Raw genomic sequence first — 57,671 nt, 5'->3', positions numbered from 1 at the left:
GACGACCTGGTCCGACGACTCGGACGAGGTCGTCGTCACCGAACTCGCCGCCCGCATCGAATGGTGCTTCGACGCCGCCCCCGGCGCGGGCGGCACCCGCACGCCGGCGGCCCAGGTGCGCGCCGGTCGTGCGCCATCGGTCCTGCCGCTCGTCGATCCCGACGAGCTCGAATCCCGCGCCGCCGCGCTGCCTGTCGCCACGGTTCCCATGGCCACGCTGGACGTGGCGCTGGCGGCGGGACGTTCGCAGTCTTTTTCGCTTCCCCTCGCACTGCCATGAAGGACTTCCTGAAGGCCCCGCGAGTTGTTCGTCACGGCGATTCCCACCGCGGCCCGGCCCGCGGATGCGCCTTCAGGCAAAGGAGATAGGCCATGCCCGAATACCTGGCACCCGGCGTCTACGTCGAAGAGACCAGCTTCCGCGCCAAGTCCATCGAGGGCGTGGGCACCAGCACCACCGCCTTCGTCGGCCCGACGCGACGCGGCCCCGTCGACGGCGTGCCGGAGATGGTGACCAGCCTCACCGACTTCGAGCACGTCTACGGCAGCCTCGAGAACCTCGGGCTGAGCGACGTCACCGACGCGCGGCGGCGCCTGAACTTCGTGGCGCATGCGGTGCGGGCGTATTTCGACAACGGCGGCTCGCGGCTCTACGTCGTGCGCACCGCCAACACCGCCGGCACGGCCGCGGGGCGGCTGCGCGACCCCGGCGGCACGCCGGCCGAGGGCGCCTTCATCCGCGCGCGTTTCCCCGGCGCGGCTTACAACGGCCGGGTGCTGTTCCGCGAGTCGCGGCGTCCCGCGACGCTGCGCACGGTGGGCACGGCGCCGGCGGGCAGCGTGCTGGCCGTCACCGTCGGCGGCACCGAGACGCTCTACACCGGCAGCGGCGCGACCTGGGCGGATGCCGCGGCCGCCGCGCTGTCGCTGACAGGCCTCGGCCCGGACGACGTGCCCGGCGGCGCGGGCGCCACGGCCAACCTGGTGACGCTGGCGCTGGACGTGATCGACGCCGACGGCGGCGCGCAGACCTGGGAAGACATCGGCGTGGCGCGCACGCATCCGCGCTGGCTAGGCGCGGTGCTGGCGCGGACGCCGGCCAGCCGCGCGGATGCGCTCGTCAACACGGTCTGGGCCGACATCGGCGACGCGGTCGACGGCTTCGAGCTGATGGCCGCGATCCGCGCCTTGCCGCTGGTGCCGGGCGATGCCGATGGTCGTCGCGTGCTTGCCCTGGGCAGCGGCGTCGGCAGCGAGGCGGGCAGCGACGGCGTCGCGCCGGTCCTCGGCGCGGAGACCACGTCCGGCAGCTATGCCGCGGCGCTCGCGATCCTGTCCGGCATCGAGGACGTCTCCATCGTCGCCGCGCCCGGCAGCAGCGCCTACGCCGAGGCGCAGGCCGTGCAGAACGCGCTGATCGCGCATGCCGAGCGCCGGCGCGCCTACCGCATCGCCGTGCTCGACAGCGCGCCCGCGCAGACGCCCGGCGACATGCGCGTCGCGCGCGGCCGCGTCGACTCGAAGTACGCGGCGCTCTACTACCCCTGGGTGGTCGTCGCCAATCCGCTCTCGCGGCCCGGACGCGACGACATCCCCAAGGAGATCGCGCTGCCGCCGTCGGGTTTCGTCACCGGCATCTACGCGCGCAACGACATCCAGCGCGGCGTGTACAAGGCGCCGGCCAACGAGGTCGTCACCGGCGCGCTGCGTTTCGAGTCGGACGTCAACTTCGCGCAGCAGGAACTGCTCAACCCGCTGGGCGTGAACTGCCTGCGCTACCTCAGCGGACGCGGCTACCGCGTCTGGGGCGCGCGGCTGGTCTCCAGCGATCCGGAGTGGAAGTACGTCTCCGACCGGCGCTACTTCAACTACGTCGAGGCCAGCATCGACCGCGGCACGCAGTGGGCCGTCTTCGAGCCCAACGGCGAGCGGCTCTGGGCCAACGTGCGCCAGACCATTTCCGACTTCCTCTACAACGAATGGCGCAACGGCGCGCTGCTGGGCAGCACGGTGGAGCAGGCCTACTTTGTGCGCTGCGACCGCAGCACGATGACCCAGAACGACCTCGACAACGGCCGTCTGGTCTGCCTGATCGGCGTGGCGCTCATCAAGCCGGCCGAGTTCGTCATCTTCCGCATCGGCCAGAAGACGGCCGACGCGGCGTGACGCGTACGCCGCGCTGGAACCGCACGACCCGCACGACCCGCACGCATTGCATCAACGGCCCTGTCGCTTAGGAGCACCCCACCATGGCCAACCGCACCACGCCCTACGGCGCCTTCAACTTCCTCGTCAACTTCGACGGCGGCGAGGTCTTCGGCGGCTTCTCGGACGTCTCCGGGCTGGGCACCGAGCTCACCGTGGCCGAGTACCGCTTCGGCAACGACAAGGAGAACCACGTCCGCAAGGTCGCCGGCGTGCACAAGGTCTCGGACGTCACGCTCAAGCGCGGCATCCTGAACTCCAAGGCCTTGTTCGACTGGATCGGCGAGGCGCGCGTCAAGGGCCCCGCCGCGCAGAAGAGCGTCACCGTCACGCTGCTCGACGAGGCGCAGAAGCCCGTGCAGTCCTGGGTGCTGCGCGGCGTGATCCCGATGAAGTACACGGGACCGACGCTGGCGGGCAAGGGCGGCGGGGACGTGGCGATCGAGGAGGTCGTCCTCTCGGCCGAGGCGCTGGAGCTGACGGTGTGATCCGCCGTACTGCCACCGCCACTGGCCCTCACCCCAGCCCTCTCCCGCAAGCGGGAGAGGGGGCCACCCCAGTGCTCCTGCTCCGACTGGCTCGGTGCATTCTCACTCCCTCTCCCGCAAGCGGGAGAGGGGGCCACCCCAGTGCTCCTGCTCCGACTGGCTCAGTGCATTCTCACTCCCTCTCCCGCTTGCGGGTGAGGGGGCCACCCCAGTGCTTCTGCTCCGACTGGCTCGGTGCATTCTCACTCCCTCTCCCGCTTGCGGGAGAGGGCGGGGGTGAGGGCCAGCGGCCTCTGCAGGACTCCAGCGCCAACCGCTTGATCGAACATCGTCCATGAGCCTCGTCTTCGAACCTGCCGCCCCGGCTGCGCCGCCTGATGCGCAGCGCGCCGACGTCGCCTGCTTCGTGGGCTTTGTCGGCCGCCGCGCGGGACGGCCGCTGCCCGACGCGCTGCGCATGCAGCTGGATGCGGGCGGCTGGGTGACAGGGCCGTGGGCACGACCGGCCACGCAGGTCGAAGCCCTGCTCAATCTGCCGCTCGTGATCGACAGCTGGCACTTGTTCGACCGCTTCTACGCCTGGGACGAGCGGCCGGTCGACGTCCCCGCAACGCCTGACCCTCTCGACCCCATCACCCTGGCCGAAGCGACGCCGCGCCGCTGCGCCACCTACCTCGGCGCCGCGGTGCGCAGCTTCTTCGCACGCGGCGGCAAGCGCGCGATCGTGATCCGCGTCGGCGATCCCTGGCCCTACCTCGAGGACGCCGCACGACGCACCGCGCAGCGGGCCGCACGCCTGGCGCTGCTGTTGCCGGCGATGGCGCCGTCGGCCGACCCCTTCGCCCCTCACGACCCCGCCACCTGGCAAGGCGTGCAGCACCTCTACGGCCTGCAGGACGACAGCCTCCTGCTGCTGCCCGACCTGCCCGACGCCTTCGCCACGGTGCCGCCGCCGCCCGATCCGGAGCGCCCCGCGGCGCCACAGCCGGAAGGCTTCGCGCCCTGCGACGTGGAAGCACCGGAACCACGCGACGCGTCGCTGCTGCGCATCCCGGCGCCACGGCTCGACGACGCCGGGTATGCGCGCTGGCGCCAGGCCCTGCGCGACGCGCGCGACTTCCTCGACCGCCGCCAACGCGCTGCGATGCTGCTGGTCGCGCTGCCGCTGCCGCTCGCAGGCAGCCTCGCCGCCAAGGGCCTGCACGCGCAGGCGGATCCGCGCACGTGGCTGGAACAGACGCAGATCCTGCGCAGCGCCATCGACGAGGACACGCCGCAAGGCCGCCCCGCCGAGGCGCTGTCGCAGCTCGCCTGGCCGTGGCTGCGCACGCGCGCCGCGGGCGCCGACCTGCCGCAAGGCCTGGAACCGGCGGACGGCGTGCTCGCGGGCCTCATCGCGCAGGGCGCGATCGCACAAGGCACCTTCCGCTCCGTGGCCGGCGAGCTGTCGCTGCCGCTGCTGCGCGACCTCGGCGGCGCGGAACCGATGCCCGCCTGGGGCCTGGGCGACGACAGCCCGGCCGGCCGGCTCGCGCAGCGCGTGTGCGTCTTCGCGCCGGGCGCCGACGGTTGGGCCTTGCAGTCCGACGTCACGACCTCGGCGATGGACCCCTGGCGCTTCGGCGGCGCGAGCCGGCTGATCGGCACGATCCTGCGCGCCGCCCGCCGCGCCGGCGACGGCGCCGTGTTCGAGCCCAACGGCCCCAAGCTCTGGGCGCACCTGCGCGGCACGCTGGAAGACCTGCTCGCCGGCTTCTGGCGCGAGGGCGCCTTCAGCGGCGCCGCCATGTCCGAGGCCTTCGAGGTCCTCTGCGACCGCTCCACGATGACGCAGAACGACCTCGACGCCGGCCGGCTCGTCGCCTACGTGCGCGTGCGCCCGGCGATGTCGATCGAACGCATCACCGTCGTGCTCCAGCTCGGCCAGGCGGCCGGATCGGTCAATGCCGTCGTCACCAGCAACGTTTCCCAACGGGAGGCCGCATGAGCGCCGACAAGCTCTTCATCGGCCTGCACGTCTTTCGCTTCGAGGTCACCTTCAAGCGGGTCGGCACCGGCAGCGGTCCCGTCGAGGTCTGCGGCGGCGCGTTCTCCGACTGCACCGGCCTGGAAGCCACGATGGAGCCCAAGCTGATCAAGGCCGGCGGCGCCAACTACGGCGCCACGCAGCGCGCCGGCACGGTGAGCTTCGCCACGGTCGTGCTCAAGCGCGGCTTCACGCGCAGCCGCGACCTGTTCCGCTGGTTCCAGACCGTGGGCGGTGGCGGCTACGCCTACCGCCTGGCCGCCGAGATCGCCGTCCAGGACACGCAGGGCCAGACCGTGCTGACCTGGGGACTGGACCGCTGCCTGCCGGTGAAGTTCAAGGCCGCCGACCTCAACGCCAAGGGCACCGACATCGGCATCGAGGAACTGCACCTGGCGCACGAAGGCCTGCGCCTGCTCGACGCGGGAGGCGCGTGATGCCCTGGCTGCCCGACGCTCCGACGGTGGCCGCGGCCACGTTCAAGGTGCTGGAAGGGAACGGCGCCGGCGGGCCCGCGTTCGACGTGCAGTTCAACCCGGCGTCGCTCGACTACACGATCAGCAACGAGTTCGACGACCGCAACGGCAACAACGGCGCGCGCCAGTTCGTCAAGAAGAGCACCGCCAAGCTGACGATGACGCTGATCTTCGACACGACCGAGACCGGTGCCTCGGTGCGCGACGTCACCGCCAACATCGCCGGGCTGCTGGAGCCGGCCAAGGACGGCTCGAAGAAGTTCGCGCCCAAGGTCGAATTCGGCTGGGGCACCTACGCCTTCAAGGGCGTGGTCGAGCAGTTCAAGGAGACGCTGGACTTCTTCTCGCCCGAGGGCGTGCCGCTGCGATCCAGCATCAACCTGACCCTGGGGAGCCAGGAGGTCGAGTTCCAGAGCAGCAAGAGCCCCGCGCCGGCGGTCGATCGCAACGCGCAGCCCGAGCCCGTCAGCGCGGCGCCCGGCGCCGGTGCGGCCGATGTCGCCAATGCGCTCGGCGATCCGCGCGCGGCCCGCGCCATCGCCGGCGCCAACGGCGCGGCCAGCCTGCGCTTCGGCGCTGCCGCCGGGCTGTCGGTGGGCGGCAGCATTTCGCTGTCGGCGGCGGCGGACTTCTCGGTCGGCGCAAGCGCCGGGGCGGGCATCGGCATCAGCGGCGGCATCGGCGCTGGAGTCTCTGCGGGCGCCGGCGTCTCCCTCGGAGGCGGCGTGTCCGCGAGCACCGGCTTCAACGTCGACGCCGCACTCACGGCGACGGCAGGTCCGGCCTTCGCCGACCTGCGTCTCTCGCCCCCCAGCCTCCCTGTCGACGTCCTCGACGCTCGCGCCGCCCTGCTGCCCGCGCCGCGGATGGCCGGCTCCGCGAGCTTCAGTCCCGGCGGTCGCGCCGTGGCGCAGGCCGGCGGCAGCCTCAGCGCCAACGTCGGCGCCAACGCGGACCTGCACGGCCGCATCCGTTTCGGGAGTTGATCCCTCATGCCCATCACCTTCGAGGAAGTCACCGCCGACATCCAGCGCGAGCCGCAGGAACGCGGCACCGGCGCGCCTGCGCCCGCCGCCGATGCGGCGCCCGACGTCGGCGAGCAGATCGAACAGGCGCTGCGGCTGCGGGCCGAGCGCGCCGCACGTCTCTGCGATCTCTGACCACCCCCATCGCCATGACCGAAACCAGCGTCAGCCGTTCCGCCATCTTCAGCGCGCGCCCCACCTTGCGCATCGCCGGGCAGGCGGACGAGCGCCTGTCGACGCTGATGACGTCGATGAAGATGGAGGAGCGCGAAGGCGGCATGAGCGCGCTGGAGCTGCACCTCACCAACTGGGTGGCGACCGACGACGGCCGCGCCGAACTCGCGTTCAACGGCGGTTCCTCGCTGAAGCTCGGCGCCGAGCTCGGCGTCTATGCCGGCGACGAAGCGACGCCGCGCGAGATCTTCAAGGGCCAGGTCAGCGCGCTGGAGATGGTCTGCCACTACGGCGCGCCACCGGAGCTGGTCGTGCTCGCCGAGGACGGCCTGAGCGCCGCGCGCCGCGCGCGTCGCAGCAAGGTCTACACCGACATGACGCCGGCGGACGTGGTGAACGCCGTCGCGGCCGCACTCGCCCTGACGCCGTCCGTCGCCGGCCTCACCGCGCCGCAAGGCACCTGGGCGCAGCTCGACGAGACGGACCTGGGCTTCCTGCGCCGGCTGCTCGCGCGCTTCGACGCCGACCTGCAGGTCGTCGGCACGGCGCTGCAGGTTTCGCCGCGCAAGGACGTGCAGCGCGGCACGATCGATCTGACGCTCTACGGCCAGCTCGCCCGCGTGCGCATCACCGCCGACCTCGCCGACCAGCCGACCGCCGTGAGCGTGGCGGGCTGGAACGCGAAGGACGGCTCCGCGGTCAAGGGCGAGGCGAGCGCCGTCGCCAACGCCGGTCCCGGCCAGGGCCGCACCGGCGTCGCCTGGGCGGGCGAAGTCTTCGGCGATCGCCATGAGCACCTCGCCGCGCCGGCGGTCTACAGCACCGACGAGGCACGCGCCGTCGCCGAAGCGGCGCTCGACCAGCGTGCCCGCCGCTTCGTCCGCGCCGAGGGCGTGGCCGAGGGCAACGCGCAACTGCGCGTCGGGTCCTGCGTGACGCTGGCCGGCGTCTCGCCGCAGTTCGACAACACCTACTACGTGGTCCGCGCCTGCCACCTCTTCGACATGAAGCAGGGCTACCGCACCGAGTTCAGCGCGGAATGCGCCTACCTCGGCACCTGAGGCCGAACGAGGCTCACACGAGACGATCTCATGCAACGCGACCTGCCCTCCCCCCTGCCCTTCGGCGTCCCGCTGCCCTGGGCCGCGGGCGCCCAACTGGCCAAGGTCTGCTCGATCGACGATCCCGAGCGGCTCAACCGCGTGCAGGTGCGGCTGCTCGCCTTCGACGACACGCCCGGCCAGGACGCCGCGATGTGGGCGCGCGTGGTCGCGCCCTTCGCCGGCGACGACCGCGGCACCTTCTTCATGCCCGACGTGGACGACGAGGTGTTGGTGGTCTTCGCGCAGGGCGACCCGCGCCACCCGCTGGTGCTGGGCGGCCTGTGGAACGGCAGTGCCGCGGCGCCCGCGGACATCCAGGGCGGCGGCCTCAACCGCTACAAGCGCATCAAGTCGAAGAACGGCATCGTCGTCACGCTGGACGACCAGAGCGGCCAGGAGACCCTGACGCTGGAGACGCCCGGCGGCTGCAGCCTCACGCTCAAGGACGGCCCCGGCACGGTGACCCTGGAGGACAGCAACGGCAACAGCATCAAGCTCGAGACCTCCGGCATCACGGTGCAGGCCGCCGCCAAGGTGACGGTGCAGGCCAGCCAGGTCAACGTCACCGCCGGCATGGTGAAGGTGGACGCGGCGATGTCGGACTTCTCCGGCATCGTGAAGTGCGCGGTGCTGCAGACCAACGCCGTCATCAGCAGCAGCTACACGCCGGGCGCCGGCAACGTCTGGTGAGGGAGCGGACACCATGACCCATCCCCACCATCCCCACCATCCCGTCATCGTCGGCGCGCCGCGCGGTCTCGCCCGCAGCGCGCAGCCCTGGCTGATCCAGCGCAGCGACGACGACTTCATCCCCGCCACGCTGGACGATCTGCGCGGCGCGAGCGGCGCAGGCGGCATGAACGGCGCGAGCGGCACGAACAGCACGAACAGCACGAACGGAGCGGACGGACTCACGCGGCTGCGCGACCTGCGCGCGCGGGCCACCGACAAGAACGGCACGCTCAAGCTCTTCCAGCCGATCCAGCGCCAGTTCCACCTCGCGCTGGTCGAGGCCTGGTGCGACATGCCCGGCGAACCGCGCGTCGATCCGGCGAGGATCGACGCCGCGGGCCTGGTCCTGCGGCGCCTCGGCGCCGGCGGACAGCCGGAAGGCTGGATGAAGTCCAACGGCCGCCTCCGCGGCTGGGTGCCGATGTCGCGCGTCGGCGGCCCGGACGCCGACCCCGTGCCCGCGCAACGCGCGCAGCGTGATCTCACCGGCGTGGCTGACATCGATCGCCAGCTCGTCGCCTTCTCGCGCGAGCGGCCCGACACGGCGCTGGAGGAGCAGGCCATCCCCTTGTACCTCGCCCCACCCGACGTCTGCGCCGATGCCGGCCAGACGCTGTACTACGGCCTCGTGCCGACCGTCAGCGGCGAGATCAGCGAGACGGACGCGAGCCTGGTCGCGGCGGAGGGATTCGACTTCGGCCCGTCGTCATCGGCCTTCCGGCAGCATCTGGTGCAGGCGCTGCGCGGCGAGGAGATGCCGCTGCCCAAGGCCGGCGAGTCGGTGAACCGCAGCTGGCTCGAAGAGAGCGAACAACCCGGCGCCAGCACCGCCCTCGTCCGTTTCGTGCTGATGCTGCGCCAGTTGGCGGGCGAGTTCGACGCGTTCGGTCCGAGCGGCGGTCCCATCCTGCAGGCGCTGCATCCGCTGGAACTCACGCTCGTGCGCCGCAACGGCGAATGGCCGCGTCGCACCGTGCGCGCCGACGATTTTCTGACGAAGGCGCACACGCTGATCCTGGCGCAGGGCAGCGTGCCCGGCACGGTGGAGATGCCCGAGGTCTGGCCCGCGATGAGCGCCGGCCAGACGCAGCAGCTGCTGGGCGCGCTGCACGCCGCGATGCGCGCGCGCTTCGCCGCGATGAAGGCCAAGACCGGCCGCTTCGACGAGCCCGACGCGCGCTACCAGCTGCGCGCCTTCGTGCGCCTGAAGGCGGATGGCCCCTGTCCGGCGCGCGTCGTCTGGAGCGCGCCCAGCGAGTCCTTCGTGATCGCCGCCTGGTACGAGGGCGCCGGCGCGCCGCCGGTGCAGATCGCCCTGCCCGACCCCGCCGACAAGCAGCTGCTCGCCGCGCTCAAGCCCAACGTGGCCTTCGTCGTGCCGCCGTCGCTGCAGAGCCTGCTGATGGGCTCCGCCAAGGACCTCCTCGACGGCAAGAAGCCGCCGCCCGCGAGCCCCGCGCTGACGTGGATCTGCGGCTTCAACATCCCGATCATCACGATCTGCGCCTTCCTGGTGTTGAACATCTTCCTCTCGCTGTTCAACCTGTTCTTCGGCTGGCTCTTCGCGATGAAGATCTGCCTGCCCTTCCCCAAGATCCCGCCGCAGGAGTGACGCGATGACCTCCGCACTCATCGGCTGGCCGCTGCTGCCGCTCCCGGGCGACGACGGCGGCCTCGCCTGGCCCGACCTGGCGCGCAGCGTGCGCGACGGGCTGCGCCTGATCCTGAGCACCGGCCCCGGCGAACAGCTGATGCGGCCCGAGTTCGGCGGCGGCCTGGACCGCCTGCTGCACCAGCCCAACACGATCGCGACACGGCGCGAGATGCGCGACCTGGTGCGGGACTCGCTCGCGCGCTGGGAGCGCCGCATCCTGCTCGATGCGGTCGAGGTCTGGGAGGTGCCGGGCGCGCCCGGGCAGGTGCGCGTCGAGATCGCCTACCGCCTGGCACGCACCGGCGAGCCCGGCGCGATGAACGTCACCGTGGACCTGGAGGGCTGACGCCATGGCCATCCTGCCCCCCTCGCTCGACGACCGCCGCTTCGACGACCTGGTGGAGGAACTGCTCGCGCGCATTCCGGCGCACACGCCGGAGTGGACGAATCCGCGCCTGGGCGATCCCGGCCGCACGCTGATCGAGCTGTTCGCCTGGCTGGGCGACGCGCTGCTGTACCGCGCCAACCTGATCCCGGAGCGCCAGCGCCTGGTCTTCCTCAAGCTGCTGGGCCTGGGCCTGCGGCCCGCATCGCCGGCGCGCGGCCTCGTGAGCCTGTCCTTCGCGAAGGACACCGAACGTGGCGCCCACACGCTGGCGCCGGGCGGCACGCTGAAGGCGCCGATGCCGTTCGAGACGCTGTCGGAAACGACCGTGCTGCCCATCACCGGCGAGGCCTACATCAAGCGCCGCCTGAGCAGCACCGAGACCGCGCGCCGCAGCGACGTGCTGCAGGGCTTGGCCCGCATCCATCGGCTCAGCGGCGCGCTGAAGGCCTACGAGACGACACCGGTGTTCGCGCAGGGCCGCGCGGTGCCCGACGGCATCGACGTCTTCGCGCAGAGCGCCGATCGCGCGCTGTGGATCGCGCTGCTCGCGCCCAAGGCGCCGCAGGCCGACCAGCAGGAGGCCGTCAACGAGGCGGTGAAGTCCGCGCTCGGCGGCGGTGACGCGGCGCTGCCGCCGCTGCTGTCCATGGGCGTGGTGCCGGCGCTGAAGGCCCCGGCGCTGTTCGAGGACGTCACCGCGCCGACGCCGGTCCCGGTGCTGTGGGAGATCACCACCCGCGGCCGCACCGACTTCGACACCGACTACCTGACGCTCCCGGTGCAGCCCGGCACCGACACCAGCAACGGCCTGTCGCGCGCCGGCACGCTGCGCCTGCAGATGCCCGACGAGCGCCAGATCTGGGCGCCGAAGAACGACGTCGGCCTGAATCCGCAGGCCGGCGTCGGCGACGCGCCGCCGCGGCTGGACGATCCGGAGCGTGCCGACCGGCTCGTGGCCTGGCTGCGCCTCCGGCCCCAGCCGGGTCTCGCCGGCGCGACCTCCGCGACGTCGTCGGCGTTGTCGGCTTCATCGGGCGGCTCATCGTCCGCTGCGTCCGCCGTGTCTTCGGCGGCCACGGGCGCGTCCGCCCAGGCGGCCTCGGTCCAGCATCTGCCGCTCACGTGGATCGGCGTGAACGCGATCGAGATCGACCAGCGCGCCACGGTGACCGGCCGCGTGCTGGGCGTGTCGAACGGCGCGGCCGATCAGCAGTTCCCGTTGCCGATGGGGTCCGTCGATGCCAGCACCCTGCAGATCGAGGTCGAGGCGCCCGGCCGTGGCTACCAGCCGTGGACGCGCGTGGACGACCTGGGCGCGCTCAGCGCCGACCCCGACGTCGCGCGCGACGCGACGGCCTACGAGCTCGACGCCGAGGCCGGCACGCTGCGCCTGGGCGACGGGATGCGCGGCAAGGTGCCGGAGTCCGGCATGCGGGTGCGGCTCGCGCTGGGCCGCTTCGGCGGCGGCCGCGCGGGCAACCTGCCGCCGGAATCGCTGGCCGAGCTGAACGCGCGCCGCATCGACGGCCAGCCCGCGCCGCCGATCAAGGTGCTGCAGCCGCTCGCGCTGAGCGGCGGCGAGGACGCGGAGACGCTGGCCGTCGCCGAACGTCGCATCCCCGCGCGCCTGCGGCACCGCGACCGCGCCGTGACCGAAGAGGACTACCGCCGCCTCGCGCTGGAGGCGCCCGCGATCGACGTCGGCCGCGTCGAGGTGCTGCCGCGCTTCAAGCCGCGCGACCGGCGCTTCCATGTGCCCGGCGTCGTCAGCGTGCTCGCGCTGCCCGCCGCGCCGCTGGCGCCCGCGCCCAACCCGCGGCCCGATCGGCCCTTCATCGAGCGCCTGCATGCCCACCTCTCGGTGCGCACGCCGCTGGCCACGGAGCTCTACGTGATCGGCTGCGACTACGTGGCGATCGGCGTGTCCGTCGCCGTCGCGATCCGCGACGGCTTCGCGCGCGACCAGGTGCTGCTCGACGTGCGCGAGGCGCTGCGCCGCCTGCTGTGGCCGCTGGCGCCGGGCGGACTGAACGGCCAGGGCTGGCCGCTCGGCCGCGCGGTGCGCAGCCGCGAGCTGGAGGTCGAGGTCTCCCGCGTGCCGGGCGTCGACGAGCTGCGCGGCCTGCGCGTGTTCCGCCAGGCTGGCATGGACTGGCAGCCGCTGCCCGCCATCGCCGCGGACGGCGCGCAGATCCTCGCGCTGCAGCCGTGGCAGTTGCCCGAGCTGCTGTCGGTGGTCGCCATCGACGGCGACGCCGCGCCGACCGACCTGCGCGCCCTGCCCAACCCCTTCGCCGATGCCGACGCCGTCGCGGTGCCGGTCGTGCCGGAGCTGTGCTGATGGACGCGAACGGCCTGCGCTTCTGGTTGCTCGGCGACGCCGCGCACTTCCCCGCCGTCGCGCATGCGGTGTGGGACGGCGGCTGCCGCCGTCTGCAACTGGCGTCCGAACGCACGCTGGTGCCGGTCCTGTCGCCCGCCGACGCCTTCGCCGCGGCGCAGTCGGCGCTCGAGCGCGTGCCGCGCGCGATCGATTCGCTCGAATGCGTCGCCCGCTGGGACGCGGCGACCACCCGCGTGCTCGTGAAGAGCGTGCTGCCCGACGAGGCCACGCTGCTCGTGCTGGATGAAACGCCCACCGACCTCTGCGCCGCGCCGGACGGCGTGCTCTATCTCGCCTTGCCGAACGCCGCCACGCCGGCGGTGCGCCTGCACGACCTGCGCGGTCGATGGAACGACGTGGACGTGTCGCTCGCCGGCTTCGTGCCCTGGCGACTGGCGCCCGCGGCCGACGGCGGCGTGTGGGCGCTGGAGCGCGCGACGGGTCGCATCGCGCGGCTCACCGGCCGGCCGAGGCGCACGGAGACGCCCCAGCCCGACGACTACGACCCGCGGGTGTTCCGCCCCGATCCTGAGAACGGCTGCGCGCCGCGGCTCGCGCTGATCGGACAGACACCGCTCGATCCCGCCGAGACACCGGTCGCCATCGCCGGCGGGCCGGACGGCGCGTTCGCACTGCTGAGCTGGACCGGCGGCGTCGGCACCGCGCGCGTGCGCCGTTGGCGGGCCGAGGAGCGCCGCTTCGCGCCGCCGCAGACGCTGCTCGGCGCGACCTATGCCTATGCAGTGGCGTGGCTCGCGCCGGACCGCGTCGCCGTGCGCGTGCCGGGCCGTCGCGATGCGCCAGCCTTCGACCTGGGTGCATCCGGCGCGGGCGGCACCGGTGGATCGAGTGGATCAGGCGGCTCGGGTGGATCGGGTGGTTCTGGCGGCGGAGCGGGCGGTGGAGCGTCCACGCCCCTGCGCGAGCTCATGCCGCTCGGCGACGTGTATCCGCTGGCCGCCGACGCGATCGAGGGCCCGTTCGCCAACGGCGCGGCGCAGCCGCCGCACTACCCGGCCGGCGTCGCGAGCGCGGAGCCGCTGCATGCGCTGTCGCTGCGGCAGCTCGCGCGGCGCGGCGAGGCGCGCCATTACGCCGACAGCCCCTCCGGCCTCGTGGCCCGGATGATCGACAGCGGCGACGGGGGCACCGTCTGGCACCGACTCTTCGCCGAGGCCGCCCTGCCCGCCCACACCGGCTTCGTCGCCTGGCTGGCCGCCACCGACGACCCCGTCCCGCCGGCCGACGACGACCGGCTCGCCTGGCATCCGCACGGCTTCGGCGAGGACATCGCCGAGCTCGACGACGCGATGCGCGAGCCGCAGCTGCCGCTCGCGGTCTGGGAACCCACCGCCAGCGAGCTGCCGCATCACCCCGGCCTGCTCGGTGGATCGCGCGAAGCCGGCGTGCGTGGCCTGTTCTCGGCGCTGGTCCAGAACGCACGGCAACGCGTGCGCACGCTGTCCGGCCGCTACCTCTGGCTGCGGCTGGTGCTGCACGGCGACACCCGCGCCACGCCGGAGATCGCCGCGCTGCGCGTGTGGGGCAGCCGCTTCTCCTATGCCGACCGCTACCTGCCGCGGCTGTACCGCGAGTCGCTGTTCGGCGCGGCCGCGCAGGCGCCGGGCGAGCGCGTCGGCCAGATCGACCTGAGCTTCACCGCGGCCCTCGACGCCGGCGGCGCGCCCGACGACGCGCTGCGCGCGCGGCTGCGGCTGGAGCAGGTGGCGCTCGGCGATCGCGCGGCGGTCGAGGTCGAGCACGCCGGCGACGCCTGGCTGCTGAGCGACGCCCAGCGCGCCTGGCGGCTCCGGCGGGAGCCCGACGCCATCGCCGTCTACCGCCCGCGGGCCACGCCGGCCGACTTCAACGCGCGCCTGCTGGCCAACTTCGAAGGGGTGCTCACGCGCCTTGAGGACCAGGTCGCCGCGGCGCACCTGCTGACCGATCCGAACGTCGTCGCCGATGCGCAGCTCGACTGGCTGGGCAGCTGGATCGGCATCGCCTTCGATCCCGTGCTGCCAGCCGCGCGCCGGCGCGACTGGCTGCGCGCGGCGCCCGACCTCGCGCGCTGGCATGGCACGCGCATGGGCCTGCGGCTGGCGCTGGACATCGCCACCGACGGCGCGGTGCGCGGCGGCGAGGTGCTCGTCATCGAGAACTTCCGGCTGCGGCGCATCCTGGCCACGCTGCTCGGCGTGGACCTGAGCGATGAGCACGATCCGTTGCTGCCCGGGCTGCAGGTCAGCGGCAACTCGGTCGTCGGCGACACGCTGGTCATCGGCGATCGCGAGCGGGTGGAGTTGAGGGCGCTATTCAATGCGGACGCGGACTTTGATTCGGTTCCGTTCACTGCCACCGCCGCTGGCCCTCACCCCCACCCTCTCCCGCAAGCGGGAGAGGGAGCAACACGCGCGCAGCGTGCCGATTCGGCGATCGACGTCGATGCGGCGGGCGGCTTCCATGCAGTGGGCCGCTTCGATGCAGCAGGCGATTTCGATGTGATGGGCGACGTCGATGCGGCGATCGATTTCGATGCACGCCTCGCTTTCCGCGCAACCGTGCTGGTGCACCAGGCGGTGGACCCGCAAGACCTGGCCCTGATCCGGCGCATCGTGCAACTGGAAGCGCCAGCGCATGTGGCGATGCGCGTCGTGTCCGCGACGTGGCCGCTGATGGTGGGCATCGCCGCGCTGGTCGGCGTGGACACCTACCTCGGTCCGCCGCGCCTGCCGCGGCCGGTGCAGGTCGAACGCAGCGGACTGGGCCTGGGCGACTACCTGATCGGCGCCGCCGTGCTCGACCCGCGCCTGTCCGGTGCGCCGCCGATGGATCCACCCATGAGCGCGCCGCCGCCGGAGGCCGACGCCGGCCTCGACGCCGTGGCCGCGCCCGGCGCCAGCTTCATCCTCGACGGCCGCGGTTCGCGCGCGGCCTCGGGCCGAGCAATCACCGAGTACCGCTGGCGTCTGTTGCCGCCGACGGATGTTTGACCTTGCAGGAGAGTGGCCATGGCCGAATTCGTTCCCGGCACCGACATCAGCAGCGACGTACCGACCATCGAGGTCACCGTCACCCCCGACAAGCCGCTGCCGATGGGCCGGCAGACCTTCCGGCTCGTCGTCATCGACGACGCCGGCAACGCGTCCAAGCCCGACGAGGTGACCATCATCGTCGCCGACCAGGACGCGCCGACCGCGGTGATCCGCGGGCCGCGCATCGCGGCCTTCGGCAAGAGCTTCGAGCTGGACGGCTCGGCGTCCTTCGACGTCGGCGGCGGCAAGGTCGTCAAGTACGTCTGGACCTACCTGGGTCCGGTGACCTGACCGGAGCGGCGCGATGGCGAAGTTGGCGATCGGCAAGCCCGTGACGACGGAGACCGCGACGGTCGAGGTCGACGCGGGCCTGGCCGTCGGCGCGCACCGCTTCCGCCTGAGCGTCGTCAACGCGGCGGGTTTGCCCAGCCGCACGGCCGACGAGGTCGTCGTGCAGGTGACGCTCACGCGGGTGGTGCTGCCACCGATCGCGCCGGCACCGCCGGTGCGGCCTTCGGATCCGCGACGGCCGCTGACGCCGCCGTCCCCGCTGCCGCCGATGGAACCGATGCAGCCAGTTGAACCGATGCGGCCCTCGCTGCCCGCACAGCCCTCGCAACCGGTGAGGCTCCGGCCGCCGAAACCGGCTGAACAGGCTGAGCCGGCGGAAAAGGCTGAACCGGCTGAACCGGCTGAACCCGCGAAGCCGAAACGTCCCCCGTCCCCACGCATGTCGAGGAGACCCTCATGAGCATCCAGGCGACCAACGCCGATCCGCTGGTGGCGCAGCCGCGCGCGGACCGCCTCGCCTACGCCACCGGCATGCTGCTGGACGCGCAGGACTTCAGCGACGAGCAGACCTACCACCGCGGCCGCCTGGCGCGCGCGCTGGCCTTCGTGGCCGGGCCGGGCACGATGGCCGGGCTGGAAGTGCGGCACGTGCCGGGCTCGGCGACGCAGGTCGAGGAGATCAGCGTGCAGCCGGGCGTGGCCGTGGACCGGCTCGGCCGCCTGGTGGAGCTGCCGCGCGACGCCTGCCTGCGCCTGCCGCGCTGGTACGACGCGCTGCGTCTGGCCATCACCGGCGACGGCAGCCCCACCGGCAACATCCCCGGCAGCGCGCTGACCCAGGCGGCCTACACGGATCTGGCGCGTTTCGCCTCCCCGCGCATGATCGCGTCCGGCGTCGCGCTGCCGGCGCTGGCGGTCGTGGCCGACGTGTACCTGCGCTTCGCGGCCTGCGCGCGCGGGCTGACGCCGAGCTTCGCCCAGGGGCCGTTCGATGCACTCAACGCGGTGTCGATCTCGCGGCTGCGCGACGCCTACGAACTGCTGCTGCTCCCGCGCGCGGGACTCGACGACGCCTACAGCGGCCTGCCGCTGCCGCCGGCCGATCCGATCGCCGGCGATCCGGACGCGACACCGCAGGCGCGCCGCGATGCCCTGCAGGACGCCGTGCTGCAGGGCTGGGCCGGCAGCGGCCACGCGGGCGGCGACGGCGGCCTGGAACCTTCGCCCGAACAACCGCGGGACCTGGACCCGAGCGCGGTCTTCCTCGCCCGCGTCTTCATCCCGGTCGACACCGCGGCGCCGCCCGCGCGCATCGCGGAGCTGCCGCTGGTGGACAACTGGGGGCGGCGCTTCCTGCCGCCGTCGGCGCTCTTCGCGCAATGGGCAGGGCTGTAAGTCAGCCGCACCGAGTCTTCAAGGAGTCCGACATGGCGATCACCCTCACCCTCGGCGCCGCCCGCGAGCGCATCGATCCCGTCGAGGCGCCCTCGCTGCGCAACCGCGGCGTGCTGGTCGAGGACCCGCGGCGCCAGCGCCCGCGCTACTTCGACGGCCGCTTCCTGGCGGCGCGCGACCTGATCCGCGATCAGCAGTATTTCCTGACGCGCGAGGCCGACCTCGGCCGCGCCGCCGGCAGCGGCGTGGCGCATGGCCTGTCCGTGTCCGAGGGCGCGACACGGCAGACGGTGGCGATCGCCGCCGGGGAAGGCCTGACGGGCGCGGGCGAGCTGGTGCTGCTGCCGCGCCCGCTGACCATCGACCTGGCCGACATCCCGCAGACCGAGCAGCTGTCGGCGCGTTTCGGCCTGTCGCGCCTGCCGGTGGCGCCGCCGCGCAGCCGCACCGGGCTGTTCGTGCTGGGCCTGCGGCCGGTGGAGTTCACCGCCAATCCGATCGGCGCCTACCCGACCACGCTGACCGGCGCGCGCACCGTCGAGGACGGCGACGTCATCGAGGCCACCGCGGTCGTGCTGATCCCGTGGCAGGACGACGGCGCGGCCGATGCGCTCGATGCGCGCCGCGGCACGGCCGCGCGGACGATCTTCACGCAATCGGCCGCGCCGGGCTGGTCGGCCAACGTGCTGCCGGTCGCGATGCTCGCGCTGCAGTCCAACACGCTGGTCTGGATCGACGAAGCGATGGTGCGGCGCGAGCTCGGCGCCGACCGCGGCGACCTGCCCGGCCTGGGCTTCGCGCCGCGCGGGCTGCGGCTCGCCCACCTGATGCAGCATCAGAACCATCTGGCCGACGTGGTCGCACAGTTCCACGGCCGCAGCTTCCCGGCGGCCACGCAATTCCCCGCGCTGCCGCCCGCCGGCCCGCTGCCGGCGGGCATCATCGACACGGTCGACTTCACGCAGCGCTACTTCCCGTCCGAGGTCGACGTCGACTTCTCGATCATTCCCGAGGACGAGCTGCCCGCGCTGGTGGAGGAGGCGCTCGCGCTGCCGCCGATCGACTTCCTCGCGCCGCAGGCGGCCCTGGACCTGACAGCGGTGCTGGTACTCGCGCCGGTGCCGCGGGCGGACTTCGCCGCCGTGCGCGCGAAGCTCACGACCGTGTCGCGGCCACTCAAGGCGGCCGCGCCCAACCTCGTCGCGCAACGCAAGCCGCTGGAGATCCTGACCCGCCTGCGCATTCCGCTGCCGCTGCGGCCGGTCGATGTCTCCAACCCGTCGGACGCCGAATGGGCGCGGCTTGCGAAGCTCGACACGCTGTGGTTCGTGCGGCGGCGCAACCTCGCCTACCGCGACGACCTGGTCGGCAAGCCCATCGCCGTCGCGGGCGGCTCGGACGTGATCGTCGAGCGCGCCATCACCGCGCGGGTCGAGGCCCTCGGCCTGAAGCCCGCGCTCGACAAGGTGCTGGCCGCGTCCAGCGCGCGGGCGGCCTCGAGCGTGATGTCGCTGCTGGCCTCGCCACGCCTGGCCGCCTCGCCCGCGCTGACGGCGGCGGCGCTCGGCGCGCTCAACGCGAAGCCCGCGGGTGATCGCATCGGCGAGCGCGTCGGAGAGCGCGTCGGAGAGCGCGACTCGGGACTCGACCATGCGCGCGTGCTGCAGGTCGGCGCGGAGCTCGCGGACGGTGCCGTCGGCAACGGGCTCGAGAAGCTCGAACGCCATGTCGGCGATGCCGTCACGCGCACCGCGCTGGTCAGCCTGGCGAGCAACGACCACTGGCGCAAGCTCGACACCGCCGCCCGCAGCGCCGAGGGGACGAAGCTCGATCAGTTGAGCGCGCGCCTCACGCGCATCCCTGGCGCGCCGGCCACGCCGGTCGCGCCGGCATCAACACCCGCGCCTGAGCCCGCCGTGTCTGATCCCGCCTCGAAGGTCGGCGTTGCAGGGAAGGCCTCCTCCTCGCCCGCCACCACGGATCCGACGGCGTCGACGGCGTCGACGGCATTGGCGGCGTCGGCGTCCACGAAGCCGCCGCCAGCGAGGACAAGCGCCGCAAGGACAAGCGCAGCGAAGACCACCGCTGCGAAAACGGTCGCGGTGAAGACGGCGGCGGTGAAAACGACTGGGGTGAAGCAGACATCGGCAAAGAAGGTCGCGACGAAGAAGAGCGCCGCGACCAAGCGTCCGTCGCAAACCTGATCCCCGGCGGCGAGGAGACCCATCGTGAGCACCACTCCCATCCGCGATCCGCTGGCCGGCGAGCGCGTCGTCGGGCTCTCGCCCGGCAGTGCGATCGAGGCCGCCGGCGACTGGCGCCGACGTCCCCACGTCTTCCCCGGTCGCGCCCTTACCGCAGGTGCGCTCACGCAATGGCAGGCCTGGCAGGCCGGCCATCTGGCCATGCGCGGCCAGGACTGGACCGCGGGCATCGTCAGCGGACTGGAGGTCCAGGCGGCACCGGTGATTCCGCCGCCGCCGCCCCCGGCCCCCGCGCCGGTGCCGCCCGCGCCGACCGGCTTCAACGCGGTGGAGCTGACCATCACCCGCGGTCTCGGCCTGGCCTGCAGCGGCGAGGACCTGGTGCTGAACCAGCCGCTGCGCTGCGTGCTGGCCGATGTGCCGGTGGTCGCGCCGCCGGGCTTCTTCGTCGATGGCAGCGGCGTCGAGCCGGGCACCGAAGGGGCGCCCCCGACGCTGCGCGCGCGCAAGATCGGCGCCGCGCTGGGGGCGTTGGAAGCCGCCTCGCTCGCCACGCTGCCAGCGATCGGCGTGCTGGTGTTGCAACCGGTGACGGCGGACCGCTCCAGCGCCGACCCGATGGATCCCTGCGAGCGCAGCGCCTGCGACGAAGGCACCTACGGCGATGCCGCCGCCTTCGAGGACTGGCGGCTGGGCGACGGCGCGCGACTGCTCTGGTACGTGTGGCCCGGCGAATGGCGCGGCCTGCCCGCCGTGCCCGCCGTGCAGCTGCGCAATGCGCTCGCGTGGACCGTGTTCCAGGCGGAGGACGCCCTGCCCGAGGGCCAGGTCTTGCCTTGGGAGGAATTCGGTCTCCCGATCGCGCTCGTCGCGCTCGACGGCGTGACGCGCGAACCGCTGTGGCTGGATCGGGCGAGCGTCGTGCGGCGCGGGGGGAACGGCCGCGATTCGCGCCTCGCCTACACGGACGGCGCGCTGATCGCGGGCGCCCGCAAGCCGGCGCTCTGGCAGGCGCGCATCGAGCAGCTGGCCGAGCAGGTCGCCGCCGCCGGCGAACCCGCGCCGCTGCCCGAGACCCTCAACGACGCCTTCGGCCGCTACCTGCCGCCGGTGGGCCTGCTGCCGCGCAACGCCTTCGATCCGGCGACGCTCAAGAGCGGCTTCTTCCCGGTCGGTTTCGACCTCGATGCCGTGCCGGTGCCGGTGGAGCAGCTCGACCTGGCCGTGCGCGCGAGCGCCTCGCTGGCGCCGCTGTCGATCGCTGCGCCCGAAGCGGTGCGGCTGCTCGTGCCGGTGCCGCTGGGGTCGTGGGAGCCGCGCCTGCTGCACAAGGAGATCGTCGATCCGCTGTTCCAGCAGACCCTCGACGAGAACCTGCTGCGCCGCGCCCGCACGCTGGGCCTGCGCCAGGGCTTGCGCAACCAGGCGGCGATGCTGTCGCACGCGCTTGACGGCACCTCGCCGGTGGTGCCGCCGTTCAAGAGCGATCCCGACGCGGTCGAGACCGAATCGCTCAGCCCCTGGGGCGAGCCCCCGCCCGGCGGCGGCCATCGCAGCGACCTGCGCGCCGGCCTGCATCAGCACTTCTTCGACGGCGCCACGCCCCCCTTCGCCGTGCAGACCGGCGAGTCGCTGTTCTGCTGGGTCTGCCTGGACCCCGACCATCCGCCGCGCACGCTGATGCTGCAATGGCACACCGAGGGCAACTGGGAACACCGCGCCTACTGGGGCGAGGACCTGATCGGCTGGGGCACGCCGGCAGGATCCGCCGCGCACTACCGCGTCGGCGACCTGCCGACGCCGGGCCAGTGGGTGATGCTGACCGTGCCGGCGTCCGCCGTGGGCCTGGCGGCGAAGAACCTCGACGGCATGGCCTTCGCGCTCTTCGACGGCCGCGCGGCCTACGGCCTGACCGGCGCGCGCACGCCGCAGGTGTGGCGCAAATGGTTCTGCAACTTCCTGCCGCCGGGCGCCCGTGTCCAGGGCGAGGAGCCCTGGGACCTGCTCACCGCCAACGACCTGTGGATGCCGTTCGAGCCGCACGACGGCGTCGTGCCCAGCCTGCCGCAGCTGCAGTCCCAGGACGGCGGCGACATCCTCAATCCCGGCGCCGGATCGGCGTCCGCGCTGGCGGTGCCGACCAGCGGCTTCAACCTCGCCTATCCACCGAGCTCGGGCTGGCGCGGTCACACGCTGATGAACAAGGACGGTTCGCCGATCACGGTCATCGAAAAAGGCGCCGCCGACACGGTCACGACCTGGCTCTACCTCGACGAGCTGAACCCGCCGCGCTCGCTGTGGATCGGCGTCTACGGCCGCGGCCTGCGGGCGGACAACACGCCGACGTCCAGCATCCAGATCAAGTTCGCCTACTGGGGCGAGAACCGCTTCGCGGAACTGCGCAAGGCGATCCCCGGCCTCGAGACGCTGCAGGCGATGACGGTGCGGGGCGGCGCGCTGCCGCGCTCCGGCAGCTGGGTGGAGCTGCCGCTGGCACTGCCCGACAGCAACGTCGTCGGCGAAGGCGGCGCGCGGATGTCGGTGTTCGGCATCGTCGTCATGGCCTTCGACGGCACGCTGGCCTTCAGCGACCTGCGCCGCAAGCCGGCCGCGGCCGGCGCGACGCCGGAGCTGATGTGGCCCAAGCAGGTCAGCGACGATCCGCGGCCGACGACCATTCCGGTCTACAACGCCCTGCTCAACGCACCGCTGCAGCCGCAGCACAACCTCGGCGTGCTGACGCCGACGCCGTCGTCGCGCATCGGCACCGTGCGCATCTACACCGAGCTGGTCGCCGATCCGCTGATCCAGCGCCTGTCCGGCCACGAGCAGTCGCAACTGCTGCTGCGCGGGCTGGAAGGCTTCGCCGACTACCTGCGCATGCGCATCGACCGCGCGGACGACATCACCGACTTCGGCTTCGCGCACATGCAGGTCGACATGCACCGCATCCGCCAGCTGACGATGAGCGCCAGCGACGCGGGCCGGCTCGCCGTCTCGCCGACGCTCGCCGCGCTCGCGACGAGCGAGAGCGCCCTGGTCGTGCAGGAGCAGATCCAGGCGTACATCGGCAAGGTCAAGGCGACAGCCTCGGCGCCGACGCCAGCGGGCGTTCCGAAAGGGACGGCGGGCATCGCGGCGGCGGCGGGCTTCGGCGCCACCTCGGCGGCGACCGCGGCCGCGATCAACGCGGCGGCCAACGAGCGGGTGGCAACGATCGCGCAGTCGAACGCCGGCCTCAACGCCAACTTCAACGCCCAGGTCAACGCTCAAGTCAACGCGCAGGTGAATGCGCAGTCGAACGCCCAGCTCAACGCCCGCATCGACACCCGCGCGCTGGCCGCCGACGCCGTGCTGATCCGACCGCCGAAGGCGCCGCCGCCCATCATCTATGCCAATCCGGTGGTGGGGCTGTCGGAGATCCGCACCACGGCGATCGCCGAGCGGCTGAAGAATCCGCCCTCGCCCGAGGCGCGCAACTACGCGCTGGCGAACCGGCAGCGCACGGTGATGTCGCTGCTCGGCCTGCTGGAGGCCTTCGCCGCCGAGGACAGCGGCGAGCTGCCCGCGCTGTTCCAGGACTTCCAGATCCCGGGGCTGGCGAACGACCCCTTCCTCGTCAATGCGACCGGCCAGCAGCGGCCGTTGACGGACTTCCGCAACAACGCCGCGCTGCAGGCCGCGCTCGCCAAGCCGCCGACGGGATCGGACGCCGCGCTCGACGAGGCCACGCTGTTCACGCAGGCGGTGAGCCTGTCCGACATCACGATCGCGATCCTGCGCCAGCTGGAGGCGCGGCTGACGGTCTACCGCGACGCGCTCAGCCGCTGCGACAGCGCGCTGACGTCGCTGCGCGGCGAGATCGACACGATGACGGCGCGGCTTGCTCAAGTCGGCGACGCGCTGGCGGAGGCGCGTCATGACGTCAGCGTCGCGCGCGCGCTGCTGGCCGAGGAGTCGGAACGCGTCGACGGCATCAACACGCGCCGCGCCAAGGTGCTGGCGGAAGAAGTGACGTTCATCGCCTTCATCCGCCCGCGCGAGGCCGACAACCTGCTGCCCGCGCCGACGCGCGCGGTCGATCCGGGACTGGTCGATCCGGCCGTTCCGTCCTGCCTGCGCGAGCACCCCGACGCGCCGGATGAACTGCTCGACATGCTGCGCGTGGTGCGCGAGGCCCCGGCCAGCTGGTTCGTGCGCGCGCCGCCGCTGCTGCATCGGCTGGACAAGGTCGATCACCTGGTGCGGCTGGTCGGCAGCGCGCGGGCGCGGGCCGTGGCGGGCCTCGCGGTGCCGATGCTGGCGGTGCAGACGATCGCGGCCAGCACCAAGGTCGCGACCGGCATCGTGCAGGTCGCCACGCGCCAGGCCGAGGCGCTCGCGCCGCGCATCTCAACGCTGCGCACGCTCGACCTCAATGTGCTGAAGGCCGCCACCTGGCAAGGCGTGCGGCAGCAGGCCGAGCAGGTGGTGAGCTTCGGCGACCTGGCCGAGGGCGGCCACGGCCGCGCCGACGTGGCGCGCGAGGCCGCGGCGGAGCTGGACCGCCTCCGCGCCGTCACCGCGTGTCTGCACGCGGAGTTCAGCGGCGTGCTGCCGGTGATCCGGCTGCAATGGGCGGAGATGCTGTCGGAGTTCGACGCCGCGCCCAACCTGCGCAACCTGGCCAGCCTGCCGCGCTGGGGCGAGATCGCCTACCTTGACCGGCGGCGGATGCAGTCTTATGTGGACTGGCTGTTCGCGCAGATCGAGCCCGGGCAACCACAGGCGGTGGCGCTGGTCAACGACGTGGTGCGCATGGCGCTGCTGCTGGCCAGCCACGCGCCGGTGGACCGCATCGTGCAAGGGCGCATGGCGAGGCCCACGCCGGGCGTGATCCCGGGCACGCGCATCCCGCTGACGGTGCTGGACACCACGAAGCTGCGCGTCGGCATGCAGGCGCTGATGTACCGCGGGGACATGCTGGTGGCGCGCGCGACCGTCGAGGACCTCGGCCAGCAGGAAGTCGCCGCCCGCGTGATCCACACGGCGCTGGCCAAGGTCGATCTGGGCGACGACGTGCGGGTGCACTTCGACACGACGGCGATGCTCAGCCTGTCGGCGGGCGCGGCGACACGCACGCTGTTCAAGGCGAGGTGATCGCATGGCCGCGCCTGAACGCATCGTCCGTCACCTGCGGCTGCGTGCGCCCGGCGAGGCGGCGGTGCGCCGGATGATGCCGACGCTGGAGGATGCCTTGCGCTGCGCCAGCCTGGGCGACGACGGCGGGCGTCTGATCGTCGTGAGGTCGCTGGCGCTCGGGGCCGTCTCGGCGGGACTGTCGTCGCCGGCCTTGTCGCGCCTCATCGAGACCCGCGCCGCCGCGGCGATGCGGCAGGCGGTCTCACCCGACGACCGCGAGGCGGAGCACGCCGCCTGCGTCGTGTTTGCCGGCGTGCACGACGCCCGCGTGCGGCTGTCCTTGCGACTGCTGCGCGGTCAGACCTGCGGGACGTGGTACTGGACGCTGGCGGTGCCGGAGTTCGACCCGGGGGACGGGGCCTCGGGCAACGTGGTCCGGATCGGCGTGGCGATCGCGCGGTCCGCGGAGGCACGCGCGGCGTTGCCGCATTGGATGGCGACGCTCGTGCAGACGGCAGGCGTGGCGCGGATCGTCGCCTGCGTCGACGAGGATCATGGCAACGCGCTGCTCCGGATCGCCGGTTTCGCGTCGACATCCGGCGGCGACACGGGTCGCATGACGAGCACCTCGCGTACGGCCCAGCCGGCGCAAGCGACATCGTCATCGGCACAGCCTGCCGCGTCGAGGGCGACCGCCCTGGACGTCGACGCATCCTCGACGACACCGGCGCCGGTGGCCGCAGGGACCGGGTCCGGATTGCGGCGACCGGAGCCGGCGGCACCCGCGTGGATGCAGCGCCTGCTCGATGTCGCCGGACGTCCGCAGCGCCTCTCGCGCGGCGATGCCGCCGATGCCCCGTCGCCCTCCGACGTCCACCGCGAGTCCGCGGCATCGGCGAGGGCCAGGCCGCTCGCGGGCTCGACAGCGAATCGAGCCGGCCCGTCTCCCAGCGTCGAGACAGCGGCCGTCCCGATCGACGACAGGACCGGCGCAGCGCGGTCCGCGCCGAGACCCGATGACGCGCGGCGCGACTCGTTCATCGGCGCCCCCTCCGAGGCCGACGCACCGCGGAGAACCGTCACCGCATGGCGATCGACGGACGACATGGCCTGTCCTTCCAACGCGCCGACCGGATGCGGTGGCCTGCTCTTCCTGCTGCCGGTGTTTGCGCACATCGGCATTGGCCTCGGCATTGGCATTGGCATCGGCATTGGCGATCAGCACGTCGACCGGACCCGACGCCTGGTCGAAGCCGCGTTGCACCTCGCGCTGCTGCGCGTGCGGGCCCCGGCGGACGATCCGATGTGGCGGCTCGCGCCAGCGCTCGACCCGCTCCTGGCGCGCGACGCCGCCGACCTGCTCATCGACGCCCGTCGCTGGCTGCAGCGCGCCGGACGGATCGGCCTGGTGCGCCTGGTCCGACGCCCGGCCCGCGTGAGCCTGACGGCCACGCACGTCGACGTCCGTTTTCCGCTGAGCGCCTGCGAGTTGCGCGTGCGCCGGCTCGGCCTCGATCTCGACCCGGGATGGCTGCCCGGGTTCGGCCGCGTGGTCGGCTTCCATTACGGCGAGGGTCCGCCATGAACGCACCGCTGCACCTGTCCGCCGCGCCGCCGCTGCATCGCGTCGCGCTGGCCGCCCTGGCCGACCGTCTGGCGACGGCGCCGGCTTCCGCCGAACGCGACTGGATCGCCGCCGAATCCGCCGACGTGACCGGCGAGGCGCTCCAGCAGTGGATCGGCTGTCCCGCCGAGGGCGACGAACTGCTGCATGCGCTGTGCAACGAGCTGGGCTGCGGCCTGGCGGAGTCCATCGCCATCGCGCTCGCGGTGGCGGTGGAGTTCGATCCAATGCTCAGCCGCGTGGTCGCCTGGCTGCAGGCGCCCGCCGGCGGCGCGCGTCCGACGCTGGGCCTGCTGCACTCGATCACCGAGATGCTGGGCCTGCCCCGGGCACTGGCCGATCTGCTGGACGGCCCCGCCCGCGCGGCCGGGGTGCTGCAGATCGAAGCCGCATCGCGACCGTTGCCCGAGCTCGCGTTCCAGGTCCCGGTGCCGCTGGCGCTGGTGCTGCGCGACGCGGGGGGCGGGGACACGGCGGCAACGGGGGCAAAGACGGCCAAGGCAGAAAAGGCGGTGACGGCCGGTACGGCAGGCACAACGGACACCGCCGCAACGGTCGGCACGATGGGGACGGCGGAGGCCTCCCGCGGCCGGCTCCACCATTGGCCCGGCCTGCCGACGCTGCGACCGGCCGACGCCGTGCCGCCCTCGCTGGCCGCGGCGGCGGAGCGCGAGGCGCAGGCGCTGCTCCACGGCGGCGGCCGAGGCGGTGGCGGCGTGCTCGCCGTGCGCAGCGGCCATCCGCGCGAGGCGCGTCAGGCCGCCGCGCTGGTGGCCCGCGCCATGGGCGCGCGGGCCGTCGCCGTGGAGCACGATCCGCCGGCCGGATTCGGCGCCTGGTTGTGGCTGTGTCACGCGGTGCCCGTGCTGTGCGCGGAACTCGCGCCGGGCGAGACCCGCCGCCTGCCTGAGCTGCCGGGCTATCGCGGTCCCCTGCTCGCGGCCTGCGGCATGGAAGGCAGCTTCGAACGCGAGGGCGATCCCGTCGCCAGCTGGCAGGTCCCGCTGCCGACGCCGGCCGAGCGCACCGCGCTCTGGGGCGCGCATGTCGCGCCGGACACCGCCGAGCGCCTGGGCCGCCAGCACCGGCACAGCGCCGCCCACATCGCGCATCTGGCGCGGGCCGCGCGCCGTCAGGCGCAGCTGTCGGACGCCGCCGCCGCCGATCAGTCGCACGTGCACGCGGCGTCGCGGGCGGGCGCCGCGGGCGAACTCGGCACGCTGGCCCAGCTGGTGCGGGACGAGGTGACGGACGACGCCATGGTCGCCCCGCCCGGGCTGCGCGCGGCGCTGGCCGCGCTGCGCCAGCGCTGCGAGTCGCGCGAACGTCTGGCCGAGGGACTCGGGCCGGCCGCGCGCACGCGCTACCGGCCGGGCGTGCGGGCCCTGCTGGTCGGGCCCTCGGGCACCGGCAAGACGCTGGCGGCCGGCTGGCTGGCCACCGTGCTGGGCATGCCGCTGTACCGCGTCGACCTGGCGTCCGTTTCCAGCAAGTACATCGGCGAGACCGAGAAGAACCTCGCCCAGCTGTTCGCCCGCGCCGAACATGCCGAGGTGGTGCTGCTCTTCGACGAGGCCGACGCCCTCTTCGGCAAGCGCACCGAGCTGAAGGATTCCAACGACCGCTTCGCCAATCAGCAGACCAACTACCTGCTGCAGCGCATCGAATCCTTCGAAGGCATCGCGGTGCTGACCAGCAACAGCCGCTCGCGCTTCGACAGCGCCTTCACGCGGCGGCTCGACACGATCATCGATTTCCCCGCGCCGGGACCCGACGAGCGACGCGCGCTGTGGATGGCGCATCTCGGCGACCGGCACGGCCTGGACATCGGGGAACTGAACCGGCTGGCCGCGTGCTGCGATCTGGCGGGCGGCCACATCCGCAACGTCACGCTGGCCGCCTCCGCCCGCACCGGCGAGGGACCGGTGACCCTGGACACGCTGCGATGCGCGGTCGAGGCCGAGTACCGCAAGCTCGGCCGGCAGATGCCGGCGGGGCTGTAGCGGCGACGACCGGCCACGGCGACCACGACCGTCCAGGATCGACCAGGACCGACCATGACCGCCCGCGCGCTCGCCCGACGCCCCGAGGCCGATCGCCCGCGCGCCGCCGCGGCCACGTCCGCCCCGGACCAGGACGACGCGGACATCGCCACGTCGCCCGGCGTTCCGCCTCATCTCGGCCTGCAGCGCGAGTGCACGCAATGCGAGGAGCAGAAGCGCCTCGAAGACGAACCCGTGCAGCAGGACAGCGGTGGCGGTGGCGGTGGCGGTGGCGACGCAGGTCGGAGCGCAGGTAGTGCTGCCACGGCCGGCGGTGCCGCTGCGATGCATCGCAGCGCCGCAGTCGGTGTCGCGCAGGCCGACCGTCCGCTGCCGGGCGCGGCGCGGATCCAGGCTGCGTTCGGGCGGCATGACATCTCGGACGTCCGCAGCGAAGTCGGCGGTCCCGCGGCCGCGGCGGCGCGGCAGATGGGCGCGCGCGCCTACACGCTGGGGCGCCGGGTCGCTTTCCGCGATGAGCCCGACCTGCACCTGGCCGCGCACGAGGCCGCGCACACGGTGCAGCAGCGGCGCGGCGTGCGACTCAAGGACGGCGTCGGCCGCCCGGGCGATCGATACGAGCGTCAGGCGGACGCGGTGGCCGATCGCGTGGTGGGGGGCGCCTCCGCCGAAGACCTGCTGGACGACTCGCCCGAGGCCGACGCGGGGCCCGCGCTGCAGCACAAGTGCGCTTGCGGCGGCACCTGCCCCAAGTGCGCGGGCAAGTCGGGCGTTGACACCGGCCATCAGGAACCGGGTGAGCACGAGGAAGACGACGACGCGGTCCAGATGGACCTCGAAGTGAACGCGACGCGTCTCTTCGAGTCGCCGCCGTCGAGCGACGAGGCCGCGAGCGGTGGTGGTGGAAGTGGTGATGGTGGCGGTGGCGGTGACCAGGCCGACGCGCCCGAGGCCGCGCCTGATGCGGAAGGCGGCGCGTCCGATGCCGAAGCTGACGGCGGCGGGGACGGCGGCGATGGCGGCGGGGCCGGCGCAGAGACAGCCCCGGATGGGGGCGCTGGCGGCGGCGGCGGTGGTGGATCGGCAGGCGGTGGCGCCGAGGCGGGCGGCGGCGAGAGCGCGACGGGCAGTTGCAGCGGCGGCGGTTCGCCCGCCTGCTACGACGCACCGTCGGAGCAGCCCGCCGAGGAGCCCGAGGAACAGCCGCCGAACCCGCCGCCCGGTCCCGTGGAAGAGACCACCAGCGACGCGGGAGAGGAAGACGCGCCCGAACCCGATGACTGTCCGGCGCAGGACGGCGGTGGGTCGGGCGGCGGCGCTGCAGCCGGCCCTTCGGGGAGTGGAGGTGGTAGTGGCGGTGGCGGTGGTGGCGGGAGCGGAGGCGGTGGCGGTGGCGGCGCAACATCCATGGGCCCTGCCGACGCCGGCGCCGGCAGCACTTCGAGCGGCGGCGCCGCGTCGACCTCCGAAGGCGGTCCGGCCGGGACGGAGGCCGGATCCGCTTCAACGGGACCTGGCGGCGCGGGAGCAACATCGGCAGCCAGTGGCGGTGGCGGTGACGCCGGCGGCGCCCCGATGTCCATCGGTTCGCCGATGGACGGCGTCGTGAGCGCCGCCGAGGGCCAACGCGCCGGCGCGGTCGCGCAGTACGCCGCGTCGCGCGCGCATCTGGCCTCGAGCGCGGCAGGCACGGGGGCGCTGCGCGCCGGCACGCGTTTCGCAGAGACCCCGGGCGAAAGTGGCGAGGTCGCCACCCTGCGAGATACCGCCACGCAACGAGCCGACGATTTCTTCGGCACGGCCGCGGACCGGCTGGACAGCGCGGCCGCCATGGCCTCGCAGGCCGTTCCCGACCAGCTCGGCGCGGCGGCCGAGTCGGCCAAGTCCCAGCTCGCGGGCTCGATCGAACTGCAGAAGTCCGCGATCACCGCACGCCTCGACCAGGCACGCGGCCAGGCGCGCGGCGACGCGACGATGGCGCGCTCCGCCGTCCGCGGCCAGCACGCCGCCTTCGTCTCCGACGCGATCCAGCAGGCCAGCGGCGCCCTGGAGGCGCTCACCGCCGCGCACGCCGATGCCATGGGCCAGATCGACGGCCTGGAGACTGCCGGGCTCGACCAGGTCGACCAGGTGTACGGCGAAGGCCGCGGCGACCTCGAGGCGCTCGGCGAGCAGATCGGCGGCGAATGCACCAGCGTCGCCGACGGTTTCGCCGGCACCTACGAAGGCTTCGCCACCTGCACCGAGAACGGGTTCTGGGACGGCGACCTGTCCCAGCGCCGCGCCCACGCGCAGGCCGAGGCGGCGCGCTCGGTCGGCTCGGGCTTCCACGACCGCATGGTGGAGTCGGCGAACAAGCGCGCCCGCGAGATCGCCCGCGCCGGCCGCAAGGGCGATCGCTGCGCCGTGATCGCCTCGGCCGCGGAGGCGCGCAACACGCTGGACACGCAACTCGCCGCCCTGATCGGCGCGGTGGAGAGCGCCCGCGAGGCCGCCGTGGCGCAGTCCGGCAGCACGCTCGCGAGCTTGCTGGGGTCGATCGACCAGTCGCTGCACGCCTCGCTGCGGCAGTTCGACCAGCAGGAACACGACCAGCGCCAGGCCGCCAACGACACCGGCTATCTGCAGCAGCTGGTGCAGGAGCAACTCGCCCACGCCTCGGCGGCGGCGGTGCAGGAAGCGGTGGCCGGCGCCGTCGACGGCGCGCGCTCGTCCCTGGCCGCCGCGCAGGCGCAATGCGCCGCCAGCGCGCCGCCCGACCCCGACCTGCTCGACGCCGCGCTCGGCCAGGTGGCGCAGCACATCGACGCCGCGATCTCGACGCTCACCGGCAGCGCGGGCGGCAGCGCCTCGGCCGCCGAAGCGCAGATGGCAGGCGCGCTGCAGCAGGGGCTGTCCGCGCTCGACGGCGTCTCGCAGGCCAACGACGAGCAGGCCGGCGCGGCGGCCGGCGCCTTCACCGCCTCGATGAGCACCTTGGCGGGCACGGACAACTTCGCGTCGCAGCGCGCGTCCTTCAGCTCGCAGATGACGCAGAGCGCCGCCGCCGGCAGCGCCGCGCTGGCGCAGGTCGCCACCGGCATGCAGCAGGGCGTGGCGGCCATCCTGGGCGCGGCCGCGCAGACGCTGACCCAGGCCCACGCGGACCTGGACGGCAACCTCCGCCAGAGCCGCCAGGGCCTCGAATGCGAGATCACGCGCAAGGCCGACGAGGCCGCCTCGCACGAGCCCCCGGCCTGGAAGATGATCGTCGCGGCGCTGCTGGTGATCCTGGTCATCGTCATCGTCATCGCGGTCACCGTGCTGACCGCCGGCATGGCGCTGGGCCCGATCGCGACCATCGCGGTCGGCATGGCGATCGGCGCGGCGGTGGGCGCGGTGACCTCGGCGCTGCTGTCGGTGGCCGGCGACCTGTGGAGCAACCGCGCCGTGTCGGCCGATCGCGCGCTGGATGCGGCCATCGAGGGCGCGATCACCGGCGCGATCGGCGGCGGCCTCGGCGCGGCCGCGGGGCTGGCGACCAAGGGCCTGTCGGTCGCGGCGCAGCTCGGCGCGCAGTTGCTGGTGGCCGGCGGACTCAACACCGCGGTGCAACTGGTGCACTCGGGCGGTTCGTTCGAGCATTTCTCGTTCGGCCAGCTCGGATTGACGCTGCTGGTCACCGCCCTCACCTTCGGCCTGGCGCATCGGGTCGCCGCCGGCCGGGCGGCGGTGCCGTCGCAGGAGGCCGCGCCCCCGGGCGAGGTCCCGACCGAGATCGCGGGCGGCCAGCCCGCCAACGACAACGTCGAGGTGCCCGGCGGCGGGCCCGCGCGGGAGAGCGGCGAATTCGAGGTCCCCGGCGGCGCGCCATCGCGCGAGAGCGGCGAGTTCGAATTGCCCGGCGGACGTCCCGCCAACGACAACGCGGACCTGGAGCTCCCCGGCGGCCCGCCGGCCAACGACAACAGCTATCCGGCCGACATGCCGGGGAGCGGCCCTCGCGGTGGCGGACGCGGCGGCGGCCGCCTGCAGGCCGGCGACATGGGCTCGTTCGAGGGCGGCGCGGCGGTCGACGTCAACGCCCAGCCCGCGCCGGCGCGGCCCTCGCCGGGCTTGCGGCCGCAGGCGTCCGCGCAGCCGGCGGGCGAAGTGGCGCCGGTGATCGAGCTGCGGCCAGGCACCGTCGAGCCCGTCGTGGACCCGGTCGCGCCGCCCGCGCCCGAGGTCGCCCCCGTCGAGATCCCGGAGACCGCGCCCGGCACAACACCCGGCACAACACCTGGCACCAGGCCTGGCACCACGCCTGGAACAACACCTGGCACCACACCTGGCACCACACCCGGACCGCGGCCGACGCCCCAGCCCGCCCCCGGCCCGACGCCGACGCCCCGGCCTACGCCCCTGCCTCTGCCGAGCCCGCAACCGGAGCCGGATCCCCGGCCCGCGCCGGACCCGCGCGCCGGCCCCAAGCCGAAGCCGTCGCCGGGTTCTTCGCCCACGCCCACGCCCACGCCCACGCCGGGCCCGGGCACCAAGCCCCAGCCCAAGCCAAAACCCAAGCCGGACGACGACGGCCCGCAGAACGCCGACCTGTGCCAGTCGATGCTGGGCCTGGCGCCGGGCGGCAACGCCCGCTGGCACGCGCAGCGCGCGCCCGTCGCGGGGCAGACGACGGTGGGCGCGGCGGCCTTCCGCATGGACGCGGGCGTGGCGACGCCGGCCGGCCAGGACACGACGCCCGCGTCGCGCCTGTGGGTGCGCATGATCGGCGAGCCCGAGGACGACGCCGGTCACGTCATCGCCAACCGTTTCGGAGGCACCGCCGACTTCAACGGGCCCGACGGCAACCTGTTCCCGCAGCACCTGAGCTTCAACCGCGGCGCGATGCGCTCGCTGGACTCGGTGGCGGCGAGCCTGCACCGGCGCAACTGCGACGTCTGCGTGCACATCGGGCTGGACTACGATGCACCGACCGAGTTGCGGCCTTCGGCCGCGCTGTACACCATCCTCTACCGCTCGGCGGGCGCCACGCGCTTCAACCCGCCGATCGGCCCGGTGAACGTGCCCAATCCGCCATGACGGCATCCGGAGGCCCGATGACACCCACGCCGCCCGTCACGCCCGAAGCGCTCTCCGACCTGATCGTCCGCGGAGACGCGGACGGCGTCGCGCGGGCCTTGAGCGACAGTCCCGCGCTGGTCGCCGCCCGCAGCGCCGACGGCGACCAGCCGCTGCACGTCGCGTGCTGGCAGAAGCAGCTGGAGATCGTCGGCCAGCTCGTGTCCTTCGGCCCGGACCTCGATGCGCGCGGCTGCTACGGCCGCACACCGCTGCATTACGCCGTGCACGAAGGGCGCATGATCAGCGTGCCCATCGTCAGCCTGCTGATGTCGCTGGGCGCGGATCCCGGCCTCAAGGACGACCAGGGCTTCACGCCGGCCGACTGGGCGCGCGTGGAGATGCACGACGGGCTGGCCGAGGTGCTGGCGCTGCTGGGCGGCGGCCGGGCCGGCTGACCTGGCCGAATTGGCTGACCTGGCTGCACCGACCGACTCGCCCGACCCGGCTGAAGCAAAAGGAACTGCGATGGATGCGCGCACGCTGTTGATGCAGGCTCGCGGCCCGGGGCGCCGGGTGCAAGGCCTGGACCTGTCCGGCGCCGATCTTTCGGGCGCCGAACTCGACGGCCTGGCGGGCGATCGCCTGGCGCTGGCATGCGCACGGCTGGACGGCGCTCGACTGCGCCGGGCGCGTCTGGGCGCCTGCGTGCTGACGCGCGCCTCGCTGGCGGGCAGCGACTTCGGCGGCGCGGCGCTGCGCGGCTGCACCCTGGACGGCGCGGACGCGCGCCGTGCCTGTTTCGACGAGGCCAGGCTGGAGGACGGCAGCGCCGCCGGTGTCGATTTCTCCGATGCCAGCCTGCAGCGCGCGCGCCTGTCCGAGACCACCTTCGAGCGCGCCATCCTGCGTCGTGCGCGACTGGACGGCGCGCAGGGCGACGGCGTGTGCCTGCGCGGGGCGGATCTGTCCGGCGCCCGGCTGACGGACTCGCGACTGGCGGACGCGGACTTCCGCGGCGCCGACTGCCGGGGCGCCGACTTCAGCGGTGCGCGGCTGCACGGGGCCGATTTCCGCGGGGCCATGCTCGACGGCGCCCGCTTCGACGGGGCGGACCTCGGCGCGGCCCTGTTCGACGCCGACGCGCCCCTGCGCGGCGGCCGGACGGACGCGTCCCCTGACCGTCGCGAGGCGCTGGCCACGATCCAGCAGTTGATGGACGGCATGGCCGAGGCGGTCGGCACCCCGGCCCTGCGGGGCGACGAGGCGGCGCGGATCTTGGCGTCGCTGCGCCACGACCTGGAGGCGCTGACGGGCGATCTGTCGGGCGCTCGGTCGGATCCTCGGTCGGGTCCGCGGTCAGACGCTCCGATGGACGCCCCGTCGGACGGACCGCCGGCCGACTGGCGCCCCTGGCTGGAGCCGCTGATGCGTCAGCAGCAGGCGGGCCAGCCGCTGGATCCGCAGGCCCTGCTGGCGGCGCTATCGGCGTTGGGGGGCGGAGTCGCGGCGACGGGCGGCGGCGGCGTCGCGGCGGCGCCGACATCGGCAGCATCGGCAGCATCGACGGCATCGGCGGGCTCGACGGCCCCCACGACGCCGGCCTCGGCGCCGGCCTCCGCACCGGTCGGCACGGGCCCGCCGGGCGGACCGTGACCCGCATCCCCTAAAATCCCGGGATGGAATATCCGGGCAATCTCTTCGTCGTCGCCGCGCCGAGCGGCGCGGGCAAATCCAGCCTCGTCAAGGCGCTGCTGGAGCTTGACGCCAAGCTGAGCGTCTCCGTCTCCCACACGTCGCGCGATCCCCGCGGCCAGGAGCAGCACGGACGCGAATACCTGTTCGTCTCGGTGGACGAGTTCCGCGGGATGATCGACCGCGGCGAGTTCTTCGAATGGGCGCATGTCCACGACAACCTGTACGGCACCTCGCGCGCCGCGATCGAGGCCCGGCTCGCGCATGGCGAGGACGTCGTGCTGGAGATCGACTACCAGGGCGCGCTGCAGATCAAGCAGCTGTTCCCGCACGCGGTGCTGATCTTCATCCTGCCGCCGAGCTGGGAGGAGCTGAAGCAGCGCCTGATCCGCCGCGGCGACACCGCGGTCGAGGTGATCGCCAAGCGGATGAAGACGGCCCGCGAGGAGGTCGCGCAGGCGAAACACTTCGATTTCGTGGTCATCAATGCCGTGTTCGAGACCGCGATTTTCGACCTGAAGTCGATTGTCCAGGCGCAGCGGCTAAAATACGCGACCCAACGCCGCAACCGGTCGACCGTCTTCCGCGCGCTCGACCTCATCGACGACGTTACCGAATAACCCCGACTCCCCAGGAACCAGCATGGCCCGCATCACTGTCGAAGACTGCCTGACCAAGATCCCGAACCGCTTCCAGCTGGTGCTTGCCGCGACCTACCGCGCCCGCATGCTGAGCCAAGGCCACGCGCCGAAGCTGGAGTCCAAGAACAAGCCCGGCGTGACCGCGCTGCGCGAAGTCGCCAACGGCGACGTCGGCGTGGAAATGCTGCGCCGCGTGCCGGTCTGATCGCAGGCTGAACGGCGGCGCCCCGCGGCTCCGCCCTCGCCCAAAAACGCCCCGCTCCGCGGGGCGTTTGCATTTGCGGCGCACATTCCCCGCGTCCGCCAGCACTGCGGCGAGGCCGCGCTGAGCGGGGATAGCCCTTTCCAGCGCCTACTTCCTTCGCCAGAACTCGGCGTCGATCACGACCTCGTTGCCGCTCTTCTCGTTGATGATCCAGAACCGCGCGCCGTCCGGCGCAATGCGGTCGACCTCGCCGACGAGCCGCCCCGCCGCCACGCGCAGCCCGCGCGTGTTGAACGGGAAGTCCGGCGCCTTCGCCAGCGTCAGCAGCGCCACGGCCTCGCGGGGATCGCCGGCCAGGCGCATCCGATGGACGATGGGCGCGAGCACCTCGTTGGTCAGGTCCGCCGACGAGAGGCAGATCACCACCTTCGCCTGCGCGCGGCTCAGCGCGACGTTGAGCAGCCGGCGCGCTTCCTCCGTCTTCAGGAAGGGCTGCGTGCCGTCGGCGGGGTCGAAGAACACGACCGGCGCCTCGCTGCCCTGCGCGCGGTGGACGGTGCTGACCTTGACGCCGTCATCGACGCCGAGCGCGTCCAGCCGCTGCCGCATCAGCGCCCGCTGCGCGCGGAACGGCGTCAGCACGATGAACTCGTGCGGCGCCCAATCGCCGCTGGCCAGCGCCTGCGCGATCAGGCCCGCGATGGCATCGGCGGACTCGCGCCGGATCGGGCCCCGGTCCTTCGCGGACCAGAAGCCCTCGCGCGTGATGCGGTGCACCTTCACGTGAACGTCCGCCGGGATGTCGCCGAGCGCGCGGGCGCGCGCCTGATGCCACGCTTCCGATGCCAGCGCATCCGCGGCGACGCGCAGCGCGCCGTCGTAGAACAGGTCGCTGACGAGCGCCCCGATCGGCGCGGCCATGCGGGACTGTTCGTCGAGCATCGCCACTGCGGCACCGCCCTGCCCGCTCCGATCGGCTGCCCCCCGCTGATCGCCTTGCCCGCCCCGCGGCATCGCCGCGAACGGCGAGCGTCCCAGCCAGTGGCGCGCGAGGCGGTCCTCGCTGCGCAACACCGGCGAGAGCTGCTGCGGATCGCCGGCGAAGAGCCGCGCCCGGCCCAGCGGCATCAGCGCCAGCGCGTGAGCCAGGCTCACCTGGCTGGCTTCGTCGAAGACGACGAGGTCGAACGGCGGCTCCCCATCGGAGGAGAGCTCGCGCAGCGTCTTCAGCGTGAAGGCGGCGCGTGTCGTCGTCATCGTGGCGAGCCGGCATTGCGTCAGCACCTGCGGCGACGGTGTGCCCGACGGCGGGATCAGATGCCCGCGACCCGCGTAGGCCTCGGCATCGAAGCGCGAACCGAGCCGCTGCACCGCTGAACGGAGGTGCTCGCGTCGTCCCTTCTGCAACGCCTTGTCGACGGCGATCGTCGCGAGGTCGACGGCGTGGTTGGTCGTCGAGAGCAACAGCACCCGCGCCATGGGGCGGCGGTCGAGGTACTCGGCGAGCATCACGCCCAAGGTGGTCGTCTTGCCGGTGCCCGGCGGTCCCCACAGGAAGGCATCGTGGAAGCCGACGAGCTTCAACGCCTCGCGCTGCGCCGGCCGCAGCCAGCGGAACGGCGAGCCGTCGAGCGACGGCGCGTCGGCCCTGGGTCTCGACGTCGAGAGCCCCGGCCAGCAGCCGGCGCCGCGATGCGCCCAGGTGTCGTCGCGCCATGCGTCGGCGACCGCATTGAGGAATCTCGGCGGATAGATGCGCAACAGATGACCCTCGCCCGGCGGCGGCGCGCTCGCGTTCTGCAGCACGAGCTGGTCGTCCTCGACGACGACGGCGCGCACGCTCGCCGATCCCTTGACCGGCGCGCCCCACCAGGCGGACGCGCCCTCAAGGCGCTCGTCGAGCAGCGTGTGCGCGGACGCCTGCCCTGGCCGCTGGCCCTCGGCGTACACGTAGTCGGGCTCGAGCGTCACGCGCCAGAGCGCGCCGTCGGCCGTGCTGCGCAGCACGCGGAAATCGTAGAACTCGGGCGTCGCGGCCAGCTCGGCATCGATCGCCGCGCGGATGTCGGCCAGGGGCATGAATCGCGACGGAACAGGACGGGAAATCGGAGGACGGCGAAGGAGGCGGGACTATAGCGGCCACGCCGCCACCGCCACCGCCACCGCCATCGCCGACTCCGAAGAGAATGCGCCCCATGCTCGGCCTGCCCACCACCGCCACCGCCCCGTTCTGCCCCTCCGAGGTCCACGGCTCCATCGATCTGCGCGAGGGCGCGCCGCTGTGGAAGCGGCTGCTGCGCGTCGCGGGGCCGGGGCTGCTGGTCTCGGTCGGCTACATGGACCCGGGCAACTGGGCCACGGACATCGAGGCCGGCTCCCGCTTCGGCCATGCGCTGCTGTGGGTGGTGCTGGCGTCCAGCCTGGCGGCGATGCTGCTGCAGACCTTGTCGCTGCGGCTGGGGCTGGTGTCGGGGCTGGACCTCGCGCAGGCTTGCCGCGAGCGCTACCGGCCCGCGGTGCGCCTGCCGCTGTGGGTGATGGCCGAGCTCGCCATCGTCGCCTGTGACGTCGCCGAGGTGCTGGGCACGGCGCTGGCGCTGCACCTGCTCTTCGGGATGTCGCTGCTGGCAGGCGTCGGCATCGCGGCGCTGGACACGCTGATCGTGCTCGGGCTCAAGGGCCGGGGCTTCCGGCAGGTGGAGGCGATCATCCTCGGTCTGGTGATGACGATCGGCATCTGCTACGCGGTGCAGCTGTTCCTGATCGGACCGGACTGGGCGGCGGTGGCGCAGGGCTTCGTGCCCAACGGCGTCGCGGTGCAGGACCCGAAGGCGCTGCTGCTGGCCATCGGCATCCTGGGGGCGACGGTGATGCCGCACAACCTCTACCTTCATTCGTCGATCGTGCAGACGCGACGCGTGGGGAGCACGGCGTCGGCCAAGCGCGACGCGATCAAGCTGTCGACCATCGACACGCTGGTGTCGCTCACGCTGGCCCTGATGGTGAACGCCGCGATCCTGATCCTGGCCGCGACGGCCTTCCACGCGCACGGGCACACCGAGGTGACGGAGATCCAGGACGCGTACCACCTGCTGGATCCACTGGTGGGCGGCTCCATCGCGTCGGTGCTGTTCGGCGTGGCGCTGCTGGCGGCGGGCCAGAGCTCGACCTTCACCGGCACGATCGCGGGTCAGGTCTTGATGGAGGGCTTCCTGCGGCTGAAGATCCCGTGCTGGCAGCGTCGGCTGGCGACGCGGTTCCTGGCGCTGGTGCCGGCGTTCATCGGCCTGTGGTGGTTCGGCGAGGCGGCGGTCGGACAGCTGCTGGTGGCGAGCCAGGTGGTGCTCAGCCTGCAACTGCCCTTCGCGATGTGGCCGTTGATCCGGCTGACGAGCGACCGCGCGGTGATGGGCGAGTTCGCCAACGGGCCGGTGGTGCGGGTGCTGAGTTGGGGGCTCTTTGTGCTGGTGACCGGCGCGAATGCAGCCTTGCTGTGGTCGCTGGTCAGTTGATCAGTTGATCAGTTGATCAGTTGATCGGCTGATCAGTTGCCCCGCTGATGCAGAGGGCCGTGTCGAAAACGGCGCGGGTCGATCGTCGTGAGGATGAGGTCAAGCACTGACCCGATGATCACCAGCCAACCAGGAGCGATTCATGACCACCGAAGAGAAAGTCAAAGGACCCGCGTCGTACTTCCCGTCCATCGAGAAGAAGTACGGCCAGCCCATCGATCATTGGATGGGCGTGCTGAAGGCCGCGGGACCGATGAAACACATGGAGCTGGTCGCGCTGCTGAAGACGGACCACGCGATGGGCCACGGGCATGCGAATGCGTTGGTGGCGGCGTTCCTGGCGAAGCAGGGTTAATTGCGGGCGCACGGACCTCGTGCGCCGAACCACTCACTTCGACGGCGCGAGCGCGTAGGGTCCGCCGCGTTCCAGCGCCCGCTGGTAAGCAGGCCGCGCGTGGATGCGCTGCAGGAACTCGGTGATGCGCGGCTGACGCGCCGCGGCGCCGCCGCGCTGTACGGCAGCTTCGAGCGGGAAGCTCATCTGCACGTCCGCCGCGCTGAACTCCTGCCCCGCGAACCACGGGCTCTTGCCGAGCTCGCCTTCCAGGTAGTTCATGTGGTTGTCGATCTGCGGCTGCACGAAGGTCGCCTTGGCCTTCGCGGCGATGCCCTTGGCGATCGGCTTCACGAAGAACGGCACGGGCGCGCGCTCGATGCGGTCGAAGACCAGCTTGAGCAGCAGCGGCGGCATGGCCGAGCCTTCAGCGTAGTGCATCCAGTAGCGGTAGCGCAGCGCGTCGGGCGTGCCGACGGCGGGCTTGAACCGGCCCTCGCCGTAGCGGTCGACGAGGTACTCCAGGATCGCGCCGGATTCGGCGATGACGAGCCCGTCGTCACTGATCACAGGAGACTTGCCGAGCGGGTGCACGGCGCGCAGCTCTGGCGGCGCGAGCATCGTCTTCGGGTCGCGCTGGTAATGCTTGATCTCGTACGGGAGCCCGAGTTCTTCAAGCAGCCACAGGACCCGCTGCGAGCGGGAGTTGTTGAGGTGGTGGACGGTGAGCATCGGGGGAGTCTATGCCTACAATCCGCGCGCCTTGTCAGGAGCCCGCATGTCCGCACCGATCGACTTCTATTTCGACTTCGCTTCGCCCTACGGCTACATCGCCGCGCAGAGCATCGACGAGCTCGCGGCCAGGTACGGCCGCACCGTCAACTGGCATGCCATCGTGCTGGACGCCAACTTCCAGTCGCTCGAACGCATCCGCGTGCCCAACAGCGTGATGCGCAGCGACTACGTCCGCCGCGACGTCACCCGGCTCGCCGCCTTCATGAAAGTGCCGTACAACACGCCGACCTCGCTGGGCCTGCACACCGAGATGGCTGCTCGCCTGTTCCATTGGTTCAACGACCGCGACCCCGATCAGGGCCGCAAGTTCGCGCAGGCCGTCTACAAGGCCTACTTCGTCGACGACCGCAACATCGCCCAGGGCGAGGTGCTGCAGGACCTCTGCGCCACCCAGCACGTCTCGCCCGACCAGCTCCAGGCCATCGCCAACGACACGGCCGCGCGCGCCCGCCTGAAGGCCGAGATCGACCTCGCGGAAGCCCGCGGCGTGTTCGGCTCGCCGTTCTTCATCGTCGAAGGCGAACGCTTCTGGGGCAACGATCGGCTGCCGCAACTCGAACACTGGCTGTCGAACGGCCCGTACTGATCGGGCTTGGGCTCGACCGGGAGGTCGGGCCTGCCGGCCCGTTCGGAGTCCGGCTCGCCGCCCGTTACTCCGTGTCCGCCGCGTAATGTGCGGCGCGACCGGTCATCGGCGACCTCCGGGACCGCGTTGTCTGACGCATGCAGTCCCCTTCCTGGAGGTCCCACATGCGAACGCTTCGTCCCCTGCTGCTCGCGCTGGTCGCGGCTCCGCTGGTCGCGACATTGACCGGCTGCGTCGTGATCCCCGCCCATCGTTATCACGGCTACGACCGCGGCTACGGCGGCGGTGGCGGTGGCGGCTACGGCGCCGGCTACTCGGACGGCGGCCCGGTCGTCAGCGGCACCATCTGGATCGATGGCTACTGGGACAACCGCGGCGGCGGTCGCCGCTGGATCCCGGGCCATTACGGCCCGCGGCGCTGAGTCCGGAAACGACGACGCCGGCTCGAGGCCGGCGTCCTGCACTGCGCGGGGGATCGGGCGCCCCAGAAGGCGTTCCGATCCCGCTGCGAGGCGATCAATGCATCGTGCAGAGGAAGGTGCCCACGCCGCGGTAGTCGGTGCCGTTCACCTTGGTCTGGTGACCGAGGACGATGCGCAGCTTGTTCGACGCGCCGCCGTCAACCACCGTGATCTGCGCCCCGGTCTCGTTGTTGAGGTAGCGGTTGCTCACGAGGATGGTGGCCGGCGTGGTCACGAGGCCGCTCAGCGATTGCTTGACCGAGTCGATGCCGGCATCCGTCTGGATCTCGGCCGCGACCGAGGCGCCCAGGTTGGACACGTTGAGCGTCGCCGTGCCGATGGTGCGACCGAAAGCGATCACCGCGGTGCTGTTGATCTTGGTCGGCGTCGTGAAGACGCCCGCCTCGCAGGCGTAGGTGCCGTTCGCGCCGAAGCTCGCCAGCTGGTTGTACACGACGTAGTGGTACGCGTTGCCGTCCGACAGCGTGTCGATGCGGGTCGGCGTGGTGACCGTGCCGCGCATCCAGCGGCCCATCGCGAAGCTGGCGTCGCCGGCCACGTCGACCGGGTTGCTGCCCGTCATCGCGTAGCTGCCGATGGTGACCATGCCGCCCGCCGCTTGCTGCGACACCGCGTCCACCACACCGTTGAACTGCAGGCCGGCGGCCATCACGAACGCGCGAGGACGCGCGCCCTTCACGAACGCAGCCGGCGGCGTGGTGGTGGTCGTGGCGCCGCCGCCCGTGTTGTTGCCCTGGTTGGTGTTGACCGTGGCGTCGTCGCTGCCGCCGCCACCGCAAGCGGTCAGCGCCGCGACCAACGGGAGCGCCCACACGCCCTTGAAGACTTCAAACTTCATCTCTGTTTCCTGGATTGCAAACTTCTGTTGCCGAATGTGTCTATCCGGCGGGGGCGGAGTCTGATGGCCGCCCCGACGCTTCAGGCGGCACTTTTTGACGATCCAGGAATCCATCGCCCAATTTGGGCGGCAAACGCCCCTTTGGGCGAATTCTGGCGAGCGCTGTGGCCTCTTGTTCTCGCCCTCCCGGGTGGGGGACTTGACGGCGCGGTGCGGCTCAGCTCGCCTGCTTGAAGGCCATCACGGCCTGGTTGCGCAGCGTGCGCAGCAGCGACAGCTGCTTCTCGTCGAGCACGACGCTGCCCGGCTGCGCCTTGTCCGCGTAGATCATCGCGAACGGCGCGCCGCGCAGCGCCATCGGCAGGATCAGGAAGCTGTGCGCCTTGGCCCCGCTGAGGAACCACGGCGGCAGGCGCTCCGCGATCTTGGGCTGCGAGGCGTCGGCGATCAGCGTGTCGACGCCCTTCGTGCAGATCGCCGTGAAGAGGTCCGCCGGCAGGCCCGGCATCACCCGCAGGGACACGCGGAACAGCGGCACCACCGCCTCCACGCCGTCGCCCAGGCCGAAGCGGCCGGTGAGCGTCTCGGTCTTGGGATCGCGCAGGCAGAAGATCACCCGGCGGAACCCCAGTCCGCGGTACATGGTCTCCAGGATCATCCGCAGGATCTCGTTGAGCTTGAAGCTCTCGACCATCGCGTTGGTGATGTCCTGGATGCCCGCGGCCAGCGTCGCGGCGGCCTGCTCGGGCGGGATCACGCCGGCCGGCGCCTGTCCGTCCACCATCGTGGCCTGCAGCTGGTGCGGCGACAGCGTGTCCTCCGCCGACGGCGTCAGCGGCGCCAGCAGGCGCTGCGCCGGCGAGTTCTTCGTGAGCTTGATGTCCATCGCCTGCGCCAGCTGCGTCAGGCGTTGCCGCGCCTGGTCCGCCGCCGCCTCGAAGGCCTTGGCCTCGACGCCCAGCGCGCGCGCGTAGCGCTGCGCCATCGCCCGCACCTTGGCATGCGCCTCGGCCGGATCGCTGTTCAGGATGACGTCCGCGACGTCGTTGCTCGCGCGGCCCAGCCAGCGCATGCGGTCGGTGGAATGCTCCACCAGCCGCGTCGGCGCGTCGCCGTCAGGCCGCTGCATGCTGCGCTGCAGGCTGTCCGGGAAGCCCCACTGCCGCGCCACGCCCAGGCCGAGGCTCTCGTAGCTCAGCCCGAGCACCTGCGCCGACGCGGCGGCCTCGCTCAGCGGCGGCGCCGCCTGCTCGCCCATGCCGCGCTCGGGCCGCACGACGCGGCGCACCTGCTGCGCCTCCTCGGGCAGGTAGAACTCGGCCAGCAGCCGGCCCAGCCCCTGGAACATCGTGGCGAGGAAGGACTCCTCGTTCTCGCGCGGCACCAGGCACAGTTCGCGCGCCAGCGAGCCCGCCATCAGCGCGCGCAGGAACTCCTCCTTCAGCCGCTGCGCGTGGCCCTTGTTCTCCATGCGCTCCAGCAGCACCAGCGACAGGGCCAGGTTGCGGATGCCGCCGAAGCCCACCAGCGCCACCGCGCGCGACACCGTGCTGATGTGCCCGCCGCCCGCATGGCTGAACTGCACCGTGTTGACCAGCCGCAGCAGCTTGTTGGTCAGCGCCACGTCCTTGAGGATCTCGTTGGACAGCGTGGTGAGGCTCTCGTTCTCCGACTGCGTCATGCGCTGGATGCGCGTCACCGAGTCGGCCATCGCCGGGAAGTCGCTGCGGTGCCGCATGCGGCGCAGCAGGAACTCCAGCGTGGCGTTGCCGCCCTCGCCCGCCTCGGGCGCCTCGCTGGCCGGATGCAGCCAGGCCGCCAGCGCGTCGTGGAAGGCCTTGGCGTCGGCCCAGCGCTGCGCGGACTCGCGCGACAGGCCGCGCAGGAGCACCGCGCGCAAGGCGTCGTCGCTGTCGGGGCCCAGGTCGGCCGGCGGGTCCAGCGTCTGCTCCATCGCGCGACGCACCGCGCGCCACGGATCGGCGTCGTAGTTGAGCCGCTGGCCCGACAGCATCTCGCTGAGCATCACCGCGGCGGCGAACACGTCCATCACCGGCGAGGCGGCGTCGCCCCTGGCGGCCTCGGGCGAGATGTAGCCCGGCGTGCCGACGATGCGATTGGGGCGGACCGCCGCGCTGGCGGCCCCGGCCGCGCCCTGCTGGATGCGGCCCGCGATGCCGAAGTCCATCACCTTGGGCCGACCCGCCGAGTCGAGCAGGATGTTGGACGGCTTCAGGTCGCGGTGCACGACGCCCGCCTGATGCGCCGCGTGCAGCCCGTCGAGGATGCCCAGCATCAGCGCGACCGCTTCGCGCGCCGGCAGCCGGCCGCGCTGGCGCAGCCGCTCGGTGAGCGTGCCGCCGGGCACGTACTCGAAGACCATGTAGGCCTGGCCGGCCTCGATGTCGGCCTCGAAGACCGGCACGATGTTCGGATGCGTCAACCGGCTGACCGCGCGCGCCTCGTGCAGCCAGGCGTCGACGCTGGCGCGATCCACCGCCTGGGTCAGCACCTTCAGCGCGACCTCGCGGTCCAGCCGCGGATCATGCGCGAGCCACACCACCGCCTGGGCGCCCTGCCCGAGACTGCGCAGCGGCTTGAATCGCCCGACGGCGGGCGGCATGGCGGTCATGGGCGGTCCTTGCCGGGCTGGGCGCTGCCGGGCGGGGCGCTGCCCGTCGGCGATCCTGGCTGGGCGGTGCTGTTCGTGTTGTTGACGGGCGTGTTCGTGGCCGTGGCTGCCGCCGCTGTCGCCGCCGCCGCAGGAGCGTGCGCGCCGGACTCGGCGCGCTCGCGCAGACGGGAGCGCGGCGCCGCGGTCGCGGCCGCGCCGACGGCCGGGTCGCTCATCGCGCCGAGGCCGCTTTCGGCGGCGTCGGCGATCGCGCCGCTGGTGCCGAGCGCGTCGTAGATCTCGCGCAGGCCGAGGCCGAGCGCGCGCGCATACCGGCGCGTCGCCAGCTCGATCGCCGCCTGCCGCTTGCGCTCCGGCGCGGCCAGCGCGTCCACCAGCTCATTGGCCAGGCTGCAGGTGAGCCGCAGCAGCTCGGTGTCGCCGTCGGCATGGCGCACCGGCGCCTCCTGCGGCTGGCGGCGCATCATGTGCTGCAGCTCGTCGCCCAGGCCCCAGTACTTCGCCACCGCCAGGCCCAGGCTCTCCAGGTCGCAGCCCAGCACCGCGTAGGCGGCGGACTGCTCGTTCATGCCGCGCGGATTGGGGTTGTCCTCGGTCGCCTCGGGCGCGACCTGCAGCTGGCGGATCTGCTGCGCGTCGTCCGGGAAGTGGTACTGCACCAGCAAGCGCCCCAGGTTCTGCATCAGCGAGATGAGGTAGACCACCTCGCCGTCGTAACCGGCCGGCCGCAACGCCTGCGCCACCTGGCCGGCGCGCTGCACGCGGCGCATCACGCTCTGCATGAACTGCGCCTGGCCTTCGTTCATCGGACCGGGCCAGGGCTTGAGCGCCCGCGCCGCGTCCTCGAGCCCGTTCAGGCCCAGCATCGCGATCGCGCGCTGCAGGTTGAGCACCGTGCCGCCGCTCGTGGGGCCTTGCTGACGCAGCGCGTTGTTGACGCGCCGGATCAGCTCCAGCGCCAGCGCCATGTCCTTGAGCGCCATCGAGGCCAGCTGGCTGCCGTGCTGCCCCGCCATCGCCGAAGACGACACCGTCGTCACCAGCCGGGTCGAGGTGCTCGGCAGATGGCCGAAGCGCTGCATCTTGTCCTTCAGCAGCGCGATGGGGCCGCCGTCGTCCTGCTCGGCCGATAGCCGCCAGCCGTCCAGCGCGCGCCAGAAGCTGCGTGCCAGGTGGTAGCGCTGGCGCGTCTGCCGGTCGCTGGCGCGGTTGACGATGGCGCGCAGCGGCTCGGGGATCGCATACGGGGTTTCCCAGCCCAGGCGCACCAGGTCGTGTCCCTGCGGCTGCATGCGCTGCAACACGACCTGCAGGTCGGACTCGTCCAGCACCGGCCTGCCGCTGAGCAGGCGATGCAGCAGCAGCCCGACGCAGACGACGTCCTCCTCGGCCGCCTCGCGCGCGGCGCGGCGCGTGGCGGTGTTGAAGTCGGCGTTCGGCGGCACGACCTCCTGGGCGACCTCGAGCCCCAGCACGCGCACGTGGTTGGCGCCGTCGACGACGATGTGGGCGAGCTGGATGTCGCGGTGGGCGTGGCCCGCCTCGTGCGCGAAGGCCAGGCCTTCGAGCGCCTGCGCGGCCCAGCCGGCGGCGTCCAGCGGCAGCGGCGGCGCGCCGCGGGACAGGCGTTCCTCCAGCGTCTCGCCCAGCGCGCGGTCGTAGGCGACGTAAGGCCAGGGATCGACGCGGCCGGTCTCGATGACGTGGGCCAGGTTGGGGTGATGGATGCGCGACGCGCCGTCGACCGTCTTCAGCCAGTGCAGCATCGCCGCCTCGCTGTTGGGCTTCTCGCGCGGCATCATCAGGTACATCTCCTGGCCGCTCTGCGGGTCGAAGACGACCCACAGCATCGAGCGCAGGCTCTTGTGCAGGAGCGCTCGCAACTCGAAGCGGCCGAAACGCCGCATCGGGGCGGCGGAGGATGTTGTGGTGTTGTCAGACACGAGCGATGTGCGACTCCCGCCGGTGCGGGGCCACGGACCTTTTGTAGCTTGGATTGGACCGGAACCCCGAGGTCCTCGCCTGAAGAACTGAGGGGGATTCTCCGCTCAGTTCTGTAACTGCGCCCAGACCTTTTCCAGGCGCTTGACGCTGACCGGCTGGGGCGTTCTCAGTTCCTGTGCGAAAAGGCTCACCCGCAGTTCCTCGAGCTGCCAGCGGAAATCATCGACCCGCGCGTCGGTCGTGCCCTTGAGATCGGCCACCCGGCGCGACCAGCGCTGCTCCAGCGGACGGAGTTCCGACATCAGCTTGGCGTCGCGCGGCGCGTCCGCGCGCAGCTTGTCCAGACGCAGCGTGATCGCCTTCAGGTAGCGGGGGTAGTGCTGCAGCTGGCTCCACGGGGTCTGCAGGACGAAGCGTTTGGGCATGAGTCGCTGCAGCTGCGCCTGCAGGTCTTCGATGACGTCCTTGGGTGCCGTGCGGGCGTCCTTGAGCTTGCGCAGGGCGGCCTGGTATTCGATCAGGACGTTGAAGGCGAGGCGGGCCACTTCCTGCGCGATCAGGTTGAGGCGGGCGCGGCCTTCCTCGAGGCGGGTCTTGAAGCTGAACTCGTCCACCGGCAGCGGATCGGCCAGGAAGGCGCGCTCCAGCGCGACGGCGATGATCTGGTCGCGCAGTTCCTCGGCAGTCCCCAGGCTCATGTAGGCGACCGACATCTGGGTGAGGTCGGGGATGTTCTTCTCGAGGTACTTCAGCGGCTCCTTGAGCTGCAGCGCGATCAGGCGGCGCAGGCCGGCGCGGTGCTTGGCGGCGGCGAGCTCGGGCTCGTCGAAGACCTCGATCTCGACGTGCTGGCCCTTGTCGATCAGCGCAGGGAAACCGATCAGGGTCTGCGGGCCGCGTTTGATCTCCATGAGCTCAGGGAGCTCGCCGAAGGTCCAGGCGGTGTAGGCCCTGGCGGCGTCGCTCGCGGGTTTGGAGGGCGGCGTCACGGTCGCCTTGATGCCGCGGGAGGGCTTGCCGTCGCTGGAGGTCGGCCGTCCTTCGTCGACCGCAGCCCTCACCCCTGCCCTCTCCCGCGAGCGGGAGAGGGAGTCGTCCGAGCCTGGCCGATCGCGGGAAGCGTCCGGGCCTGACCGATGGGGGGTGGCGTCCGAGCTTTGCCGATGGCGGGAGGCGTCTGAACCATGCGGGGTCGGCGCGTCGTCGGAGCCTTGCAGCTTCAGCGCGGCCAGGGCCTGGAAGGCGGAGCGCGCCTGCGTGCCGAGTTCCGCCTTCAGGGTCGCGAGGTTGCGGCCCTGGCCCAGTTGCCGGCCGTGCTCGTCGACGACGCGGATGTTCATGAACAGGTGGGCGGGCAACTGCTCCAGCTTGAAGTCGTTGCGCTGCACGGCGACCTGCGAGCGCTCCTTCACCGCCTTGAGCAGCACGTCGACCAGACCGCCCTGCGCGAAGGGGTGGAGCTCGACGAACTCGGCGACGAACTCGGGCAGCGGCGTCAGCCGCGCGCGCGGCTTCTGGTGCAGGCTCTTGAGCAGCGCCGTGACCTTGGCCTCGAGCATCCCGGGCACGAGCCAGTCGACGCGCTCGTCGTGGACCTGGTTCAGCGCGTAGATCGGCACGGTCACCGTCAGGCCGTCGCGCGCGTCGCCGGGTTGATGCAGGTAGGTCGCCGTGCAGTCGACGCCGCCCAGGCGGATCGTCTTCGGGAAGGCGTTGCTCGTGACGCCGGCGGCCTCGTGCCGCATCAGCTCGTCGCGGCTGAGCTGCAGCAGCTTCGGGTCGGCCTTGCTGGCCTCGCGGAACCACTTCTCCAGCGTCGCGCCGGAGTACACGTCCGCCGGCAGTTGCTGGTCGTAGAAGGCGTAGATCAGCTCGTCGTCGACCAGCACGTCCTGCCGGCGCGACTTGTGCTCGAGCTCCTCGACCTTGGCGATCTGCTTCTGGTTGTGCGCCAGGAAGGGCAGCCGCGTCTCCCAGTCGCCGTTGACCAGCGCCTCGCGGATGAAGATCTCGCGCGCGGCGACGGCGTCGACGCGGCCGAAGTTCACCCGCTTGTTGTTGTAGAGCACGATGCCGTAGAGCGTCGCGCGTTCCAGCGCGACGACCTCGGCGGCCTTCTTCTCCCAGTGCGGCTCCAGCAGCTGGGTCTTGATCAGGTGGCCGGCGATGCCGGGCAGCCACTGCGGCTCGATCGCCGCGATGCCGCGGCCGAACAGCCGCGTCGTGTCGACCAGCTCCGCCGCGACGATCCAGCGGCCCGGCTTCTTGCTCAGGTGCGCGCCCGGATGGCGCCAGAACTTGATGCCGCGCGCGCCCAGGTACCAGTCGTCGTCATCGGCCTTGACGCCGATGTTGCCCAGCAGGCCGGCCAGCATCGACAGGTGGACCTGCTCGTAGGTCGCCGGCGCGCCGTTCAGGCGCCAGCCGTGCTCGGCGATCACCGTGTGCAGCTGCGAGTAGATGTCGCGCCACTCGCGCACCCGGCGCGGGTTGACGAAGTTGTCGCGCAGCAGCTGTTCCTGCTTGCGGTTGGAGAGCTTGTGCTCGCGCGGCGCCGCCGGGCCGCCCCTAGGCGCCGCGGCCCCCTCGGGGGGCGACGGCTGCGCAGCGGCCGTCTGGGGGTCAACAGGTCCCCCACCGCGCGATTCACCGAGCCACTTCCACAGCTTCAGGTAGCCCATGAACTCCGACTTCTCGTCGTCGAACTTCTTGTGCTTCTCGTCGGCCTGCTGTTGCTGCTCCATCGGCCGGTCGCGCACGTCCTGGCCGGACAGCGCGCTGGCGATGACCAGCACCTCGCTGAGCGCGTCGCGCTGGCGCGCCTCCAGGATCATGCGGCCGACGCGCGGGTCCAGTGGCAGCTTGGACAGTTCGTGGCCCATCGGCGTGAGCTCGTTGCGCTCATCGACGGCGCCCAGCTCGTTGAGCAGCTGGTAGCCGTCGGCCACGGCCTTGCGCGGCGGCGGCTCGATGAAGGGGAAGTCCTCGACCTGCCCCAGGTGCAGCGCCTTCATCCGCAGGATCACGCCGGCGAGCGAGCTGCGCAGGATCTCGGGATCGGTGAAGCGCGGCCGCGAGAGGTAGTCCTTCTCGTCGTACAGCCGGATGCAGGTGCCGTTGCTGACGCGGCCGCAACGGCCGGCGCGCTGGTTGGCCGCCGCCTGGCTGATGTTCTCGATCTGCAGCTGCTCGACCTTGTTGCGGTAGCTGTAGCGCTTGACGCGCGCCAGGCCGGGGTCGATCACGTAGCGGATGCCGGGCACCGTCAACGAGGTCTCGGCGACGTTGGTCGCCAGCACGATGCGCGGCTGGCCGTGCGGCTGGAAGACGCGGTTCTGCTCCTGCTCGGACAGGCGCGCGAACAACGGCAGCACCTCCACGCCGGGCGGGTGGTGCTTGCGCAGCGCCTCGGCGGCCTCGCGGATCTCGCGCTCGCCGGGCAGGAAGACCAGCACGTCGCCGCGCCCCTGGCGCCAGAGCTCGTCGACCGCGTCGCAGATGGCGTCGTTGACGTCGTACTCGCGCGATTCCTCGAAGGGGCGGTAGAGCTGTTCGACGGGGAACAGGCGTCCCGAGACCATCAGCACCGGCGCCGGGCCCTTCGCCGAGGCGAAGTGCTGCGCGAAGCGGTCCGCGTCGATGGTCGCCGAGGTCACGACGACCTTCAGGTCGGGCCGGCGCGGCAGGATCTCGCGCAGGTAGCCGAGCAGGAAATCGATGTTGAGGCTGCGTTCGTGCGCCTCGTCGATGATCAGCGTGTCGTAGGCGCTGAGCAGCGGATCGGTCTGGGTCTCGGCCAGCAGGATGCCGTCCGTCATCAGCTTGACCGAGGCGCCCGGCTGCAGCCGGTCCTGGAAGCGGACCTTGTAGCCGACGACGTCGCCCAGCGGCGACTTGAGCTCCTCGGCGATGCGCTTGGCGACGCTGGACGCCGCGATGCGGCGCGGTTGCGTGTGGCCGATCAGGCCGCCGCCGTTGCCGCGGCCCCGGCCCATGGCCAGGGCGATCTTGGGCAGCTGCGTCGTCTTGCCGGAGCCGGTCTCGCCGCAGACGATCACCACCTGGTGCTCGGCCATGGCCCGCATGATCTCCTCGCGACGGCCGGAGACCGGCAGCGATTCGGGGAACTCGATCGGCGGGATCGGGGTGGCGGGCGCCGGCGGGCGGCGAGGCCCGGCCTGGCGCGGTGGACGCGGTGGACGCGGTGGACGCGGTGGACGCGGCGGACGCGGGGCACCCGGCTGTCCAGGAGGACGCGGCGGTCGCGGCGGTGGCGGGGCGGGGGCTTTGGTGTCTTGACTCACGGGGCGCGGATTATCTCGCGCCCCGCGACAAGGGGCCGGACGTCAGGTCAAGGTCACTGCCGGGTCACTTCTTCTCGTCCGGCATTTCGGCGTACGTGATGACGTTGATCACTGCCCCCTGGGGGTCCTGAAGGGTCGCCATCCGCCCCACGGTGGGCACTTCCATGATCTCCATCAGGACCTTGCCACCCATCGCCTTGGCCTGGGCCACCGTCTCGTCGACGTTGTCCACCGTGACGTAGATCCCCCACGCGGGCGGCATGCCCTGCTGCGGGCAGGCCATCATGCCGCCGATGGCGTCGTCCGCCCCGCGGGTCTTGATCACGTGATAGGGCGGCGCGTCGGCCGGACCGCCCGGCATCGGCATGACCTCGACCTTCCAGCCGAACAGCTTGCCGTAGAACTCGGTGGCCTTCTCCGGGTCGGTCGTCATCAGTTCCGACCAGCTGAAGGCACCATGCGTCTTGAAGACTTCCATGTCTCGCTCCGGGGGGTGTTGCGGAGGCGCCATGCTCCGCCGCCGCACAGCGTCCCGCAAGTGACCTTGCCGCCGCGTTGCGGGGACAGGCTGTTGCACAATCCGCGCCCATGAGCGTGGTCTTCCCCCATACCTTCGTGCCGTGGTTTCGCGCGGTGGCCCCATATATCCATGCGTACCGCGGAGAAACCTTCGTCGTCGGCATGACGGGGGAAATGATCGCGGCCGGCAAGCTCAACAGCTTCGTCCAGGATCTGGCCATCATGCATGCGATGGGCATCAAGATCGTGCTGGTCCACGGTTTCCGCCCGCAGGTCAACGAGCAGCTCGCGCTCAAGGGCCACCAGCCGCAATACAGCCACGGCATGCGCATCACCGACGGCATCGCGCTGGACAGCGCCCAGGAAGCCGCCGGCCAATTGCGCTTCGAAATCGAGGCGGCGTTTTCGCAAGGCCTGCCCAACACGCCGATGGCCAATTCCACCGTGCGCGTGGTGTCGGGCAATTTCCTGACCGCGCGGCCGGTCGGCATCGTCGACGGCGTCGATTTCAAGCACTCCGGCATCGTGCGCCGCGTCGACGCCGCCGCGATCCAGCGCGCCATCGATATCGGCGCGATCGTGCTGATGTCGCCCTTCGGTTTCTCACCCACCGGCGACGCCTTCAATCTGATGATGGAAGACGTCGCGACCGAAACCGCGATCGCGCTGCAGGCCGACAAGCTGCTGTTCATGACCGAGGTCGAGGGCGTGCGCGAAAACCCCGAGGATCCGGAAAGCGCGATCGACACGGAACTGGCGCTGGCCGACGCGAAACGGCTGATCGCCAAACTCCCGCCGCCGACGCAGCCGACCGACGTCGGTTTCTATCTGAAGTACTGCGTGACGGCCTGCGAATCGGGCGTCGAGCGTTCGCACATCCTGCCCTTCGCCGTTGACGGCGCGATCCTGCAGGAGGTCTATACCCACGACGGCATCGGCACGATGGTGGTCGATGAAAAACTCGAAAGCCTGCGCGAGGCGACCCACGACGATATCGGCAGCCTGATCGCGCTGATCGAACCGTTCGAGCGCGACGGCACGCTGGTCAAACGCGAGCGCAGCGAAATCGAGCGCGACATCGAGTCCTATACCGTCATCGAACACGACGGCGTGATATTCGGCTGCGCCGCGCTGCATCCGTACCAGGAGGCGCGCACCGCCGAAATGGCCGCACTGACCGTCTCCAGCGCCGTGCAGGGCCAGGGCGACGGCGAACGCATCCTCAAGCGCATCGAGCAGCGCGCCAAGGCCATGGGCCTGACCAGCGTGTTCGTGCTGACCACGCGCACCATGCACTGGTTCATCAAGCGCGGCTTCCAGCCCGTCGATCCGAACTGGCTGCCCGAGGAACGCAAGCGCAAATACAACTGGGACCGGCGTTCGCAGGTCCTCGTCAAGAAACTCACCTGATCCCCGATCCCGGCATTCCAGAGTTCCGGGATCGATCCCGCGGCAACGGCCTAGCTGGGCCGGCTGCCGCACTCCCCACGCCGGACTAGCGTCCGTCTCTTTTTTGAGCACCGAGGTTTGATATGGCCCGCACCGTCCAATGCGTTTATCTGAAGAAGGAAGCCGAAGGGATGGACTTTCCCATCTATCCCGGCGAACTGGGCAAGCGCATCTATGAGAACGTGTCCAAGGAAGCCTGGGCGGCGTGGATGAAGCACCAGACCATGCTGGTCAATGAAAACCGCCTGAATCTGGCCGACCAGCGCGCCCGCCAATACCTCGCGCGGCAGATGGAACAGTTCTTCTTCGGCGGCGGCGCGGAACAGCCCGCCGGATATGTCCCGCCGACGGAGTGATTTCCGGGGATTTACCCCTTGCGGTGATACTCGATTCCCTGCATATAATGCGGCATTCCCTTTCGAGGGAGCCGTCGAACTACGCGAGGAATTGCATAAATGGCATCGCTCAAAGACCTCCTGGCCCAGCGGGCCGCCCTCGAAGCGCAAATCGCCGAAACCCAGGACCGTGAACGGTCCGACGCGATCGGCAAAGTCAAGTCGCTGATGCAGGAATACGGCCTGACGGTCGCCGACCTGACCGCGCGCGCCGCCAAGACCGGGACGCCGAAGTCGTCCAAGGTGGCTGCGAAGTATCGCAACCAGGCCACCGGCGAAACCTGGAGCGGCCGCGGCCTGCAACCGAAATGGCTGAAGGCGGCCATTTCCGGCGGCGCCAAGCTGGAAGATTTCGTCATCTGACGAACTGAAGGCCACGCGCCTTCCGGCACCATGAAAGCCACCTTCGGGTGGCTTTCTGCATTTCGCCCCCAAGTTTTTGCGCGACCTCCGGCGAGGCACCCCCATTCCGGGGGGAGCGCCGCGCCCGGCAGGGATAGCGCGTACCGGCCGGCGACGGCGTACGGCTAGCATGCCCGCCGGTCCCCCTCCGCGCCGCGCGCGGAGCCGCTCTTTCCTTCCCTCGCCCGCCACCTTGAAGTCCGAGCTGTCCGCCCCCGCCGGTTGGGCCCCGCCCGCCTCTCCGCGCCGCCTGCCCGCGGTCGCGCCGGCGGCGTTGCTGGTCGCCGCCACGGCCCTGCTGCTGATCGCGGGCGCGCTGTGGCCGGCCTGGCGCACGGTCGCCTGGTGGCTGCTGCCGCCGCTCGGATTGGGCGCCGTCCTGTACGCCCGCGCGCTGCGGCAGCGCGCGCTCGACGAGCGCCGCGACTGGCGCAACAAGATCGACGACGCCGGCCTGTCCCTGGCGCAATGGGCACCCGGCGGCGCGGCGGCGATGTCGCCCGGCTGGCAGGCGCGACTGGGCGCGCTCGATCCCGCCGACCCCCTCGCCTGGCTGGCGCAGGTGCACGCCGTCGACCGGATGAAGCTCGAGGAACGTCTGCCCACGCTGCTGCAGGACGGCCCCGCGACCGCGAATGCGACCGCGGCGGCGCCGGATGCCGGCGCCCAGGACAGGCCGGCGCTCGAGCCCGACACGCTGCACCACGCGCTGCGGCTGCCCGACGAGGACGGCGGCTGGGTCTGGCACGAACTGCGCTTGCGGGTCACCCGCCGCGATCCCCGCGGTCGCGCCCGCCAGGTGCTGGCGAGCCTGCAGGACATCCAGTGGCGCCGCACCGCGGAAGAGCGGCAGCGGATGAGCAGCGGACTGTTCCAGCACCTGCACGAAGGCCTCGCGATCACCGACCTCGAGCACCGGCTGCTCGACGCCAATCCCGCGTACTGGACGCTGATGGCCGCGCTGCTGGAGCCGCCCGCGGGCCTGGTCCTCGAGAACGACGGCCAGACGCCGGAGACCGCCGAGGCGCTGCGCCGCCGCATGCTCGGCCACCCGGCGCTGCCGCTGGACGAGGCGCAGCTGCGCCGCGCCGGCCACGATCCGGAGGCGATCGCCGAGGCGCTGGCCGATCCCGCCGGCCACTGGCAGGGGCTGGTCAAGGTCCGCGCCGCCGGCGGCCCGCCGCGCACGCTGCGACTGACCGTGTCCTCGATTCCGGAACCCGAAGGCCCGCCGCGGTACCGCGTGCTGGCGCTCAGCGACCTGACGCAGGAACTGCAGCGGCAGCAGGCGCTGGAGCGGCTCGGCCGCTTCGACCTGCTGACCGGCCTGCCCAACGAGCAGGAGTTCCTGCGCCGCCTGCAGGGTGCGCTGCAGACCAGCCGTCAGGTGGGGCCGGGCTTCATGCTGTGCGTCGCGCGGGTGGACCTGGACGGCTTCGCCGCGTTCAACCGGCGTCACGGCGTCGCGCGCGCGGACCAGGCGATGCGGGAACTCGCCCGGCGCCTCACCCTCGCGCTGCGGCAGGCGCCGCAGTGGTCGGACGAGGTGGCCCGGCTTGGCGGCGATGAATTCGGCCTGCTGCTGCGCGTGCAGAGCGTCGAGGAAGCCCAGCAGGCGCTGGACCGGCTCGTGCAAGTGCTGCGCCGGCCGATCGATCCGGACGATGAGCACGGCGCAGGCGCGCCGGGTCACGCGCGTGGCGCTGACGCCGCGGAAGACGCGAAGGACGCAGAAGACGCGGACGACGTGGAGGACGCCCTGGGCGGCGCGCTGCGCCTGAGCGCCAGCGTCGGCGCGACGCTGTACCCGCAGGACGGCGGCGAGGCCGAGACGCTGATGCGCCACGCGGCGCACGCGCTCTACCGCGTTAAGCGCAGCGGTCGCGACGGCGTCCAGTTCTTCGACGTCGAGAAACGCCGCAGCCGCGAGGCGCAGGCCCAGGCCGCGCTGCGCGTGCAGCAGGCGCTGGAGGCCGGCGAACTCTGCCTCTACTACCAGCCGAAACTGGACCTGGCCAGCGGCGCGCTGCTGGGCGCCGAGGCGCTGCTGCGCTGGCGCCATCCGCAGCGCGGGCTGCTGGCGCCGGCCACCTTCCTGCCGACCGTCGAGCACAGCGGCATGGCCGCGCAACTCGGCCACTGGGTGCTGGAGCAGGCGCTGGAACAGAACCGGCACTGGCGCGCCCAAGGCCTGGACCTGGAACTCAGCGTCAACATCAGCCCGCGCCACCTGGCCGCGCCGGCCTTCGTGCCGCGGCTCGAGGCGCTGCTGGCGCGCCATCCGGACGTGCCGCCGGACCGGCTCGTGCTGGAGCTGCTGGAGTCCAGCGCGCTCGACGACGTCGCGCACGCCCGGCGCCTGCTCACCGACTGCAAGCGCCTCGGCCTGCGCCTGGCGATGGACGACTTCGGCACCGGCTACGCGACGCTGTCGGTGCTCAAGCAACTGCCGCTGGATCAGCTCAAGATCGACCGCTCGTTCGTGCAGACCATGCTCGTGGACCCCCAGGACCGCGCGCTGGTGCAGGGCGTGATCGCGCTGGCCGGGCAGTTCGGCTGCGAACTGGTGGCCGAAGGCGTCGAATCCCCGGCGCACGCGCAGGCGCTGATCGCGCTGGGCTGCGCCGTCGGCCAGGGCAGCGGGCTGTGCGAGCCGCTGCCGCCGCAGGCGCTGCTCGACTGGGCGCTGCGGCGCACGCCGCCGCCCTCGCCGTCCCGGCCGCGCGCGCCCGTCCCCCACGCCCACCCCGACCGCCTCCCCGACGTCCCCGCCCGGGCCATCCCTTAAAATCCCGCGGTGATCCCGCCCGGCTTTATTCAGGACCTCCTGGCCCGCGTCGACATCGTCGACATCGTGGGCCGCCATGTCGACCTCAAGAAGGCCGGCATCAACCACAAGGGCCTGTGCCCCTTCCACGGCGAGAAGTCGCCGAGCTTCACGGTCAGCCCCTCGCGCCAGACCTACCACTGCTTCGGCTGCGGCCAGCACGGCAACGCCGTCGGCTTCCTGATGGAGCACCTGGGCATCGGCTTCATCGACGCGGTGCGCGACCTCGCGCAGCAGGCCGGCATGCAGGTGCCCGAGGACGACCGCAGCCCGCAGGAGCGCGAGCGCGAGAAGGCCCAGAAACAGCGCCAGGCGACGCTCACCGAGGTTCTCGCGAAGGCCGGCCAGCACTACCGCCAGCAGCTCAAGGGCAACCCGCGCGCGATCGAGTACCTGAAGGGCCGCGGCCTGACCGGCCAGATCGCGCTGCAGTTCGGGCTGGGGTATGCGCCCGACGGGTGGCGCTCGCTCGCCAATGCCTTCCCGTCCTACGACGATCCGCTGCTGGTCGAGACCGGCATGGTCATCCTGCAGGACGACCCCGGCAAGAGCGAGGCCGAGCAGCGCCGTTACGACCGCTTCCGCGACCGCATCATGTTCCCCATCCGGAATGTGCTGGGCGAGGTCATCGGCTTCGGCGGCCGGGTGCTGGACAAGGGCGAGCCCAAGTACCTGAACTCGCCGGAGACGCCGGTCTTCCACAAGGGCCGCGAGCTCTACGGCCTCTATGAGGCGCGCCCG

General features: G+C 72.2%; 41 protein-coding genes (2 of these 41 cut by a window edge). 34 read left to right on the top strand and 7 right to left on the bottom strand.

The window, feature by feature from the left end:
• The 25 genes from AC07O8_RS08300 to rpoZ all read left to right on the top strand — a co-directional run.
• Nucleotides 1-280, top strand: partial view of a hypothetical protein gene (locus tag AC07O8_RS08300; protein WP_495047546.1) — the final stretch only. It extends 581 nt beyond the left edge of the window; only the last 280 of its 861 coding nucleotides appear in the window; its start codon lies off the left edge, out of view; its stop codon occupies nt 278-280.
• A 92-nt stretch (nt 281-372) separates the two neighbouring features.
• Nucleotides 373-2,166: a phage tail sheath family protein gene (locus tag AC07O8_RS08295; RefSeq protein ID WP_495047545.1), complete on the top strand. Its 1,794-nt coding sequence runs from the start codon at nt 373-375 to the stop codon at nt 2,164-2,166.
• An 83-nt stretch (nt 2,167-2,249) separates the two neighbouring features.
• Nucleotides 2,250-2,693, top strand: coding sequence for a phage tail protein (locus tag AC07O8_RS08290; RefSeq protein WP_431104616.1), 444 nt, complete (start codon nt 2,250-2,252; stop codon nt 2,691-2,693).
• A gap of 334 nt (nt 2,694-3,027) precedes the next feature.
• Complete coding sequence (locus AC07O8_RS08285; RefSeq protein ID WP_495047544.1) at nt 3,028-4,680, top strand: phage tail protein; 1,653 nt, start codon at nt 3,028-3,030, stop codon at nt 4,678-4,680.
• Nucleotides 4,677-5,156, top strand: a complete 480-nt coding sequence (locus AC07O8_RS08280) for a phage tail protein (protein ID WP_495047543.1) — start codon at nt 4,677-4,679, stop codon at nt 5,154-5,156. Before AC07O8_RS08285 ends, AC07O8_RS08280 begins: the two co-directional genes overlap by 4 nt.
• A complete protein-coding gene (locus AC07O8_RS08275) occupies nt 5,156-6,181 on the top strand; it encodes a CIS tube protein (RefSeq protein ID WP_495047542.1) in 1,026 nt (341 codons plus the stop codon). The genes AC07O8_RS08280 and AC07O8_RS08275 overlap by 1 nt, the downstream gene beginning before the upstream one ends.
• Nucleotides 6,182-6,187: 6 nt before the next feature.
• Nucleotides 6,188-6,355: a hypothetical protein gene (locus AC07O8_RS08270; RefSeq protein ID WP_495047541.1), complete on the top strand. Its 168-nt coding sequence runs from the start codon at nt 6,188-6,190 to the stop codon at nt 6,353-6,355.
• Nucleotides 6,356-6,369: 14 nt separating this feature from the next.
• A complete protein-coding gene (locus AC07O8_RS08265) occupies nt 6,370-7,455 on the top strand; it encodes a phage late control D family protein (protein ID WP_495047540.1) in 1,086 nt (361 codons plus the stop codon).
• 30 nt (nt 7,456-7,485) lie between these two features.
• The gene (locus AC07O8_RS08260; RefSeq protein ID WP_495047539.1) at nt 7,486-8,187 is read left to right on the top strand and encodes a phage baseplate assembly protein V; all 702 of its coding nucleotides are present in this window, start codon (nt 7,486-7,488) and stop codon (nt 8,185-8,187) included.
• A gap of 13 nt (nt 8,188-8,200) precedes the next feature.
• Nucleotides 8,201-9,841, top strand: coding sequence for a hypothetical protein (locus AC07O8_RS08255; RefSeq protein WP_495047538.1), 1,641 nt, complete (start codon nt 8,201-8,203; stop codon nt 9,839-9,841).
• A 4-nt stretch (nt 9,842-9,845) separates the two neighbouring features.
• Nucleotides 9,846-10,229 carry a GPW/gp25 family protein gene (locus tag AC07O8_RS08250; protein ID WP_495047537.1) on the top strand — a complete coding sequence of 128 codons (384 nt, stop codon included), beginning with the start codon at nt 9,846-9,848 and terminating at the stop codon, nt 10,227-10,229.
• 4 nt (nt 10,230-10,233) lie between these two features.
• Nucleotides 10,234-12,612: a baseplate J/gp47 family protein gene (locus AC07O8_RS08245; protein ID WP_495047536.1), complete on the top strand. Its 2,379-nt coding sequence runs from the start codon at nt 10,234-10,236 to the stop codon at nt 12,610-12,612.
• Nucleotides 12,612-15,647, top strand: coding sequence for a phage tail protein (locus tag AC07O8_RS08240; RefSeq protein ID WP_495047535.1), 3,036 nt, complete (start codon nt 12,612-12,614; stop codon nt 15,645-15,647). Before AC07O8_RS08245 ends, AC07O8_RS08240 begins: the two co-directional genes overlap by 1 nt.
• Before the next feature lie 18 nt (nt 15,648-15,665).
• Nucleotides 15,666-15,980, top strand: coding sequence for a hypothetical protein (locus AC07O8_RS08235; protein ID WP_495047534.1), 315 nt, complete (start codon nt 15,666-15,668; stop codon nt 15,978-15,980).
• A 13-nt stretch (nt 15,981-15,993) separates the two neighbouring features.
• Nucleotides 15,994-16,440 carry a hypothetical protein gene (locus AC07O8_RS08230; protein ID WP_495047533.1) on the top strand — a complete coding sequence of 149 codons (447 nt, stop codon included), beginning with the start codon at nt 15,994-15,996 and terminating at the stop codon, nt 16,438-16,440.
• Nucleotides 16,437-17,375 (top strand): hypothetical protein, encoded by a 939-nt coding sequence (locus tag AC07O8_RS08225; protein WP_495047532.1) that lies wholly within the window; start codon nt 16,437-16,439, stop codon nt 17,373-17,375. The genes AC07O8_RS08230 and AC07O8_RS08225 overlap by 4 nt, the downstream gene beginning before the upstream one ends.
• A gap of 32 nt (nt 17,376-17,407) precedes the next feature.
• Nucleotides 17,408-19,579, top strand: a complete 2,172-nt coding sequence (locus AC07O8_RS08220; RefSeq protein WP_495047531.1) for a hypothetical protein — start codon at nt 17,408-17,410, stop codon at nt 19,577-19,579.
• Between the two features lie 24 nt (nt 19,580-19,603).
• Nucleotides 19,604-24,718, top strand: coding sequence for a hypothetical protein (locus AC07O8_RS08215; RefSeq protein WP_495047530.1), 5,115 nt, complete (start codon nt 19,604-19,606; stop codon nt 24,716-24,718).
• Between the two features lie 4 nt (nt 24,719-24,722).
• Nucleotides 24,723-26,285, top strand: coding sequence for a hypothetical protein (locus AC07O8_RS08210; RefSeq protein ID WP_495047529.1), 1,563 nt, complete (start codon nt 24,723-24,725; stop codon nt 26,283-26,285).
• Nucleotides 26,282-28,327, top strand: coding sequence for an AAA family ATPase (locus AC07O8_RS08205; RefSeq protein WP_495047528.1), 2,046 nt, complete (start codon nt 26,282-26,284; stop codon nt 28,325-28,327). The genes AC07O8_RS08210 and AC07O8_RS08205 overlap by 4 nt, the downstream gene beginning before the upstream one ends.
• Nucleotides 28,328-28,381: 54 nt before the next feature.
• The gene (locus AC07O8_RS08200) at nt 28,382-33,388 is read left to right on the top strand and encodes an eCIS core domain-containing protein (RefSeq protein ID WP_495047527.1); all 5,007 of its coding nucleotides are present in this window, start codon (nt 28,382-28,384) and stop codon (nt 33,386-33,388) included.
• 17 nt (nt 33,389-33,405) lie between these two features.
• Nucleotides 33,406-33,825, top strand: a complete 420-nt coding sequence (locus AC07O8_RS08195) for an ankyrin repeat domain-containing protein (RefSeq protein WP_495047526.1) — start codon at nt 33,406-33,408, stop codon at nt 33,823-33,825.
• A gap of 70 nt (nt 33,826-33,895) precedes the next feature.
• On the top strand, nt 33,896-35,023 hold the full coding sequence (locus AC07O8_RS08190; protein ID WP_495047525.1) for a pentapeptide repeat-containing protein: 1,128 nt from the start codon (nt 33,896-33,898) through the stop codon (nt 35,021-35,023).
• A 23-nt stretch (nt 35,024-35,046) separates the two neighbouring features.
• Nucleotides 35,047-35,682 carry a guanylate kinase gene (gene gmk, locus AC07O8_RS08185; protein ID WP_495047524.1) on the top strand — a complete coding sequence of 212 codons (636 nt, stop codon included), beginning with the start codon at nt 35,047-35,049 and terminating at the stop codon, nt 35,680-35,682.
• 22 nt (nt 35,683-35,704) lie between these two features.
• Nucleotides 35,705-35,908, top strand: coding sequence for a DNA-directed RNA polymerase subunit omega (gene rpoZ / locus AC07O8_RS08180; protein WP_058936171.1), 204 nt, complete (start codon nt 35,705-35,707; stop codon nt 35,906-35,908).
• A 147-nt stretch (nt 35,909-36,055) separates the two neighbouring features.
• Here rpoZ and AC07O8_RS08175 read toward each other — a convergent pair whose 3' ends face one another.
• Nucleotides 36,056-37,987 (bottom strand): DEAD/DEAH box helicase, encoded by a 1,932-nt coding sequence (locus tag AC07O8_RS08175; protein WP_495047523.1) that lies wholly within the window; start codon nt 37,985-37,987, stop codon nt 36,056-36,058.
• A 116-nt stretch (nt 37,988-38,103) separates the two neighbouring features.
• On the opposite strand from AC07O8_RS08175, the gene AC07O8_RS08170 reads away from it, so the two are divergent.
• Complete coding sequence (locus AC07O8_RS08170; protein ID WP_495047522.1) at nt 38,104-39,420, top strand: Nramp family divalent metal transporter; 1,317 nt, start codon at nt 38,104-38,106, stop codon at nt 39,418-39,420.
• Between the two features lie 142 nt (nt 39,421-39,562).
• The gene (locus tag AC07O8_RS08165; protein ID WP_495047521.1) at nt 39,563-39,775 is read left to right on the top strand and encodes a DUF4287 domain-containing protein; all 213 of its coding nucleotides are present in this window, start codon (nt 39,563-39,565) and stop codon (nt 39,773-39,775) included.
• 33 nt (nt 39,776-39,808) lie between these two features.
• Here AC07O8_RS08165 and AC07O8_RS08160 read toward each other — a convergent pair whose 3' ends face one another.
• Complete coding sequence (locus tag AC07O8_RS08160) at nt 39,809-40,486, bottom strand: glutathione S-transferase family protein (RefSeq protein WP_495047520.1); 678 nt, start codon at nt 40,484-40,486, stop codon at nt 39,809-39,811.
• A 46-nt stretch (nt 40,487-40,532) separates the two neighbouring features.
• On the opposite strand from AC07O8_RS08160, the gene AC07O8_RS08155 reads away from it, so the two are divergent.
• Both AC07O8_RS08155 and AC07O8_RS08150 read left to right on the top strand, forming a co-directional pair.
• Nucleotides 40,533-41,135 (top strand): 2-hydroxychromene-2-carboxylate isomerase, encoded by a 603-nt coding sequence (locus tag AC07O8_RS08155; protein ID WP_495047519.1) that lies wholly within the window; start codon nt 40,533-40,535, stop codon nt 41,133-41,135.
• Between the two features lie 164 nt (nt 41,136-41,299).
• Nucleotides 41,300-41,557 carry a hypothetical protein gene (locus tag AC07O8_RS08150; RefSeq protein ID WP_495047518.1) on the top strand — a complete coding sequence of 86 codons (258 nt, stop codon included), beginning with the start codon at nt 41,300-41,302 and terminating at the stop codon, nt 41,555-41,557.
• 94 nt (nt 41,558-41,651) lie between these two features.
• On the opposite strand, the gene AC07O8_RS08145 is transcribed toward AC07O8_RS08150, so the two are convergent.
• The 5 genes from AC07O8_RS08145 to AC07O8_RS08125 all read right to left on the bottom strand — a co-directional run bounded on the left by AC07O8_RS08145 (nt 41,652) and on the right by AC07O8_RS08125 (nt 51,816).
• Complete coding sequence (locus AC07O8_RS08145) at nt 41,652-42,455, bottom strand: hypothetical protein (RefSeq protein ID WP_495047517.1); 804 nt, start codon at nt 42,453-42,455, stop codon at nt 41,652-41,654.
• 217 nt (nt 42,456-42,672) lie between these two features.
• The gene (locus AC07O8_RS08140; RefSeq protein ID WP_495047516.1) at nt 42,673-45,087 is read right to left on the bottom strand and encodes a protein kinase domain-containing protein; all 2,415 of its coding nucleotides are present in this window, start codon (nt 45,085-45,087) and stop codon (nt 42,673-42,675) included.
• A complete protein-coding gene (locus AC07O8_RS08135) occupies nt 45,084-47,033 on the bottom strand; it encodes an HDOD domain-containing protein (RefSeq protein ID WP_495047515.1) in 1,950 nt (649 codons plus the stop codon). The genes AC07O8_RS08140 and AC07O8_RS08135 overlap by 4 nt, the downstream gene beginning before the upstream one ends.
• Nucleotides 47,034-47,138: 105 nt before the next feature.
• Complete coding sequence (hrpA, locus tag AC07O8_RS08130) at nt 47,139-51,338, bottom strand: ATP-dependent RNA helicase HrpA (RefSeq protein WP_495047514.1); 4,200 nt, start codon at nt 51,336-51,338, stop codon at nt 47,139-47,141.
• Nucleotides 51,339-51,402: 64 nt separating this feature from the next.
• Nucleotides 51,403-51,816 (bottom strand): VOC family protein, encoded by a 414-nt coding sequence (locus tag AC07O8_RS08125; RefSeq protein ID WP_495047513.1) that lies wholly within the window; start codon nt 51,814-51,816, stop codon nt 51,403-51,405.
• A gap of 110 nt (nt 51,817-51,926) precedes the next feature.
• On the opposite strand from AC07O8_RS08125, the gene argA reads away from it, so the two are divergent.
• The 5 genes from argA to dnaG all read left to right on the top strand — a co-directional run.
• Nucleotides 51,927-53,267: an amino-acid N-acetyltransferase gene (gene argA, locus AC07O8_RS08120; protein WP_495047512.1), complete on the top strand. Its 1,341-nt coding sequence runs from the start codon at nt 51,927-51,929 to the stop codon at nt 53,265-53,267.
• Nucleotides 53,268-53,389: 122 nt separating this feature from the next.
• Nucleotides 53,390-53,662: an oxidative damage protection protein gene (locus tag AC07O8_RS08115; protein WP_088403658.1), complete on the top strand. Its 273-nt coding sequence runs from the start codon at nt 53,390-53,392 to the stop codon at nt 53,660-53,662.
• A 99-nt stretch (nt 53,663-53,761) separates the two neighbouring features.
• Complete coding sequence (locus tag AC07O8_RS08110; RefSeq protein ID WP_067275254.1) at nt 53,762-54,064, top strand: H-NS histone family protein; 303 nt, start codon at nt 53,762-53,764, stop codon at nt 54,062-54,064.
• 232 nt (nt 54,065-54,296) lie between these two features.
• On the top strand, nt 54,297-56,891 hold the full coding sequence (locus tag AC07O8_RS08105; protein ID WP_495047511.1) for a putative bifunctional diguanylate cyclase/phosphodiesterase: 2,595 nt from the start codon (nt 54,297-54,299) through the stop codon (nt 56,889-56,891).
• Nucleotides 56,892-56,900: 9 nt separating this feature from the next.
• Nucleotides 56,901-57,671: the beginning of a DNA primase gene (gene dnaG, locus AC07O8_RS08100; RefSeq protein WP_495047510.1), read on the top strand. It continues 1,323 nt past the right edge of the window; only the first 771 of its 2,094 coding nucleotides appear in the window; its start codon is at nt 56,901-56,903; its stop codon lies beyond the right edge, outside the window.

The sequence above is a fragment of the Roseateles sp. GW821-FHT09G09 genome (assembly GCF_059415965.1).
This window is presented reverse-complemented; position numbering and strand designations above follow the sequence as displayed.

What these genes read in the sequence shown, in the direction of transcription:
- AC07O8_RS08295 (WP_495047545.1), top strand. Translation starts at nt 373, where the DNA reads ATGCCCGAATACCTGGCACCCGGCGTCTACGTCGAAGAGACCAGCTTC.
- AC07O8_RS08290 (WP_431104616.1), top strand. Translation starts at nt 2,250, where the DNA reads ATGGCCAACCGCACCACGCCCTACGGCGCCTTCAACTTCCTCGTCAAC.
- AC07O8_RS08285 (WP_495047544.1), top strand. Translation starts at nt 3,028, where the DNA reads ATGAGCCTCGTCTTCGAACCTGCCGCCCCGGCTGCGCCGCCTGATGCG.
- AC07O8_RS08280 (WP_495047543.1), top strand. Translation starts at nt 4,677, where the DNA reads ATGAGCGCCGACAAGCTCTTCATCGGCCTGCACGTCTTTCGCTTCGAG.
- AC07O8_RS08275 (WP_495047542.1), top strand. Translation starts at nt 5,156, where the DNA reads ATGCCCTGGCTGCCCGACGCTCCGACGGTGGCCGCGGCCACGTTCAAG.
- AC07O8_RS08270 (WP_495047541.1), top strand. Translation starts at nt 6,188, where the DNA reads ATGCCCATCACCTTCGAGGAAGTCACCGCCGACATCCAGCGCGAGCCG.
- AC07O8_RS08265 (WP_495047540.1), top strand. Translation starts at nt 6,370, where the DNA reads ATGACCGAAACCAGCGTCAGCCGTTCCGCCATCTTCAGCGCGCGCCCC.
- AC07O8_RS08260 (WP_495047539.1), top strand. Translation starts at nt 7,486, where the DNA reads ATGCAACGCGACCTGCCCTCCCCCCTGCCCTTCGGCGTCCCGCTGCCC.
- AC07O8_RS08255 (WP_495047538.1), top strand. Translation starts at nt 8,201, where the DNA reads ATGACCCATCCCCACCATCCCCACCATCCCGTCATCGTCGGCGCGCCG.
- AC07O8_RS08250 (WP_495047537.1), top strand. Translation starts at nt 9,846, where the DNA reads ATGACCTCCGCACTCATCGGCTGGCCGCTGCTGCCGCTCCCGGGCGAC.
- AC07O8_RS08245 (WP_495047536.1), top strand. Translation starts at nt 10,234, where the DNA reads ATGGCCATCCTGCCCCCCTCGCTCGACGACCGCCGCTTCGACGACCTG.
- AC07O8_RS08240 (WP_495047535.1), top strand. Translation starts at nt 12,612, where the DNA reads ATGGACGCGAACGGCCTGCGCTTCTGGTTGCTCGGCGACGCCGCGCAC.
- AC07O8_RS08235 (WP_495047534.1), top strand. Translation starts at nt 15,666, where the DNA reads ATGGCCGAATTCGTTCCCGGCACCGACATCAGCAGCGACGTACCGACC.
- AC07O8_RS08230 (WP_495047533.1), top strand. Translation starts at nt 15,994, where the DNA reads ATGGCGAAGTTGGCGATCGGCAAGCCCGTGACGACGGAGACCGCGACG.
- AC07O8_RS08225 (WP_495047532.1), top strand. Translation starts at nt 16,437, where the DNA reads ATGAGCATCCAGGCGACCAACGCCGATCCGCTGGTGGCGCAGCCGCGC.
- AC07O8_RS08220 (WP_495047531.1), top strand. Translation starts at nt 17,408, where the DNA reads ATGGCGATCACCCTCACCCTCGGCGCCGCCCGCGAGCGCATCGATCCC.
- AC07O8_RS08210 (WP_495047529.1), top strand. Translation starts at nt 24,723, where the DNA reads ATGGCCGCGCCTGAACGCATCGTCCGTCACCTGCGGCTGCGTGCGCCC.
- AC07O8_RS08205 (WP_495047528.1), top strand. Translation starts at nt 26,282, where the DNA reads ATGAACGCACCGCTGCACCTGTCCGCCGCGCCGCCGCTGCATCGCGTC.
- AC07O8_RS08200 (WP_495047527.1), top strand. Translation starts at nt 28,382, where the DNA reads ATGACCGCCCGCGCGCTCGCCCGACGCCCCGAGGCCGATCGCCCGCGC.
- AC07O8_RS08195 (WP_495047526.1), top strand. Translation starts at nt 33,406, where the DNA reads ATGACACCCACGCCGCCCGTCACGCCCGAAGCGCTCTCCGACCTGATC.
- AC07O8_RS08190 (WP_495047525.1), top strand. Translation starts at nt 33,896, where the DNA reads ATGGATGCGCGCACGCTGTTGATGCAGGCTCGCGGCCCGGGGCGCCGG.
- gmk (WP_495047524.1), top strand. Translation starts at nt 35,047, where the DNA reads ATGGAATATCCGGGCAATCTCTTCGTCGTCGCCGCGCCGAGCGGCGCG.
- rpoZ (WP_058936171.1), top strand. Translation starts at nt 35,705, where the DNA reads ATGGCCCGCATCACTGTCGAAGACTGCCTGACCAAGATCCCGAACCGC.
- AC07O8_RS08175 (WP_495047523.1), bottom strand. Translation starts at nt 37,987, where the DNA reads ATGCCCCTGGCCGACATCCGCGCGGCGATCGATGCCGAGCTGGCCGCG.
- AC07O8_RS08170 (WP_495047522.1), top strand. Translation starts at nt 38,104, where the DNA reads ATGCTCGGCCTGCCCACCACCGCCACCGCCCCGTTCTGCCCCTCCGAG.
- AC07O8_RS08165 (WP_495047521.1), top strand. Translation starts at nt 39,563, where the DNA reads ATGACCACCGAAGAGAAAGTCAAAGGACCCGCGTCGTACTTCCCGTCC.
- AC07O8_RS08160 (WP_495047520.1), bottom strand. Translation starts at nt 40,486, where the DNA reads ATGCTCACCGTCCACCACCTCAACAACTCCCGCTCGCAGCGGGTCCTG.
- AC07O8_RS08155 (WP_495047519.1), top strand. Translation starts at nt 40,533, where the DNA reads ATGTCCGCACCGATCGACTTCTATTTCGACTTCGCTTCGCCCTACGGC.
- AC07O8_RS08150 (WP_495047518.1), top strand. Translation starts at nt 41,300, where the DNA reads ATGCGAACGCTTCGTCCCCTGCTGCTCGCGCTGGTCGCGGCTCCGCTG.
- AC07O8_RS08145 (WP_495047517.1), bottom strand. Translation starts at nt 42,455, where the DNA reads ATGAAGTTTGAAGTCTTCAAGGGCGTGTGGGCGCTCCCGTTGGTCGCG.
- AC07O8_RS08140 (WP_495047516.1), bottom strand. Translation starts at nt 45,087, where the DNA reads ATGACCGCCATGCCGCCCGCCGTCGGGCGATTCAAGCCGCTGCGCAGT.
- AC07O8_RS08125 (WP_495047513.1), bottom strand. Translation starts at nt 51,816, where the DNA reads ATGGAAGTCTTCAAGACGCATGGTGCCTTCAGCTGGTCGGAACTGATG.
- argA (WP_495047512.1), top strand. Translation starts at nt 51,927, where the DNA reads ATGAGCGTGGTCTTCCCCCATACCTTCGTGCCGTGGTTTCGCGCGGTG.
- AC07O8_RS08115 (WP_088403658.1), top strand. Translation starts at nt 53,390, where the DNA reads ATGGCCCGCACCGTCCAATGCGTTTATCTGAAGAAGGAAGCCGAAGGG.
- AC07O8_RS08110 (WP_067275254.1), top strand. Translation starts at nt 53,762, where the DNA reads ATGGCATCGCTCAAAGACCTCCTGGCCCAGCGGGCCGCCCTCGAAGCG.